Below are 57671 nucleotides of genomic sequence, written 5' to 3'. Positions count from 1 at the left end.
CCGCGCTCGGCGCGACCGGTCACCACGGTACCGCGACCGGTAATGGTGAAGACGTCCTCGATCGGCATCAGGAACGGCTTGTCCTTATCGCGAACGGGGTCCGGAATGTAGGTGTCAACAGCGTCCATCAGTTCTTCAACGGACTTGACCCACTTCTCGTCGCCCTGCAGAGCCATGTAGCCGGAGGTGCGGATCACAGGAGCCTCGTCGCCATCGAAGTCCTGCGAGCTCAGCAGTTCACGAACTTCCATTTCAACGAGCTCAAGCAGCTCTTCATCATCAACCATGTCGCACTTGTTCAATGCAACCAGCAAAGCGGGAACGCCAACCTGGCGAGCCAGCAGCACGTGCTCGCGGGTCTGAGCCATCGGGCCATCGGTGGCAGCAACCACGAGGATCGCACCGTCCATCTGGGCAGCACCGGTAATCATGTTCTTGATGTAGTCGGCGTGGCCCGGGGCGTCAACGTGTGCGTAGTGACGTGCTTCGGTCTCGTACTCGATGTGGGAGACGTTAATGGTAATACCACGCTGGCGCTCTTCAGGAGCACCGTCAATCTCGTCGTAGTTACGTGCCTCGTTGAGGTCAGGGTACTTACCGTGCAGTACCTTCGAGATAGCTGCGGTGAGAGTGGTCTTACCGTGGTCAACGTGGCCGATAGTACCAATGTTGACGTGCGGCTTCGTCCGCTCGAACTTTGCCTTCGACACAGATTCCTCCTAGAACTGTTCGACTGGAGAAGGACATGGCAGCCGCTTGATGTGCGGTCTGACTTTTCTACAGTCTACGCGTCAGATTTTTCTTTTCTAAATTCCCCGGATATCAGGACCGGCGCCCGTCGCTTGAGGCCTACTCGGCCGAGCAGGCGGACCGGACCAAAAGTCCTGTCTAGCCCCGTCCCTCCGGAGTGTGGTCGAGGCTGTGTGACCGGTGGGGTGAAGCGTCTGTTCTCCACCCCTCCGATCCCAAGTTGTTTCAGAGTGATTTTACCGGATATTTCCGGTACCGATGACTCTTACTGGCCTGAGTGCTTCTGGATGATCTCTTCCGAGACAGTCTGTGGCACTTCACCGTAGGAGTCGAAGGTCATGGTGTACACAGCGCGACCTTGAGTCTTGGACCGCAGGTCGCCGATGTAGCCGAACATCTCGGACAGCGGTACCTGTGCGTTGATGACCTTCACACCCTGAGCGTCTTCCATCGAACCGATGGTGCCACGGCGGGAGTTCAAGTCACCGATCACATCACCCATGTATTCTTCCGGAGTGCGGACTTCAACGGCCATCAGTGGCTCCAGCAACACCGGCTTAGCTCGACGGACACCTTCTTTGAAGACCTGCGAGCCAGCCAGTTTGAAGGCCATTTCCGAGGAGTCCACATCGTGATAGGCGCCATCCTCGAGGGTAGCCTTGATGCCGACCATCGGGTAGCCGGCCAGCACACCGAACTGCATAGCTTCCTGAATACCCTGGTCCACCGAGGGGATGTATTCGCGGGGAACCCGACCACCGGTGACGGCGTTGTCGAACTCGTAGATCTCACCTTCGGAGGTTTCCATCGGTTCGAAGGTGACGATGACCTTCGCGAACTGACCGGAGCCACCGGTCTGCTTTTTGTGGGTGTATTCCACGTTTTCGACCTTCTTGCGGATTGTTTCGCGGTAGGCTACCTGCGGCTTACCCACGGTTGCTTCCACTTTGAACTCACGCTTCATGCGATCCACAAACACGTCGAGGTGCAACTCGCCCATACCGCCGATTTCGGTCTGGCCGGTTTCCTCGTTGTGGTTGACCGTGAAGGTCGGGTCCTCAGCGACCAGACGCTGAATAGCGGTGGAGAGCTTCTCCTGGTCACCCTTGGATGCGGGCTCGATAGCCACGGAGATCACTGGCTCGGGGAACTCCATTGATTCCAGAATGATCGGATCGGACTTGGCAGACAGAGTGTCACCGGTGGTGGTGTCTTTCAGACCCACCACAGCGTAGATGTGGCCTGCCTGAGCTTGCTCAACGGGGTTCTCTTTATTGGCGTGCATCTGGAAGAGCTTGCCAATGCGCTCCTGCTTGCCCTTGGTAGCGTTCAGGATGGTGTCACCCTGGGAGATGGTACCGGAGTAGACGCGGATGTAGGTCAGGGTACCGAAGAACGGGTGAGCCGCGATCTTGAAGGCCAGAGCAGAGAACGGCGCGTCGGTGCTGGGTTCACGGGTCAGTTCGACAGACTCGTCACCGACCTCGTAGCCGTGGACAGCGCCGACGTCGAATGGTGCCGGCAGGTAGTCAACCACGGCGTCCAGCAACGGCTGAACTCCACGGTTTTTGAAGGCCGAGCCACAGAACACGGGGTAGGCCTCGTCGTTGACAGCCATGGCGCGGACGCCGGCCTTGATGTCCTCTTCGCTCAGCTCTCCGTTCTCGAGGTACTTCTCCATCAGCTCCTCGGAGGACTCAGCAACAGACTCCACCAGTTCGTTGCGGTATTCCTCGGCGCGCTCCTGGAGCTCAGCCGGAATCTCCTGGGTTTCATAGGACGCACCCAAGGTCACGTCACCCTTGGCGTCACCTTCCCAGACGTAGGCCTTCATGGTGACCAGGTCAACAACACCCACGAAATCACTCTCAGCACCGATCGGCAGCTGCATGACCAGTGGCTTGGCCTGCAGGCGGTTCACGATGGTGTCGACGGTGTGATAGAAGTCTGCACCGAGCTTGTCCATCTTGTTGACGAAGCAAATGCGTGGGACGCCGTACTTATCGGCCTGGCGCCAAACGGTCTCAGACTGAGGCTCCACACCTTCCTTTGCGTCGAACACAGCAACGGCACCGTCGAGCACGCGCAAGGAGCGTTCCACCTCAACGGTGAAGTCCACGTGTCCCGGGGTGTCGATGATGTTGATCTGGTGACCTTCCCAGAAGGAGGTTACAGCCGCGGAGGTAATGGTGATACCGCGCTCTTTTTCCTGTTCCATCCAGTCGGTGGTGGACGCACCATCGTGGGTTTCGCCCAATTTGTGGTTCACACCCGTGTAGAACAAGATACGCTCGGTGGTCGTGGTCTTGCCGGCATCGATGTGGGCCATGATGCCGATGTTTCGAACCTTCTTGAGGTCAGTCAGCACGTCTTGTGCCACAGTGTCTCCCTTGGGGTTGTGACCGGAAGTTCAGGAACTGACCGTTCTGCGGTGTCTGCCCAAACCTGGCCGTTGGTTATCTCGTGATCTGTAGTTATGGTCGGATCTCGGGATGCTGGCTTACCAGCGGTAGTGTGCGAAGGCATTGTTGGCTTCGGCCATCTTGTGCACGTCCTCGCGACGCTTCACTGCAGCACCCAGGCCGTTGGAAGCGTCCAAGATTTCATTGGTCAGGCGCTCGGTCATGGTCTTCTCACGGCGCACCTTGGAGAAGCCCACCAACCAACGCAGGGCCAGCGCGGTCGCACGACCGGGCTTGACCTCAACCGGCACCTGGTAGGTTGCACCACCGACGCGGCGGGAACGAACTTCCAGAGCCGGACGGATGTTGTCCAGAGCTTTCTTCAACGTTGCAACGGGATCGTCGCCGCCTTTATCGCGGGTACCGTCCAGTGCACCGTAGACAATGCGCTCTGCGGTGGACTTCTTACCATCGATCAGCACCTTGTTGATCAGCTGGGTGACCAGCGGGGAGCCGTACACCGGATCAACGACCAGCGGGCGCTTAGGAGCAGGTCCTTTACGTGGCATTACTTCTTCTCCTTCTTTGCACCGTAACGGCTACGTGCTTGGTTGCGATCCTTGACACCCTGGGTGTCCAGTGCGCCACGCACGATCTTGTAACGAACACCGGGCAGGTCCTTCACACCACCACCGCGCACCAGCACGATGGAGTGTTCCTGCAGGTTGTGGCCCTCACCGGGGATGTAGGCGGTGACTTCGATACCGCCGGCGAGACGCACACGTGCAACTTTACGTAGTGCAGAGTTCGGCTTCTTCGGGGTCGTGGTGTACACACGAGTGCACACGCCACGACGCATCGGGCGGCCCTCCAGGGCAGGAGCGCCCACCCGCTTGGACTTGGGGGTGCGGCCCTTACGGACCAGCTGCTGAATTGTAGGCAAACTATTCTCCGTTATGTATGATCTCGGTCGACCGCCCCGTCACGCACCCAGCTCATGAACGGGAGGTGAACTCGAGGACGGTCTGGACCGAAGTCCGTGGTTTATTTCTCGCTACCCGAAACTCAAAAAGTGTTTGGGCGTGCAAAAAGGTGGCATTTGTTGCGCAAGAACCCCGCAACCCGGACTGTGTCCTATTGCCACACTGGAAACAATCGATCTTATAGTACCAGGTCTAGCACCAGAATGGGAACTGAGACTGTTCGTGGTCCGTAGGGCTAGTTCATACTGCCGGGCCGGTGTTGTACTTCTTCGGCAGCTTTATACAGTCGGTACTTCTGATACAGGTCGCGCTTGAAGTTTTTATCCTGCCGATACTGAAGCGGAGTGTAGACCTGTCCAGACTTTTTGAGCTCAGAGATGTAGTGGCGTTGCTGGTCGTTGGCGTAGCGTTGGGCAACCGAAAGCGGGATCGTCGTTGACAACGCGAGGTGCTCAACATGTGCCGGTGCTGGTTCATCAAAGTCGCCGAGCAGATCTCCCAAGTAGAAATCCACGGGGTTACGTCCGGCCGCGGTGAGGTAGTAGTGATGACGTCCTAGCCGAGGGTTCATTTCTAAGAACATCGGTTCCCCCGTGGTGGGATGGACCTTGATATCAAACATGGCGAAGCCGTGCCAGTCAAGGCTGTCGAGAATTTTCGCACCGTGGTGATGAAGGGGGTTATCCGGTACAGCAATCACCGCGCGGGCATTGCCTTCTAGTCCCACAGCATGATCTTCCACGATGACTTCGCCGAGCCCCGACAAGGTGATGTTTCCGTCTGCGTTGCGGTACATCGTCAGGATGCGTAGCTGGGAGTCAGGCCCTGGAATGAACTCCTGGACAATGAGCCCTCCTCGATACCCAGCGTCAGTTGCCTTGTCAAGAACCTCTTTGAGGTTCGCGTCGTTATCGATGTAGTGGACCTTACGGCGCCCTTCGAAACGTGTGGAGGCCCATTGGCCGCCATCATCGGCTTTGAGCACTACCGGATACGACAGTCGTGCGCCGTGAAAGGAATTGAGGAAATCATCAGAACTTGTGGTCTGCTCAGCTGCCGCATGGGAGTCATAGATCAAGGTACGCGGGTAGGGCACAGAGTATGTCCGACAGAGCGCATAAAAATGATCTTTGAGCGCCGCACGGTCGAGTTGTTCGACAGTGACGGCGGGGAACACGTAGCCAGCGTCGCGCAACCTGTCTGCTTTTTGGGCCACAATGCGAACCAGATGATCGTATCCGCTGTGGAGCACCAAGGGCCGATCCGGGGTGTGAGCATTGACCGAACGAGCAACCTGTTCTACGTGCGCTGTTACCGTCTCTGGGTCGAACATGGGACCGGCCGGGTAGAGCTCGGTGAGTTTGCTTCCTCCAACAATCAGGTTCTGCCCGGTTGGCACCACCGCAGACATCCAGCCGAAGCGTTCGTGATATTCCCGGGCGAGACTATAGGCCCCCAAATCACCTCCGGTGATCACCGGGACAACGGGCTGCTCCGCGCTAATTTTCGAGCTCATAAACGCCAGACTATAGCAACAGCACGAGCAAGGGCACTCCCCCAGCCGATCGGACTTGATTCCTTGAGTGGAGCGATCCGAGGAGCCACTTGTTCAGATCGATACGGTAGGTTAGCGATGTGACTTCACGACAGGACCTCCGGATTACTGACATCTCAACCTCCACGCACGAACAGTTCCTAGCCTCCCAACCAAGCGCGTCTTTTCTGCAAAACCCGCGCTGGCCCCAGGTGAAGACAGGGTGGAGAGGACAGTCACTAGGCTGGTACCGCGGTGACGAACTTGTGGCCGCCTCCCTCGTGCTGTATCGGGGTATTCCAGCGCCGTTACTCCGCACAAAGTCGTTGGCTTATCTCGCCGATGGTCCGGTATTCTCTGCTGACACCGTTGCCCTCGGCGACATTCTGGAACCGCTGGTCCCCTACCTGCGTTCTCAAGGCGCGTTCCTCATTCGGATGGGATTGCCGTTCTCGGAACGGTCGTGGAGTGCACATACCGTTCGTTCGACACTATCCAAAGGCGACGAAACTCTTGTCACAGAGCTGGATGCCGACTCCGAGAACGATCAGGTCGTGGAGATGACCCGATTGCTCGACGACCAGGGCTGGTCCCGCCCGAAGATTACCGCGGATTTCCAGGCCGGCCAGGCCCAGTTCCAAGCCCGGATACCGTTGCCTGAGCTGTCAGAAGCAGAGCGTAACGACCGAGAATCTGAAGGTTTTCAGGAAGCGGTCGAGCAGGTCCTGTCACGAATGGACAGCACTTCGCGTCGACAGACCCGTAAATCCACGCGCTCGGAGTTGAAAATCACCGCTACGGGAGCGGAAGCTCTCGATCGCTGGCAGCAACTTTTTGAAGAAACCGCCGAACGGGATGGATTCTCGGGCAGGCCGCAGGAGTACTTCGAGCGCATGGCCACGGCGCTGGGCGAGTCTGAAGTCTCAGACTTCAAGGTGCTACTGGCAGAATACGAGGATCAGCTACTGGCTTCGGCTATTTACGTCCAGCAACGAGATACCGGTTGGTACGTCTATGGCGCCTCGTCACGGGCCGAATCCAAACGCTACGCACCTCGTGCTTTGCAATTGGAACAGATTAAACTGTCGTTAGAGGCGGGCTGTCGCTGGTACGATCTCGGCGGGATCTCACCAACTTTGGATAAAGAACACCCCTTGGCTGGTCTGAGCCGGTTCAAAACCACTATGGGCGCTGATGTGCACCAGACTTTGGGTGAATGGGATTTGCCACTCAACAAGTTGCTGGCCAACGGGTTCAACTTCTATATGAACCGTCGTGGTTAGCTCACTGCGTTAGTCCCCGACCGGGGCCCAAGCGCACCCAAGGTTATCTCGATCTCCTTTAATCACGACACCCACCCATCCCGGCCATAACTTGTCCTGCGGTCTGCTCGGATCGTAGCTACCCAGCACCATGGTCTCATTGGGCCCTTCCGGGAACTCGTCTAACGTGGGGTCCCGCTCGGATAGTGGTGCGCTCTTTTCGTCCGGGACTAGGTAGGTATGGTGAGTCGAGACCGGATATCCTTCCTCGCCACGGGGAGCGTGACAGACTCCACCAAATGCGGGATAAGGGTCAGTCCGGACAGGCCACCACTCGTGGAGTCCTTCCACATATTCGGCACGAACAACACGGGTTTGCTCCCCCGATCCCGGATCCGAGCAGGGAGCTTCATCGCTTGGATACCGCAGAAACTCGTGGACCTCCAAGCCCCCGTCTACCGGGGTCACGTCCGCAACCACGTCTCCACAATGTGCGCTTCGTGCGAAAGGTACAGGGGACTGCTCCGGTCCATCCTCTGTAGCGATCCACATGTACCACCTGATGTCGTAAGCGTTGCCTTGATAACGCTCAATTTCCACGCCCGCATCCACGATACCGTTCCCGTTGAGGTCTTCACGGATCACTTCACCGAGTTCATAAGAATAGGGTAGGTGAGATAGTTCCTGCTCGGCCTCGGTCAGCTTAGCCTCGTTAAGGGTCAACTCCGTCGTGTCTGCTCCAGGCACATAGCCGGAAAAGTGAAAACTCATCGAGGTGAAATCGGTATCTTCCAAACCCTCAATTTTTGCTTCGGTCTGCTCCTCAGATTCCTCGTTCTAAGGCGTGGACGAGGCGGAGGAAGACTCAGGGGAACCCGCGCCCCCGCAGGCAGTCAACATCAAAGCAAGGACGATACTGCCGATAAAGTACGTCGTGATGTTGCGATTTCTCGGTGAGCGCATGAGATACATAACACTCAGCCTACCTGCCGACCCGCCCCTCGTGTACTGTTCCCACGACCAGCCAGTGATCTCGAATCCCATCATCGGGCCACGTCACTTCACCCGCAGTAACCTTGGAGTAACTATTGGTCTGAGCTAGCTGAAGCCGTGTCCGTGGCGGGACGGACGCGGAGAAAATTCAGTTGACTGGTTTCAGCATCAGCTCCACGATAAACCCCACAGTTAGTGCGGGGACCGACCTGTTAACGAACCATGAGCAACACGTTCAGTGTTTCGGGACACCGCGAGAAATTCCCGTCTAGCCAAACCGAATACCGATCGGCAAGTCTTCGTAGGCGACCCAGCCACACCCGAGAACCTGTGAACCATCGAAGATGCCCCCGATTGCCCACCATTCACCGTCGATTTTGCGATCACTGCCATCCCCCTCACCGAACGGAAACAATATCGTGAGCTCAGGGTGCGTCTCAGCATTAGTCTCAGCTATCGATGCGCTTTCTTTGTACGGATTTACATGCGCAATATCGACCGGAGCCGTCATTCCTTCGTCTCCCGTCAGAGAACAAATTCCGCCGTACCCGATAACAGGTGCCACTTGCACAGGCCACCACGCGCCTGCTAGATCAAAATAGTCTGCGGCGATAGTGCGAGTTCGTTCGTGCAAGCCATGCTCTGCGCAGGAGACATCGTCTTCCTTAGCGCGTAAGTGCTCATGCACTTCAAGTCCGTCATTCGTAGCAGTCACGGATTCGACCTGATCACCGCAATTTCCGGACCGGGCGAACGGGAGGGGCGACTGTTCCGGACCGTCTTCCGTGGCAATCCACATGTACCACCGACCGTCGTAACTATTGCCCTCATAACGTTCAATTTCCACGGCTGCGTCGACGATGCCGTCCCCATTGAGATCCTGATGAATCACCTCTCCGAGCTCGTAGGTAACTGGAAACTGTGGATCTCCCGCCTCCACCGTGCCATCGACGAATGTCTTCTCTTCTGAGTCATCGGTATCCGAATAACCCACAAATTGAAAACTAATCGAACTAAAGTCGGTATCTTCCAGACTCTCAATTTCCGGCTCGGTTGGCTCGGGCGGTTCCTCACTCGATTCCTCAGTCGAGGGTGTATCCGGCGCAGACGAGGAGTCCTCGGCCTCAGTCGGGGGTTCCGGGGCGTCTTGCGTATCCGTGCCTGGAATCGAGGAGGTATCAGCTGCCTCGGGATCCCCCGATCCAGCGCAACCAGTCAGCAGGAGTAATAGAGTAGCGAAGCCAACAAAGTACCTGGTCAGTGATGTGGTGAGTGAGTGTTCGTGATGAGATCCAGTTAACGCCATAACTGAAGTCTACAGGAAGGTTCAACGATCATTCAGGGCCTCGCTTCTTCCATCAACTCATCTCGTCAACGCGCTTTTAAACGCCGATGGCGCCGACTCCCCCGGGAGTCGGCGCCATCGGTATGAAGGACTTCGTATCGGTTAGCGGAAATCGCCACCCAGACCGTAGTCATCCAAGCTAATCGCGTGGTAGTCGCCACCGATCTGCTCCATACCCGGGTAATCGAAGTCCGGGTAAGCAATCGGAGAGGTGAATAACTTGTTCTTGGCTTCCTCGGTGGGTTCCACGACCACGTTGGAGTACCGGTCCAAGCCGGTACCGGCCGGGATCAGCTTACCGATGATCACGTTCTCCTTCAGACCCAGCAACGGATCGGTCTTACCCTCCATAGCCGCCTGTGTTAGAACGCGGGTGGTCTCCTGGAAGGATGCAGCCGACAGCCACGAGTCTGTAGCCAGCGACGCCTTGGTGATACCCATCAGCTCGTCACGGCCTGAGGCCGGACGTTGACCCTGGGCCACGGCAGCGCGGTTGGCGTTGACGAACTCGGTGCGGTCGGTGAGTTCGCCGGGCAACAAGTCGGTGTCGCCGGACTCGATCACGGTAATGCGACGTAGCATCTGGCGAACAATGACTTCCACGTGCTTGTCGTGGATGCCCACGCCCTGGGACTGGTACACGTTCTGAACTTCCTTAACCAGGAACTTCTGAGCGGCCCGCGGTCCGAGCACACGCAGCACCTGCTTGGGGTCAACCGCACCGGAGACCAGCTGGGTACCAACAGCGACGTGCTCGCCGTCTTCCACCAGCAGGCGGGAGCGACGCAACACCGGGTAGGCGATTTCGTCGGAGCCGTCGTCCGGGGTGAGGATCAGCTGGATCTGACGGTCGTCGTCTTCGATCCGAACGCGACCGGCCACCTCGGAAATCGGGGCCACACCCTTCGGGGTACGGGCCTCGAAGAGCTCCTGAATACGGGGCAGACCCTGGGTAATATCGTCAGCCGATGCCACACCACCGGTGTGGAAGGTCCGCATGGTCAGCTGGGTACCGGGCTCACCAATGGACTGCGCAGCGATAATACCGACAGCTTCACCAATATCGACCAGCTGGCCGGTTGCCATCGAGCGACCGTAGCACTTCGCACAGGTGCCCACCTGGGATTCACAGGTCAGCACGGAGCGGACCTTGATCTCGGTGATGCCGTTGCTGATCAGCTTCCCGATCAGCACGTCGCCGACGTCCGAGCCGGCCTCAGCCAGCACGGTGCCGTCGTCTGTGGTGACGTCGGTGGCCAGGGTGCGTGCGAAGCACGAGGTCTCCACGTTCTCATCCAAGACCAACTCGCCGTCCGCGTTGGCGGTAGCGATGGTTTCGGTCAGACCACGGCGGGTACCACAGTCGTGCTCGCGAATGATGACGTCCTGGGAGACGTCGACCAGACGACGAGTGAGGTAACCGGAGTTTGCGGTCTTCAACGCGGTATCGGCCAGACCCTTACGAGCACCGTGGGTTGCGGAGAAGTATTCCAGCACCGACAGACCCTCACGGTAGGAGGACTTAATCGGACGCGGGATAATCTCACCCTTCGGGTTGGTCACCAGACCACGGATACCAGCGATCTGACGAACCTGTAGCCAGTTACCACGCGCTCCCGAGGTCACCATGCGGTTAATAGTGTTCAGTGGACCCATACCAGCGCGCATGGCCTCGGCGACCTCGTCGGTTGCCCGCGACCAGATGTCGTTGAGTTCACTGCGGCGCTCGTCGTCAGAAATCAGACCGGTGTCGTACTGGCCCTGGACCTTGCTGGCCTGGTCTTCGTACTTGGCCATCACCGCAACCTTGTCGAAGTCCGAGGTGATGTCGGAAATTGCCACAGTCACACCAGACCAGGTACCCCAGTGGAAACCAGCGTTCTTCAGGTTGTCCAGGGTGGTAGCGGTGTCGATCAGCGAGTAGCGCTCAGCCAAATCATTAACCAGTGCGCCCAGGGTACCCTTGGTTTGACGCTCATCAACCCAGGGGTAGTCATCCGGCAGCAGGTCGTTGAACACGACCTTACCCAGCGTAGTTTCGATGGTTGCCGGCTGACCGGGTTCCCAGCCTTCCGGAGCTGATACCGCCTCGGATGGCACGAAGTTTTGCACGGTGATGGTCACCGGTGCATTGAGGTGCAGTTCGTTGTTGTCGAAGGCCATGGTGGCTTCACCCACGTGGGTGAAGTGACGGCCGGCGCCGACCTCGTCCTCACGCACGGTGGTCAAGTGGTTCAGGCCGATAATCATATCCTGCGACGGAACAGCAACCGCGCGGCCGTCCGAGGGCTTGAGGATGTTGTGGCTGGAGAGCATCAGCACCCGAGCCTCGGCCTGAGCCTCAGGGCTCAGCGGCAGGTGCACGGCCATCTGGTCACCATCGAAGTCTGCGTTGAACGCAGCGCAGACCAGCGGGTGCAACTGAATGGCCTTACCTTCCACCAGCTGCGGCTCGAAGGCCTGAATACCCAGACGGTGCAGAGTCGGTGCACGGTTGAGCAGTACCGGGTGTTCGGTAATGACTTCTTCCAGCACGTCCCATACTTGGGGGCGGGTGCGCTCTACCATGCGCTTGGCGGATTTGATGTTCTGCGCGTGGTTGAGGTCCACCAGTCGCTTCATGACGAAGGGCTTGAACAGCTCCAGAGCCATCTGCTTGGGCAGACCACACTGGTGCAGGCGCAACTGCGGGCCCACCACAATCACTGAACGGCCGGAGTAGTCAACACGCTTGCCCAACAGGTTCTGACGGAAACGGCCCTGCTTACCCTTGAGCATGTCCGATAGCGACTTCAGCGCACGGTTACCTGGTCCGGTCACCGGACGACCACGACGCCCGTTGTCGAATAGCGAGTCCACGGACTCCTGTAGCATCCGCTTTTCATTGTTCACGATGATCTCGGGAGCACCCAGATCCAGCAGACGCTTCAGACGGTTATTGCGGTTGATCACACGACGGTAGAGGTCGTTGAGGTCCGAGGTGGCAAAACGACCACCATCGAGCTGGACCATCGGGCGCAACTCAGGCGGAATCACGGCCACCGCGTCCAGCACCATACCCTGCGGGGAGTTATTGGTGGTCAAGAAGGCGTTGATGACCTTTAGACGCTTCAGGGCACGAGTCTTGCGCTGGCCCTTACCGTTCTGAATGGTTTCGCGCAATTTTTCGGCTTCTGCCTGTAGGTCGAAGTTCTCCAAACGACGCTGAATCGATTCAGCACCCATGGAACCTTCGAAGTACTCGCCGTACTTGTCACGCATGGAGCGGAACATCGACTCGTTACCGATCAAGTCCGAGACCTTGAGGTTCTTGAAGGTCTCCCAGAGCTCTTCAAGCTTCTTGATCTCGTCGTCGGCGCGCTTACGGATCTGAGCCATGGTCTTCTCAGCAGTGTTGCGTGCCTTGGTGGTAGCTGAGGACTTGGCACCCTCGGATTCCAGCTGGGCCAGCTCATCCTCGAGATCCTTGGCCACTGCGGCGATGTCGGCATCGCGCTGGTCAGCCAGGTGCTTGACCTCTTGGTCGTGTTCCACCTGCAGATTAGGCAGATCCTGGTGACGAAGTTCTTCGTCAACATCGGTGATCATGTAGGCAGCGAAGTAGATGACCTTCTCCAGGTCCTTCGGTGCCAAATCCAGTAGGTAGCCCAGGCGGGAGGGCACACCCTTGAAATACCAGATGTGGGTCACCGGTGCGGCCAGCTCGATGTGGCCCATGCGCTCACGGCGGACCTTGGAGCGGGTGACTTCCACACCACAGCGCTCGCAGATGATGCCCTTATAGCGCACGCGCTTGTACTTACCGCAGTAGCACTCCCAGTCGCGGGTCGGTCCGAAGATGCGCTCACAGAACAGACCATCTTTTTCGGGCTTGAGAGTGCGGTAGTTGATGGTTTCGGGTTTCTTGACCTCACCATAGGACCAATTGCGAATCTGATCCGCAGTGGCTAGCCCAATGCGCATGAGGCCGAATGAGTTTTCAGTGGACATGGTCCGTAGAACTCCTGATGTCTAAAAAGGGGATGAAAGCTTTCTGGCGGGCGTGCTGAATCAGACGGTTTAGACTTCCCCGATGGTATCCACAGAGTCGGGCTCTGCGTGGGAGAGATCGATACCGAGTTCTTCAGCGGCCCGGAATGACTCCTCATCCGAGTCCCGCATTTCAATGGCCTGGCCTTCAGAGGACAAGACCTCAACGTTCAGGCACAGTGACTGCATTTCCTTGACCAGCACACGGAACGATTCCGGAACGCCGGGCTCAGGAATGTTTTCACCCTTGACGATGGCCTCGTAGACCTTCACACGACCGTGCACGTCATCGGACTTGTGGGTGAGCAACTCCTGCAGCGTGTAGGCAGCACCGTAGGCCTCCAGCGCCCACACTTCCATTTCACCGAAGCGCTGACCACCGAACTGCGCCTTACCGCCCAGCGGCTGCTGGGTAATCATCGAGTACGGGCCCGTGGACCGGGCGTGAATCTTGTCGTCCACCAGGTGGTGCAACTTCAGCATGTACATATAGCCGACCGAGATTGGGTCCGGGAAGGGTTCACCGGAACGACCATCGAACAGCTGCGCCTTGCCGTTTTCACCCATCAGGCGTTCACCGTCGCGTGAAGGATTCACCGACTGCAGCAGTCCCTGAATCTCTTCGGCTTCAGCACCGTCGAAGACCGGGGTAGCCACGTTCAGTGGTCCGGTCTCACGTGGCAGGTTGGGCAGGTTGCGCAACCACTCGGGCTCGCCTTCGATCTTCCAGCCGTTGGCCGCAATCCAGCCCAGGTGTAGTTCCATCACCTGGCCGAGGTTCATACGACCCGGAACACCTAGCGGGTTCAGAATGATATCGACCGGAGTACCGTCGGCCAAGAACGGCATATCTTCCACGGGAAGGATCTTGGAGATCACACCCTTGTTACCGTGACGACCAGCCATCTTGTCACCATCGGTGATCTTACGCTTCTGAGCCACGTAGACACGGACCAGCTGGTTGACACCAACCGGCAGATCATCGTCGTCTTCGCGGTCCAGGATGCGGATACCGATCACGGTTCCGGATTCACCGTGCGGAACCTTCTTAGAGGTGTCACGAACTTCCTTGGACTTCTCGCCGAAGATGGCGCGCAACAGGCGCTCTTCGGGGGTCAGCTCGGTTTCACCCTTCGGAGTGACGCGACCGACCAGGATGTCCCCGGCCTCGACCTCGGCACCGATGTGGATGATGCCACGCTCGTCAAGCTGTGACAGCACTTCCTCGGAGACGTTGGGGATGTCGCGGGTGATCTCTTCAGCGCCCAGCTTGGTGTCACGGGCATCGATTTCGTACTCCTCAATGTGGATCGAGGTCAGCACGTCATCGGAAACCATGCGCTGGGAGAGGATGATCGCATCCTCGTAGTTGAGGCCTTCCCACGGCATGAATGCCACGAGCAGGTTCTTCCCCAGGGCCAGCTCACCGTTATCGGTGGCGGGCCCATCAGCGATGACCGACATAGTCTCCACCCGATCACCTTCGGCCACGCGCACCTGCTGGTTGTAGGCGTTGCCCTGGTTGGAGCGAGCGAACTTCTGGATCTTGTAATGGGTGGTAGTGCCATCGTCGTTCATCACGGTCACCATGTCGGCGGAAGCCTCGGTGACAACACCGGGTTTGGTGGCGGTCACGGAGTCGCCAGCGTCCAGCGCGACGTACTTCTCCATACCCGTACCCACCAACGGCGCTTCAGACTTCAACAGTGGCACCGCCTGACGCTGCATGTTCGCACCCATCAGCGCGCGGTTAGCATCGTCGTGCTCCAAGAACGGGATCAGGGCGGTGGCTGCCGAGACCATCTGACGTGGGGAGACGTCCATGTAGTCAATATCGGACGGTTCAGCCAGTACCGGTTCACCGTCACCACCGCGCTGACGACACAAGACCTGTTCTTCAGCGAAAGAGCTATCCTCGTTCAGCACCGCGTTAGCCTGGGCAATCTGGGCGTCCAGCTCGTCATCAGCGGTGAGGTACTCAACACGGTCAGTGACCTTACCGTCAATGACCTTGCGGTACGGGGTCTCAATGAAACCGAAGGCGTTGATCCGACCGAAGGTTGCCAACGAACCAATCAGCCCAATGTTGGGACCTTCTGGGGTCTCAATCGGGCACATACGACCGTAGTGCGAGGGGTGGACGTCGCGGACTTCCATTCCCGCGCGATCACGAGACAGACCACCTGGGCCCAGGGCGGAGAGACGACGCTTGTGGGTCAGACCGGCCAGTGGGTTGTTCTGGTCCATGAACTGCGAAAGCTGGGAGGTTCCGAAGAACTCCTTGATGGAAGCAACCACAGGACGGATGTTAATCAAAGTCTGAGGGGTAATAGCCTCAACGTCCTGGGTGGTCATCCGCTCGCGCACCACGCGCTCCATACGAGCCAGACCGGTGCGGATCTGGTTTTCAATCAACTCGCCGACGGCGCGAATGCGACGGTTACCGAAGTGGTCGATATCGTCCATCTCGACGCGAATATCGACCTCTTCACCGTTGTGTTGACCCTTGATGGTCTTCTCGCCAGCGTGCAGAGCACAGATGAAGTGAATCATCTGCGCCACATCCTGCTCCGTCAACACGCTCGATGCGGGGTCGGACAACGGAGCGTCGACGCCGAGCTTGCGGTTGAGCTTATACCGACCCACTTTAGCCAGATCGTAGCGTTTCTCAGTGAAGTACAGGTTAGCCAGCAGAGTTTGGGCTGGATCCACAGCTGCCGGTTCACCTGGACGCAACTTGCGGTAAATGTCCAGCAGGGCTGCCTTCTGGTCTTCGGTTTGGTCCTTTTCCAGGGTCAACCGCATGGAGTCATATTGACCGAATTCTTCGAGAATCCGGGACTCCGACCAGCCCAGGGCCTTGAGCAACACAGTCACCGGTTGCTTGCGCTTACGATCCAGGCGCACCGAGACCTGGTCGCGACGGTCAATCTCCAGCTCAAACCAGGCACCACGGGACGGGATAATCCGGGCCGAGTAGACGTCCTTATCGGTGGTCTTGTCAGGGTGGCGTTCGAAATAGGCACCCGGGGAACGCACCAGCTGGGAAACCACAACACGTTCAGTGCCGTTGATGATGAAGGTGCCTTCTTCAGTCATCAACGGGAAGTCACCCATGAACACCGTCTGTTGCTTAATTTCACCGGTGTTGTAGTTCATAAACTCCGCCTTGACGTACAGCGGAGCAGCGTAAGAGGAGTCTTTCTCCTTCGCTTCATTTTCGGTGACCTTAGGGTCAGAGAATTCCGGATCAGTGAACGACAGCGACATCGTTCCCTGGAAATCCTCAATGGGTGAGATTTCCTCGAAAATATCGGAGAGCCCGGATGTGGTAGCTACCGAATCATCACCGATTTCCTGGGCATGCGCAACACGCTGTTTCCACCGTTCGTTACCGACCAAGCGGTCGAAAGATTCGGTCTGAAGTGCTAACAGGTCGGGCACGTCCAGAGGTTCGGCAATCTTCGCGAAAGAAACTCGGCCTGCAGAGGCGGCGTGGCGAGGATTGGTAGCGGCTGAATTATTTGAGGTGCTCGAAGCGACCAAAAGAGTGATCCTTTCACAGACCTTCTGTGTACAGTTCTGACTTCCCTACACACCGTGTCGCATCCGGTGCGACACGCGAGGTTGGCCGACCCACCGCTATATGAAGGTCAAGACCGTATACCGTATATTTATCGTGGCGTGCCAGAAGGGGCTCATGACACGACACATGGAAGATAGGGATACGCAAAGAAACAGCTTATCACATTTCTATCCTGACCCCAAGCCCCTGCTGAGACACTTGTGGCCCCACGCCATCCATGGTGCGGGGCCACAAGCAGTTCAGTCGATGCTAAGCAGCTGATGCCACTGGCATTACTTCAGGGTGACGGTAGCGCCAGCACCTTCCAGCTGCTCCTTAGCCTTCTCGGCAGCTTCCTTGTCCACGCCTTCCAGCACGGGCTTCGGAGCACCATCGACCAGTTCCTTGGCGTCCTTCAGACCCAGCGAGGTCAGTGCGCGAACTTCCTTAATCACGCCGATCTTCTTGTCGCCAGCAGCTTCCAGGATAACGTCGAACTCGGACTGCTCGTCAGCAGCGTCACCGTCACCGTCGTCACCAGCAGCCGGAGCAGCAGCAGCGGCAACCGGAGCAGCAGCGGTCACGTCGAATTCTTCCTCGAATGCCTTGATGAAGTCAGACAGTTCGACCAGGGTCAGCTCTTTGAAAGTGTCCAGCAGTTCTTCAGTGGATAGCTTAGCCATGAGTGTGGCTCCTTTACGTAGTGGGTTCTCAGGTTCAAGAACTCAGATGTGAAGTTTTTGGTGTGATCAGTTGACCACGTAGTCCATCGCCTCGACGATGGGGTTAGGCGGCGTCTTCCTGCTTGGCACGCAGTGCCTCGGTCGTACGCACGGCCTTCGACAGCGGGGACTGGAACAGCGCGGCGGCCTTGGACATACCACCCTTCATTGCTCCTGCCAGCTTCGACAGCAACACCTCGCGAGATTCCAGATCCGCAAGCTTCTTAACACCCTCAACATCGAGTGCGGCACCTTCCATGTAGCCGCCCTTGATGACCAGGGCCTCATTGTCCTTGGCAAAGTCACGCATAGCCTTTGCTGCTTCAACCGGCTCACCTTCGATGAAAGCGATAGCAGTCGGACCGTTGAGTAGTCCCTCGAAGGCATCTACTCCGGCTTCTTTGGCAGCAATGTCAGCAAGCGTATTCTTCACCACGGCGTAGTGGGTGTTCTCACCGAGAGAGCGGCGCAAGGTCCTGAGCTGCTCCACGGTCAGACCACGGTACTCTGTGAGCACAGCAGCATCCGAGTTGCGGAAACGCTCCACCAACTCAGCCACTGCGGCCTCTTTTTCAGCAGTCGCCATGGCACTCCTTCCGATTGCTTCAGCCGGTACCTAACGGCTTCGACACAAAAAACGCCCCGTGCAGGCGTGCACAGGGCGCAGCAATACTGAAGATTGTGATCAGCAGTCTTCAACTGGCTTGACGTTCACACCTGCGCTGGTCGCTTTTGTGTCAAAAGCTTTATAGTCATTCCGTCGCGGCGCTCATGTTGTCAGATGGGCACCAGAATTAACGACCGGCGGTCTTTGGTGGTTAATAAGCTACCCTACCGATTCCCGCAACACCAAATCCACGCTTGGAATGAGAGCGAGATCATCAGCGGACGTGTTTGCTAGCGGGCTGAGAGTGTTGCTGGGGTTGGCCCGGTCGCTGAGACCTCCGGCGAGTTTTGATCTCATAGGCGACGAGCAACAGCACGAGCCACAGTGGTCCGACAAAGACCGCGGTACGGTACTGTTGCGACCATCCCATGATCACGACCAGGAGGGCGAAAAACACCAACACAATCCAAAACACCACCGAGGCTGCGGGAAGTTTGAAGTGAAGCTTTTCGCGTTCCTCTTGGCTGAGCTGGGCACGGAATTTGCGGTGGGTGATCATGACCATAGTCCAGTTGATCAGCGCAGCCGCCAACGCCACGGACATCAGGTACCGAAAGGCGAAATCGGGCCAGAGCATCACCACCACCACGGCGATGACGGTCACCGCCGAGGAGATGAGCACACCCCAATACGGCACGCCACGTCCGGAGACCTTGGTGAGAAACGAGGGAGCGTTTCCTTGCAGTGCCAGCGAGTACAGCATCCGAGCGTTGGAAAAAAGTCCGGAGTTATAAACGGAAATGACCGCGGTGAGCATGACCAAGTTCAGGATGTGGGCAGCTCCGGTAATGCCGACGGCATCAAAAATTTGCACGAAAGGACTGGAATGCCCGTCGATCTGGTGCCAGGGCACCACGGACATGATGACAGCCAGAGCCAAGATATAGAACAGCAGGATGCGCAGAATGACTTGGTTGATGGCTCGGGGGATGGATTGCTGCGGACGGTCAGCTTCCCCGGCAGCCACCGCCACCAGTTCGGTGCCGCCGAAGGAAAACATCACGACGGCCATGGCGGCGATGATGCCGGTCAGTCCCATGGGCATAAATCCGCCGTGGTCCCACAAGTGGCTAAAGCTGGGGTCTGGCAGTTCGGGATTGGAATTGACGCCCAGGATAACCACCACGGTGCCAAGCACAATCATGGCGATGACTGCCACAACTTTCACCACGGCGAACCAGAATTCGAATTCGCCGAAGGTTTTGACACCGACCAGGTTGATGAAGGTGATCAGCACTAAAAAGAAGGCTGCTGAGACCCAGGATGGTACCTCGGGGAGCCAGTAGTTGACGAAGGATCCGACCACCGCCAGCTCGACCATGGCTACCGCAATGTAGTTGAACCAGTAGTTCCACCCGGAGACGAAGCCAGCCCGCCGACTCCAATATTTGTGGGCATAGTGGGTAAATGCTCCGGCCACGGGCTCGTGGACGGACATCTCCCCCAAAGCACGCACCACCCAGAAGATGATGAGGCCACCGATGAGATAGGCGATGAGAATGGCGGGCCCGGCCAGACTGATGGAATCGGCAGAACCATAGAACAGCCCCGTACCAATAGCGCCGCCCAGAGCAATCATCTGAATGTGCCGATTCTTCAAGTCTCGTTTCAGACGCTGGTCGTGTTGAGCGACATCGTATGCCACAGCGGTGCTTCTTTTCTGTCGTGAGGTGGATACAGGGCGACAAAGCGTAGACGGACCTCGCAAAGGTCTAGGTCATCGGCTCTGCAGATCAGAGTACCCTCGCTCCGTGGTGTTGTGAACGCAAAATGTCAGGCGTGTTAACAACGATGTGGCTCTCTGGGGGCCTGTTGTGGGAGTGGGAGACTCTGAAAACTACTGTGGCCTTCACCGAGACAACCGGTGAAGGCCACAGCTAACGGGCTACCGGAGGGCTTTAGGCCTGTTCAGTAACAACCCGAGTGAGGTTAGGATCCACGGAGATGCCGGGGCTCTGCGTCGATGCCACGGTAACGCTGGAAATGTAGCGTCCCTTAGCGGAAGAGGGCTTGAGCCGGATAACCTCCTCCAGTGCCGCGGCGTAGTTCTGAGCCAGCTTCTCAGCATCGAAGCTGGTCTTACCGATGATGAAGTGCAGGTTGGAATGACGGTCGACGCGGAAGTCGATCTTACCGCCCTTAATATCTTCAACCGCTTTGGCAACGTTCGGGGTCACGGTTCCGGTCTTGGGGTTCGGCATCAGGTTACGGGGACCCAGGATCTTACCGAGGCGACCGACCTTACCCATCATGTCCGGGGAGGCCACGGCGGCGTCAAAATCAGTCCAACCGCCCTGGATTTTTTCGACCAGATCATCGGACCCGACGTAGTCGGCACCGGCTGCTTCGGCAGCGGCGGCGTTGTCACCGGTGGCGAAGACGACAACGGTCGCGGTCTTACCGGTACCGTTGGGAAGGTTCACGGTACCGCGAACCATTTGGTCAGCCTTGCGGGGATCCACTGACAGACGCATCGCCACATCCACGGTGGCGTTTTTCTCAGCGGGGGTAATGTCCTTCAGAAGCTTGATTGCTTCAAAGGGGCTGTACTGACGGTCTTCAATTTTGGCCGCGGCTGCCTGGTATGCTTTGCTGCGCTTTGCCATCTGCTAAATCTCCTTATGCAGTCGTGGTGTAACGGGCCGCGCTCGACCCATGCCACTGAAATGTTATGGGTGTTGTTGACGGGCAACAACGATGATCCGTATGGACCTGGTTAGTCTTCGACAGTGATACCCATCGACCGTGCAGTGCCGGCGATGATCTTGGTAGCGGCTTCAATGTCGTCAGCGTTCAGGTCAGCCATCTTGGTCTGAGCAATCTCAGCCAGCTGATCCTTGGTGACCTTACCGACCTTATCGGTGTGCGGAGTCGAAGATCCCTTGTTCACGCCGGCTGCCTTTTTGATCAGCTGCGCCGCCGGAGGGGTCTTGGTAATGAAATCGAAGGAACGGTCTTCGTAAACGGTGATTTCCACCGGGATGATGTTTCCACGCTGGGACTCTGTGGCGGCGTTGTAGGCCTTGCAGAACTCCATGATGTTCACACCATGCTGACCAAGCGCCGGACCAACCGGAGGTGCCGGATTAGCAGCACCAGCTTCAATCTGCAACTTGATCAGACCAGCGACCTTTTTCTTGGGGGCCATATTCGGGTCCTTTTCTATCGTCGTTCTTCGATCACAGGAGCGTGATCGAAGGGGTGATCACCGTGGCGCGGTGATCGAGGTCGTAGCGCCCGGCCAAAGCAACCGGGACCACGAAGTCTTTTCTACACTTTGGTCACTTCACTGAAGGACAGGGTCACCGGCGTCTCGCGTTCGAAGATGGATACCAGCACCACCAGCTGCTGGGAGTCAACTTTGACTTCCGATATGGTAGCCGGCAACGACTCGAACGGCCCTTCCTTGACGGTAACGGATTCGCCGACTTCGAAGTCGACGGTGACTTCCGGAGCCACTTCTTGCACGGCTTCCTTGGGTGCAGGTTTGCCTTCGTCCTGGGCCTTCTTCGCGGCTTCCTGCAGAATCGAAGGGGCCAACATGTCGTAGACCTCGTCTAGGCTCAGCGGCTCGGGCTCGTAGGCGTCGGCGCCGACAAATCCGGTCACGCCAGGGGTGTGGCGCACCACGCCCCAGTTTTCTTCAGTAAAGTCCATACGCACCAGCGCGTAGCCGGGAATCCGAACACGGTTGACGACCTTGCGGTTGGAGTTCTTAATCTCCACAGCTTCTTCCATGGGAACTTCGATCTCATAGATCTCGTCAGCGTCCATGGTCTGAATGCGCGTTTCCAGGTTGGTCTTGACACGACGTTCGTAGCCGGCGTAGGTGTGCACCACGTACCACTCACCAGGCTGGCGACGAAGCTTCGCGCGTAGTTCTTCGCCGATCTTCTCCAGATCGGTTTCGCCATCATCATCGCTGTCGGTCTCGGCCTCGTGAGCCTGGTCAGCTTCCTCTGTGCTTGTTACGGCGTCAGTGTCGCCAGATTCTTCAGGAGTGGATTCTGCAGACGCTTGGGCCTCAGCGACGTCGTTGCCCTCAGGGTTTGCCACGGCATCCTGGTCTGCAACGGTGTCATCGGAGGCCACAACCGACTCATCGATGGACTGTTGCTCGCGTTCTTGCTCGGACACGTGATTCCTGCTTTCCTCGGTAACTTGCTGGTCTGATGGCCGTGACAGTTGCCGGCCTGAGGCTCTTAGACAGTTTCTTGACCGCCGAAGAGGAACGACGCTCCCTGCCCAAAGAGCCAGTCCAACACAAATACCACGGCGATCACGATGATCACGAAGACCAGAACAACGCCGGTCATTTTCAGCAGTTCTTCGCGGGTCGGGGTGACGACCTTACGGATCTCATCAACGACCTGACGCAGAAACAACATGATGCGGCTGAAGAAACCACGCCGTTCGGAGCGGCTCTGGCCACCGTCCTGAGTTTCGTGCGTTGATTGTTCGGCCACGGATCCTCGCTCGGTCATCAATAAGGGTGATCTGCTGTACGCTGGCGGTTATTCCGGCAACTTACTGCGCAGGGCAGACAGGACTCGAACCTGCAACCTACGGTTTTGGAGACCGTCGCGCTACCAATTGCGCCACTGCCCTCGGTGTTCGGGGGGTATTTCACGCACCACAACAAATGGTGAGTGGACACCGAATGACTAGTCTACGATGTTGTCCGCTCATCACCAAATTGAACACGGAAGTTGCACGAAGTCGCCTATCGCCCCGGTATCTGTCAGACGGTTTCAAGTATTGTAAAGAGTGGCTGGTGTCCCCGCCCTCGGTCGGTGATGGCTCAGAAGAAAACGGGTACGAGTATCCTCGCCTGCTTCGCCGACGGTAGCCGGTGTCACTCAGCGTGTGAAGGCAGAACAATATGTCGAAGGGACCTACATCATGGTTGAACCCGCCCGCCGCGTTTCCGCTCGGTTAAATGCCATCACCGAGTCCGCCACTCTGGCGGTGACCGCGAAAGCCAAAGAGCTCAAGGCCGCTGGTCGCGAGGTGATTGGATTTGGCGCTGGAGAACCAGATTTTCCCACTCCTGACTACATCGTTCGCGCCGCGGAGGAAGCTACCACCGATCCGGTCAACCATCGCTACTCCCCTGCCGGTGGGTTGCCCGAGCTCAAAGAAGCCATTATTAACAAGACACAACGTGATTCGAAGCTGAGCTACCAGTCGCAGGAGGTGTTGGTCACCAATGGGGCTAAGCAAGCGGTGTACAACACCTTCGCTGCTCTGCTGGACCCAGCCGATGAGGTGCTGGTGCCTGCACCTTATTGGACGACCTATCCCGAATCAATCAAGTTGGCCGGTGGAGTCCCGGTCGATGTGTTTGCCGGCCCGGAGGCCGATTACTTGGTCACCGTCGACCAGCTCGAGGCTGCTCGCACCGAACAAACCAAAGTGGTGCTCTTCGTCTCACCGTCGAACCCCACCGGAGCCGTGTACTCGCGCGAACAGACCCGTGCCATTGGCGAGTGGGCCCTGGAACACGGTTTGTGGGTGGTTACCGACGAGATCTACGAGCACCTGCTCTACGATGGGGCCGAAGCACAGTCCATAGTTTCGGTCGTCCCCGAGCTCAAGGACCAGACCATCATCCTCAATGGTGTGGCCAAAACCTACGCGATGACCGGGTGGCGTGTTGGTTGGATGCTGGGCCCGGTCGACGTCATCAAGGCAGCCACCAACCTGCAATCTCATGCCACCTCGAACGTCGCTAATGTTTCTCAGCGGGCTGCCATTGCCGCATTGAATGGTTCGTTGGAGGCCGTCGAAGAGATGCGCCAGGCCTTCGATCGTCGTCGACAAAAGATCGTACAGATGCTCAACGAGGTGCCCGGATTCTCCTGCCCGACACCGCGTGGCGCGTTCTACGTCTACGTCGATGCCCGCGACGCACTGGGCCGGAAGATCAACGGCCGTGTCGCCGAAACGTCACAGGATTTGGCCACCATCATCCTTGAGGAGGCCGAGGTCGCGGTGGTTCCCGGTGAAGCGTTCGGTCCCTCCGGGTTTTTGCGACTGTCTTATGCACTGTCGGACGAGGACCTCGAAGAAGGCACCTCTCGCCTTCTGCGTTTGTTCTCCTAAGACCGCCCACGACCGATAGTCGCACCGGAGAAAAACTACTAGCCTGGAAAGTGTCTGGGATAACCCATCAGGGTTGTACCCGGGATTTCTGAGCGGTTTTCTTGACTGTTTTGACGAAAGGATACCCCTGGTGCGCATCGGAATCTTAACCTCTGGCGGAGATTGTCCCGGGCTCAACGCCGTGATCCGGTCAGCGGTGTTGCACGGCATCAAGTCTTTCGACGACGAGCTAGTGGGAATTCGCAACGGCTGGACCGGACTTATTGACAAAGACTATTTCGAGCTCCCCCGCCAGGTGGTTCGGGGCTTGGCACGCACCGGAGGCACCATTCTTGGTACCTCCCGCACCCACCCGTATAATGCTGAAGGCGGTGGGCCGGAGAATATCAAGCGCAATATGGAAGACATGGGACTCGGCGCGCTGATCGTCATCGGCGGAGAAGGCACCCTCGCCGGGGCGCAACGACTCTACCAGGACGGGATCAACCTGGTAGGAGTGCCGAAAACCATCGATAACGACCTGCGTGGCACCGACTACACATTCGGGTTCGACACGGCACTGTCGATTGCTACCGATGCGATGGACCGGTTACGCACCACCGGTGAGTCGCACCACCGGTGCATGGTCGCTGAGGTGATGGGACGTCACGTTGGCTGGATCGCATTGCACTCAGGCCTCTCCGCCGGCGCCCACGCAATCTTAATCCCAGAATTCCCAACCCCGATGGAGCAGGTCAGCGAATGGGTCACACAGGTGCACGAACGCGGTCGGTCGCCACTTGTTGTCGTGGCTGAGGGGTTCATCCCTGAAGGCCACACCGATCCAGTGGCAGAGGCCGGGGTGGAAGCATCCGGCCGCCCGCGACTGGGTGGAATTGGAGAGTGGGTCACCCACCAGATCGAGGATCTAACCGGCATCGAGACCCGCAACACCGTTTTGGGACACATTCAACGTGGCGGGGCACCCACCGGATATGATCGGGTGCTCTCAACCCGATTCGGCATGGCCGCCATCGATCTGATCCATCGCGGACACTACGGTCGCATGGTGTCTTTGGCCGGTACTGAGATCGTCGACGTTGACTTGGACCAAGCTCTGGCCGGTTTGAAAGAAGTCCCCCAGCAACGCTACGACGAGGCGAAGGTTCTTTTTGGTCGATAATCCACGCATGCACCCGACCGATCCCTCGGATCAGCACAAACGTGTGATCCTGTTAGCCTGGGCCACCTCCATGGGGGCGGACCCCCAGCAGGTGCTAACCGTCGCGGACCAGCCCGGCTCCGGACCCCACCGTTTTCCCGTGCTCTCCGACCACGCCGATTCGAAGATCGCCAGCGTGATTCGGATTTACAACATCACGTTCATCTACGGTCCGTCCTGGTTTCTACAGGCCGCCAATGAGATTGATGACGAAATTCTCCCCCTGGAATCCACACTCATTCGTCTCGGCGCCTCGCACGGGGCACGCTCGCTGGGAGAAACCACGCTGTACTATGCCGAGGACCTCCCCGAGACCAGCGGGTCGGATGCGGTAGCGATCAGTGAGGACCGCGAATTTATCACTGAGTTAGAAGCCAGGTGTCCTTCCGACGATGTGGGGGCAGCCGCACTGTCGCAAACCGCGCAAACCTTTGCGGTGGTCTCCGACCAAGACCCCGGAAATCTGCAGGTGGTCGCCGGTTCCGGTTACGAGGAATGGGCGTCGCTAATCGCGGATCTCACGGTGTTGGTTGACCCGGATTTCCGGGGCCACGGCTTAGGCACCTACGCCGTCGCCGTCGCCGCCGAAGAGGCCTTCATGGCGGGCCTGATCCCCCAGTGGCGGGCTGCCATGGGCCACCGCGCGGCCCAACGGATGGCTGATGCCATGGGCTTCCAACTCAGTGGTTCCCAGACCACCCTTAAATTTGAGGCAACCGAATCCCACGCCGGATAGCCAGTGGGAGGCTGGAGCAACAGAACACCCTAAAGCCCTGGATGGGCGCTACGAGCGTGAGGTGCCGGGGCGTTGACGTCGTAGATTCATCAAACCGGTGGGTCGCCCCACGGTATTGCCGGCATCTGTGGCCACCAGGACTTGTTGCGTCGCTGCCATATAGGTGTAGTCGGGTGCATCCTCGGCACCGTTCGGGGCGTGGTCGTCGGCGTGATCTGCGGGGAGCTGTTCCCGGATGAGCAACTCTGCCTTAGGGTCCACCGCCCGTTTGATGACTGCCAAGGCGATGGGTCCCATTTCGTGGTGATGGCCCACGGAGGTGACCCGCCCCAGCGCGCGAGCTTTGTCGAGCCTGGCGCGGTCGGCACCGGTTTCGCCACCCTCGGGGCGCAGAATGACATCCGCGCCGGGTTCGGGTAGCCCGTGAACCGAGCCGTCGAGAAGAAGTTGCACCAGTCTGCGGGGCGGATGGCCGAGATTATGAACACGGGCCACGGTTTCCTGCCCCTTATAGCAACCTTTATTCAGGTGCACCGCGGTGCGGAGCAAGTCTAGCTCATGGGGAATAGAACGCTCGTCGGTATCAACCAATTGACGAGGTCGCCCCGCGGCGACGCGTAGTGCTTCAGCACTCATCATGCCCGCCCAACGGTAGCCGTCAGGCAACAACTGCTCATCACGGTTCGAGCCGCCCAGCGCGGACCGGTCCACTAGGTATTCGTACCAGGACCAGTCCACTCCCGGGTGGTCATCAGGGTCGACGTCCGGGGTATAGGCGTATCCGCCCGGACCGATGTGTGGCCAGGGATCCTGCCAGCACGGGGTCGCGTCCCATCCGGACACTGGGGCGGTCGTGGCCACGACAGCCAGGTCGTCGCTACGGTCGGCAATCTCTACCCGGGAGGCAAACTTCATCGCCTCCAACCATCCGGCCAGGGAGGCACCCAGCCCGGGTTCTACGGTCATCCAGGTCGTCTCGCCGTCGTCAACCAGGTGTACCTGGAAGTCCAAGCGCCCGTGCAGGTCCAAGAATAAGGTCTCAGTGGAGGTTCCCGGTGGCAGGGTCGCCAGATCCTGGGAGCTCAGCACGTGCAATAATTGCAACCGGTCAGCTCCGCTGATGGTCACCACGCCACGGTGACAGAGATCCACCACGGCCCGCCCCCGGTCCAGCGCACGTTGTTCGGCAATGGGATGGCCATAGTGAGCAGCAACGGGCTCATCCACCCCGCCAGCGGCCACGGCGCCGGGCACTGCCGTGGGTGGTAGCAACAGCGGTGACGGATCGGGAACAGTGCGTGTCGTATCGGGTTCAGTCAGCATCGGTGAGATGAGCTCAGGATAGATCGTGTTTTCCCGGGGTATGGACGGTGCCGGGAGCAAGCCGGCCATCGGTGAGACTCTTCATGCGGTCCAGGCTGGCCGAGGCGTGCGGTTGCGCCGAGGACGATGCGGTCTCTTTCACATCCCAGCGCCAGAACAGCTGGCCGTTAACGAGTCCCAGGATGCGTTCGGCGCTGTGGTACTGGCCCGTCAGCTCCCCGCGCATCACGGTCTCGGCGCGCAGGCTAATCTGCGGACCACGCACCACGCCGTAATACAGCTCGCTGAGTGATCCCGGGTGCGTGATGGTAGCCGTGATAGGGAATTCGTCCTCCGAGAACCGCAGCGATTCCACATCATCAGCCGACCGGTAGGCCGGCACCACATCGGCGGGTTTCATCCCGGGACCCACATCGGCGTCGTGGCGTTCGCGCGCCAGAGACCAGAAGCCGGTTTCGATCGTCAACGGGCGAATCAAGGTGGCGTCGGCTTCACACAGCCAGGACTCGGCACGATATTCCAGGAAGGGCAACCCGTACTCGGTGAAATCAACCCTTTGGTAAAAGATCTCGTCAGACTCTGTGCCTTGGCCGAGTCGGCCCTGCCCCTCCCAGGAACCGATCAGCCAGCTCAGTGGTGCCAGCTCGGGAACGAGGTCTACCGGCAGTTCCATCACCATAGAAACGAGGTACTCCTACATCATCCTGGGCGCCTGGCCACGGGGCGAACGCCCAGGATCAGATTGCGACGGCTACTTTTGTCCTTTGAACAGCCCAGCGATCACCAGCACGGCGACGGCGGCCATGCTTAGTGCAATCAGGCCCAGCAACACAAGGAAGAAAATTTCAAGTGCGAGAAGATTCATAACCCCTATCCTACTGCACTGACCCGGCTACGACCGATCCTTACGGGTCGAGGCCCGGGTGTTCGACCACCAGCTTTAGTGACGACGTTGGATGTGGCGCCCTTCATGATCGGCGTGGAGCCACTGGTCGGCAAATTCTCCGGCGGTGAACGCCTCCAGATCCTCGTTGACAACTTCCAGCAGTTCTTGGTCTCCGCCAGTGTCGACGATGTCCAGGCTCAGTAAGGGCTTTTCGGTCTCACGATCACGGATCACCACCGCGTCGCCGATAACTTCGGAACCTGCGCCAGGACCCGAAAAAGCCGCGGTGAGGACTCCCCCGATGAAACGAAACACTCGTTCCACCCGGTCACGACCGGCTGGTTCCAGAGCGACGGTGAAAAATTCGTGTGCCGGGCGTCGGGCTTGCTCGACCGAGAGCTCGCGAGAAAATTCAGTCATGTCACTACCCTAAGGCTTTTAGATCAATGCGGGCACTACCCAGACGGTGAAATACAGCAGGATGCCCAGCCCCAGCACGGGAACCATGCCCACTGCGATCGCCGACACCGGTGCATCGCGGATTTCGATGGGGGGTGCGCCCAGGGACTGGAGTTCGGCGGTGGTGCGCCGACCCAGCACATACACCATGTGGTGAACCAGTACGACCATCAAGGCTCCGACCCCGGCGGCAATGACGGTAGGAACAGAAAGTACCAGCGGGTGAGGCAGCTGCAACGCGGTGGTGGCGGCGATACCTGCCACGATCCCTAGGGCACTAGCAAGAAAACGTTGGATGGGAAACAGCGAGACCACACCGGCCACCATCACGCCGATGAGTGCGGTGAAAGCCAACCAGTTCAGGCCCCCAACTTGTTGGGTGGCCTCGATCTCGGCTCCGTAACCGGCGTAGCGCAGGATCCGGTCAACGTCCATGCGGGCAATCAGCGACCACAGTCCGGTCGCGGCCATGATGGAGATCGACACGATTGCCAGTCCCAGACGTGGCGGACGGTTTCCATTTTGCGGTCCCGCGATTAATTCGGTGACGAACAGCGCGATCAGGCCCAGCGATAAGGTGATCGCCACCGGGGCCATCCAAAGGTCCGGGCGTGCCATCTCGAAGGAATAATTCCCGCTGAACCGGGTGTCCTCAGGCAACAGGGCCAATAACCAGGTGGAGATCATCCCCACGGCGGCAATCACGGCGATGAGCAGCACTGTCAAACGTCCCTTGACGAGTCGAGCAAGACCCACGCTGAAGACAATAACCAGGACGGTGACAACCCCGGGCACAGCCCACCGGGCCACGTCGTTGGTCATCAGCACAGCCAGGGAGAGACCCGCACCCGCCAGTAAGGTTCCTAAAGCCGCATATATTAAACGCACGTTTTCATTCTGTCATGGCCTCGGACTCTCGCCGGGATTTCGTGTCTCAGCAAACTTTGGCCTGCAGGCGGACACCGGTACTGTGGAGGCTATGAACTCCCTGCAGGTGCGTGACCACGATCTTAATTCCCAAGAGCTCAGTTATCTTCAGGCCTTGGCAGCCCTGGGGCTTCGCGCAGATAATAATGAGCCATTTTCTGATCAAACCTGGGTCGAGATCCGTAGCGGTCGAGCTGTGGTGTTCACCGCGGACTCTACCTCTCATCCTGGATGGGCGGTCGCGGCGGCACTGGTTGGCCAGGGAAACGCTGAGAACCCATATCTCGTGGAGATGGTGGTTCATCCCCAAGAACGCGAGCGCGGTCTCGGCTGTGCTGTGGCGGATAAAATCGCCTCGTATCTTCAGCAAAACGCGCCCGCCGACGCGCTGGTGACCGCCTGGAGTCACGGCAATCACGAAGCTGCGAATATTTTGGCCCAGCGGTATGGTCTTGCCCCGGTCCGTGAGCTGTGGCGGATGGGGCTCATCGGCTCTGAAGGGTCCCACTGGCCAGATCACCCGCCGCAAGGTTATCGGTTCCGGACCTTCGTACCCGACCAGGATGAGCGTGCCTGGCTCGAGGTGAACGCCGCGGCCTTCGTGGATCATCCCGAGCAGGGCAAAATGACCCTTCAGGATCTGCAGTCACGGATGAAACAGGACTGGTTCAGCGCTGATGGGTTTTTTGTGGCTGAGCAGGAAGATACCGGAGACATGGCGGGATTTCACTGGACGAAGGTGGTTCCCGGTGCTGAGTCCGGAGAGGTTTATGCCGTCGGTGTTTCCCCCGAGGCTCAAGGTAGCGGACTGGGACGAGCACTCACCGCACGCGGGATGAACCATCTTGTCGAAAATGGTCTCACTCATTTGGTGCTCTATGTCGATGCGGACAATACACCCGCGACAAAATTGTATGACTCGTTAGGGTTTTCTGTGGAGAATGTCGATGTCATGTTTTCGTCGACGACGTCCCGACATCATGTCCAGGAGAATGATTCGTGAGTTCGGTAGCCGAATATATTCAGGATCTCACCGCTCAACGTACCTCATCTGCGGTGGAAGATCCCGGTCCAGCATCTGACATCGTCGCCTGTGGAATCCTCCCTTGGCGTTGCGAGCGTGGCGCGCTCGAAGTCTTATTAATTCACCGTCCCCGGTACGACGACTGGTCGTGGCCCAAAGGCAAACTCGATGAGGAGGAGACTCTACCCGAGTGCGCGATTCGCGAAACACGAGAGGAGATTAATCTCGACGTCGAGTTGGGCATCCCTCTGCCGATCATCCGGTACCAGGTGGAGGGAAAGTCAAAAGAAGTCTGGTACTGGGCGGCTGAAGTCACCACGCAGCAGCCCCGTGCTGATCAGGGTGAAGTCGATCGGGTGGAATGGCTTTCCGTAGAGCAGGCTCGTCAACGGTTGACCAATGACAATGACCACCAGCCTCTCGACGCCCTGGTTGAAGCATTCGAGAATAAGACGTTGAGAACGCGTCCCTGCCTGTTTTTACGTCACGCCAAAGCCAAACCACGCTCCAGCTGGTCGCGGGCCGAATCGGAACGCCCACTGGCGGCCACCGGGCGTCGTCAGGCCTGGACCGTAAAACGCCTGCTGGAGGCCTGGTCGCCACAGCGAGTGATCTCCTCGCCCTGGGTCCGTTGCATGCAGACTGTGGCGCCTTTCGCCAAGCAGGCTAAGCGAAACGTCAAACAACGCGATATTCTCACCGAAAAGCAAGCCGGTAAGAAGGCATCGAAAGCCACCAAAGAGTTCCTGGCGCAACTTGGTAAGAACCGCCCGCGGGTCATCTGCACTCATCGGCCCGTTTTCCCGCGTATTTTTGAGGCTATCAAGGCACACCTCAAAAAGTACGCCGAGTCTAAAGACCTACGAGACCGGTTACTCAACGCCCTGCCAACGGACAACCCCTACGTTAGCCCTGGCGCGGTGATTGTGGTGCATCAGGCCGTGGATCGCCAGCTACGTATTGTGTCCGTCGAGATCTACGATTCCTACGACCTTTAACGCAGATAGTGACGTCTGCCGGGGACATGCCGGTAGGATTCAGGACAAGAACTATTCGGAGTGAGGAAACTGAGATGACTGAGGTACAGCCCGGATCCGAGAACCAACCGGCCAAGAACGTCCATCCTGGAGCAACCATCAGATTGTCTGAGTCCAATGATCGGTTTGAGCTGTGGGACAACGGCGAATTCATCGGCTTTCTCGGATTCAGTGTAAACCCCTCTACCGATGAGAATGGCCGTGAAGTCCTGCACCTGCAACACACCATCATCTCCGAAAAATATGGGCGCCAGGGGTACGCACGCGCCCTGGTCACCATGGTGTTAGATCAATTGCGTAAAGATCACGTGCAGGTCATCTCCAGTTGCTCCTATATTGACCGTTACTTGCAACGCTACCCGGAATATCAAGACATGGTCGTTGACTGACACCGACGATAAACCGATTTCAGCACACCTCCCAATACACCCCATAACCTTCAGGAAGAGGCTACCGACGTGTCTGCGTCAGCTGAGGATATTGTCACGCCCTACGAGGACCTTTTGGCCGATGTTCTGAAGCATGGAACCGCCAAAACCGATCGCACCGGAACCGGCACCTATTCGGTGTTCGGACGTCAGATGCGGTTCGATTTGAGCTCCTCGTTCCCGTTGATCACCACTAAACGGGTCCACTTCAAGTCCGTGGTGCTCGAGCTGCTGTGGTTCCTGCGTGGTGAATCCAATGTGCGGTGGTTGCAAGAACGTGGCGTGACCATCTGGAATGAATGGGCCGATGAAAACGGCGATTTGGGGCCGGTCTACGGTGTCCAGTGGCGATCATGGCCCACTCCCAGTGGCGAGACCATTGATCAGATCAGCCAGCTGATGCAGAATCTGAAAACGTCCCCGGACTCCCGTCGGCACGTGGTGACCGCATGGAACCCGGGACAGCTCAGCGAAATGGCGCTTCCGGCCTGTCACGCACTCTTCCAGTTTTATGTCGCTCCGACGGCTGACGGTTCGACCCCAGTGCTGTCCTGCCAGCTGTACCAGCGCTCGGCCGATATGTTCTTGGGAGTCCCATTCAACATTGCGGAATACTCATTGCTGACGCTGATGATCGCCGACCAGTTGGGATACCAACCCGGTGAATTCATCTGGACTGGCGGTGACACCCACATTTACACCAATCACGTGGACCAGGTGAAAGAACAGCTCACCCGGGCGCCCTACCCGTACCCGCGGGTGCGGATCCGGCGAACACCGCAGGACTTGTTCAGCTATGAGTTCGAGGACTTTGAACTCCTCGATTACCAGCACCACCCGACCATTAAGGCTCCCGTTGCAGTCTGATCACATCTCAACCGAAACCCCATCGACACCTCAGCGCCCACGGATCGGGATGATCTGGGCCCAAACCTCCACCGGGATCATCGGCGATCAAGGGGGCATGCCCTGGGACGTTCCGGAAGATCTCAAACACTTCCAACGTGTCACCACCGGCCACCCGGTGGTGATGGGACGTCGCACCTGGGAGTCGTTCCCCGAAAAGTTCCGCCCGTTGCCGAACCGGGATAATATCGTGGTCTCCTCGTCTCTGGACCCCGACGAGGCGTCAGGTGCCAGTGTGTTCACCGACCTCGACGCGGCGCTGGATGCCGCCATCGAGCGCGCCGAGAACGGAGAAGTCTGGATCATCGGCGGAGCAACCCTCTATGTGGCGTTGCTACACCGTGCAGACCTCATCCAACGTTCCCTGCTTCGCGTCAACGTTGGCGGAGACACTAAAGCGCCTGAACTCGATGAAGCCTGGCACCTGACCCAGGCCGATCCCGAAAACCCCGAGCAGTGGCACCGTTCCCGGTCTGGAGTGGACTACCGGTTTGAACTCTGGGAAAGGACCACTGCTGATGGCTGAGCACGACACCTCCTCATCCACGCACTCCACGGACCCGGGGACGACAACAGATAGGGCCCAGGTGCTGACCTTTTTGGCCTTGATCGCTGCTCCCATTCTCGCCGTCGTCAGCGCCGGGATGGGACTGGTGCTGATCTTGACCGAACGAACCATCGCCGGAGTGATTTTCATTCTGATTCCCACCCAGGCATTTCTTGCCCTGGGTATTTGGGCCTATACGGCCCGAAAACGTAATTTTTCCCACAGTTCCTCGCCATCCCAGTCGGTAGAATAGATGAGCATGACCGTAGATGATGCACAACAATTCCAACATGCTGACCCCGCGCAGAACCAGACGGTAGGAATCGTCGGATGGCGTGGCATGGTGGGGTCAGTCCTGATGCAACGGATGCAAGAAGAAGGGGACTTCTCCAAACTGAATCCCGTCTTCTTCTCCACATCTTCTCCCGGTGCGCCGGCCCCGAGCTTTTCTTCCGCTGAAGACAACGGTGTCCTGCAAGACGCCTACGATATCCAGACGCTAGCAAAGCTTCCGGTCATCATCACCACGCAGGGTGGTGACTACACCAAGAAGGTCCACCCGCAGCTGCGTGAAACCGGCTGGGACGGCATCTGGATTGATGCCGCATCCACCTTGCGGATGAGCGCTGACTCGTTGATCGTGCTGGACCCCATCAACCGGCCCGCCATCGACGCCGGTTTGCGCGACGGTATCAGAGACTTTATTGGCGGTAATTGTACGGTGTCCTGCATGCTGATGGGCCTCGGTGGCCTCTTTACCGCAGGGCTCATTGAGTGGGGCACCGCGATGACCTACCAAGCAGCCTCCGGCGGCGGCGCTAAGCACATGCGCGAGTTGCTCTCCGGTTTCGGCACCCTGCACCAGTCAGTGGCCGATGAATTAGCTGATCCGTCTTCGGCCATTTTGGAGATTGACCGCAAGGTCTTGGCCTCCCAGCGCGACGGGTCCATGGATACCACCGAGTTCGAGGTACCCCTGGCCGGTTCGTTGATCCCATGGATTGACTCCGAGCTGGACGGCGGTGTCTCCCGCGAAGAGTGGAAGGGTGGCGCTGAGACCAATAAGATCTTGGGACGGACCGCCGAGTCCGAGCGCATCCCTTTTGATTCGATTTGTGTGCGGATCGGTGCGTTGCGTAGCCACTCGCAGGCCTTGACCCTAAAGCTGACCCGTGATGTTCCCCTGGATGAGATCACCGATCTGATCGAGCAAAGCAACCCGTGGTCCAAGGTCGTGCCCAACACCAAGGAAGCGACCATGCAAGAGCTGACTCCCGTCGCAGCTTCCGGGGATATGACTATCCCGGTGGGCCGGTTGCGGAAGATGCAGATGGGGCCGGAGTACCTGTCGGCCTTCACGGTCGGCGACCAGTTGCTCTGGGGCGCCGCCGAACCGGTGCGCCGGATGCTGATGATTGCCACCGGTAACCTCTAAACGCCGCCAACCACAGTGGGGCTAAACCTTTTGTTGCGAGTTAGGCCCCGCTGTGGTGTCAGTAGAGCGTGGGCCAGTCCTCTAAGACCCTGTCTGGGAGCACTCTTAGAAGGTCACACCCACCAACACAGGTTCCGGACGTAGCTCAATACCCCAGTGGTCCAGCACTCCATCACGCACCGTGCGGGCAACCTCCAGCAGGTCCTCGGTGCTGGCCTCTCCCCGGTTGGTCAGCGCCAGAGTGTGCTTGGTCGACAGTGAAGCCCGCCCGTGGTCGAGGTGAAAGCCTTTGTGGAATCCCGCGTGGTCGATCAACCAGGCTGCCGAGAGTTTTACCATCCCATCACCGGCACCAAATCTCGGGGCGGCCTCGGGCAGATGAGTAGTCCGTTCGACAGGCACAATCGGGTTGGTGAAGAACGAGCCGGTGGACCAGGTATCGTGGTCGGCCGGGTCCAAGACCATCCCTTTGCCCGTGCGCAGTCGGATCACTTCCTCACGGATCCGGTGGAGTCCGGCGTGACTGCCCAGCTCGACATCAAGCGCTTTGGCCAGTTGCCCGTATCGGACCGCAGCGTTTTCTCCGGTGTGTTTCAGGTGAAAATCCACGCTGAGCACAATCCACCGTGGTGAAGCGTCGTGCTCGACTCGTGTCCCGGCCAGGGCGTCGTGCAGGCTCCGCTTGATGACCGAGTCCCGGTATCCGAAGTCCAGCTCATCGGCGGCCAGTTCCACCACGCGGTGGGTTTCTCGGTCCAAAGCCCGGATGCGTTGCAACGATTCGGAAATATCGGCCCCATAGGCACCGACGTTCTGGACCGGAGTGGCCCCAACCAACCCGGGAATCCCGGAGAGCGTTTCGACTCCGCTGAGGCCTTGTTCGACGGTATAGGCCACAAAGTCATCCCAGGTTTCTCCGGCAGCCACGCGCACAACCGTATAGTCATCGTGTTGCTGCAACGTGTCGATGCCCCGGGTGCAAATCTGCACGACGGTTCCGGGGAATCCCCGATCGGCCACCAGCAGATTGGAGCCACCGCCGAGCACCAGAAGTGGCTGATGGGCCGCATCGGCGGCGGTAACGGCCTGAATAAGCTGGTCTTCAGTCTCTGCACGGATGAGGCTCTGCGCCGGGCCGCCGACCCGAGAGGTGGTCAGCTCAGCAAGCGTGATCGGCGACGGGCTCATGCCACAGGATCCAGTTGCACGAGCACCTGTGCTTTGGTGAGCACCTTGCTGTCACCGTCGTCAGGGTTGGTGACGACCAGATCAATACGGACCACCCCAGTGTCTGCGGTGACGGCACCGACCTTGGCGGTAATGGCCAGGCGAGCTCCGGCCGGGCCGGTGGTAAAGGGCTGGGTGGGGTCTGCTTCCGGGGTGGTCTCAGCAACGGGCACCATGGACGTAAAGCGGGATTGGTAGTCCAGAATACGACCGGGATCGGTGCACCAGTGGCTGACCAGATCCACCGCGGTGCCCATCGAGAGCATCCCGTGAGCGATCACGCCGGGCAGTCCAGAGGCCCGGGCGGTCTCCTCGGACCAGTGGATCGGGTTGGCATCACCGGAAATTCCAGCGTAGCGCACCAAATCGGCCCGGCGCAGTTCCACGGTGGTTTCAGAGATGATGTCTCCTGGGGACAGCTCGGAGACGACCGGCAGTGCTGGTTGTGCTTGTGGTGACGTGGTCATCGCTTAGGCCTCCTCATCTACCGCACGCACCAGCAGGCTGGAGCGCACGGTGGCTACCTGCGTGTCGGTGGCATCGGTCACCACGGTTTCGGTGGTCACCATCCGGTGTCCACCCAGTGCTTTATCCGAGGCAACCGTGGCGCGGGCGAACAACTCGTCACCGGCCACAATAGGACGGGATAGGCTGAAGCGTTCATCGGCGTGAACCACCCGGGAGAAATCGATCTCTGCCTCGGGATCCGCCAACACTGCAGCTTCGGCACGTTGAGCCAACGTCACCAAAAAAGTCGGTGGCGCCACCAGGTCCGCATAGCCAGCCTGCTGCGCCGCCTGCACCTCACGGTGGACGGGGTGGGTGTTTTTGGTGGCCAAAGCAAAGTCGCGAATCTTTTCCCTGGCGACGAGATACGGTCCTACAGCCGGGTATTCACGGCCGGTGATCGGTGAACTCACGAATCGTTCGTCCTCTCAACTTGTCAAAACAGTCCGCACGCAATGATCCCAGTCTACCCAGCACCGCGAGAAGTACTCAGTTACGGGGTACTCCCCCGCGCTGATCACGGTCGCGCTGAGCTTGGCGAAAACGAGTCCACTGCGCAAAGAGGTGAATGACAAGTCCCAACCCGATGACGCCCAGCGCAATCCAGGAGATCACCATCACCTGAGCAATAGCGCCAATAATGGCCAGGAGAATCCCCAGTCCCAGGACCGCCATCCCACTCAGAAGCGCGCGTCGGTACACCGTGGATCCGGTCTCCCACGGGTTATACCCGCCACGTGGATTGTCTGCCATAGCATCCATTATTCCGGTTCGGATGACCCTAGCCGCATATGTTGCCCACGCGACCGGCACCGACAGCGGTCCCCCGTTACCTTTTAGGTGTCACTGTTTTCCGGCAGGATATGCAGTGTAGGGAGCCGGCTGGTTCCGGCATGATGTTTGCCCCCAGTTGACCATAATCCGGGGGGTGTTGTCACCGGAACCGGTCTGGTTCGTTCGGATCGCTAATAGAAGCACGCTCTTGGAACTTGCGGGCCCTTGTAACGTGGTTGTGAGCGGACGGGCCATCGGTGACCTGGTCTTTTAGTGGAACGAGTCAAAGAAGGTACCCGATGGAACCTCAAGTGTTTCTTGGAATCGACGTCGGCAAGTCCGACCATCATGCCACCGCTGTCAACCACGATGGCAAGGTTGTATATGACAAGCCATTGCCGCAATCTGAACCAAAGATTCAGGAGCTGTTGAAAGATCTTGCGGCCAAATACGGTGAGCTGTTGGTTGTGGTAGATCAGCCCAAAACCATCGGCGCGTTAGTGATCGCGGTTGCCCAACAACTCGGGATCCAAGTCGCCTACCTACCAGGATTGACGATGCGCCGGGTGGCCGATTTACATCCGGGCCAGGCTAAAACGGATGCCCGAGATGCCTACATAATTGCTGAAACAGCGCGCACCATGCCCCACACATTGCGCGGCATCACCGTGGCTGAGGAGCGGATTGCAGAACTATCGATGCTGTGTGGTTTTGATGACGATCTCGCCGCGCAACTGACCCAAGTCCGCAACCGGCTGCGAGGATTATTGACCCAGATTCACCCAACGCTGGAACGGGTGCTTGGACCCAGGCTGGCCCACCCGGCCGTGGTAGATTTGCTGGGTAGGTATCCAACTCCGGCCGCTTTGCAGCGCGCCGGGCGAGGACATGTCAGAACCCGGTTAAAGAAATTAGCGCCCCGAATGGCGGCGCGACTCACCGACGAGATCTTTGCCGCGCTAGCTGAACAAACCACCATCGTGACTGGCACGCACGCTGCTGAACACATCGTCGGGCGGTTGGCGGCTCAACTTCAACAGCTGACCCAACAACGAACAGATATCGAAACAGAGATCTTGAAAGTCGTTGATGCGCACCCTCTTACCGAAGTCCTGACCTCCATGCCAGGCATCGGGGTCAGGACAGCCGCACGCATCCTCACCGAAGTCGTCGGCAAAGACTTCAAATCCGCAGCACACCTAGCTTCATATGCTGGCATCGCACCCGTGACCCGCCAATCCGGCACCTCCATTCGTGGAGAATCCCCATCTCGGCGCGGCAACAAAGTCCTCAAACGAGTGCTGTTCTTGTCTGCCTTTGCTTCGATTAAAGGCGACCCCGCCTCGCGGGCCTACTACGACAAGAAACGCGCCGAAGGGAAACGTCACAACCAAGCCGTCATCGCCCTAGCCCGTCGAAGAACTGACGTCCTGTTCGCGATGCTCAGAGACGGTACCTTCTACGAATCTCGACCAGCCCAACTAGCCCCAGCAGCTTGACGAAAACGATAGAAGCACCCCGCACTGCAACGCACCCCGTGACGGTCAGTCACTGTACGAGGAGGAAAACGTTTCGTGGGCAACACCCAGAACCGACCCACTGCCACCGCGCAACCGGTTGCTGAGCAACCGCAGTCCTCCCCGGGGATGTTGGTGCTGGCCCTGGCGGGCACGGTGATCTTCATGGGCTTTTATTATCACGTCTTGGCGCTGAACCAGATGCGCCAGCTCACCGGTGGGATGCCGATGTTGGACCACCGCCCTTTTGGCTACCGTCTCGACGAGGTTGAGGCTGTCGCGACGGCAATGGATGATCCGGCACTGGGACAACTAAACTGGACCCACAAGACCGCCGGGGTGATTTTTCCGGTCTTGGTGGCCCTGTTGGCCGTGGTGGTTGCTTTCTGGGCCCTGCGGTCGTGGGTGCCACGGGCGGTGATGATCGCCACCGGTGTGGTCTTTGCTGTGGTCGATATGTGGGAGAACATCGCGATCGAGCGGGCCTTGCACGAGGTGACACAACAGGCTGTATCGTTGGCCTCCGCGTTGACCATCGGCCGGTGGGTGCTGTTGGTATTGCTCGCGGTGGGTGTGATCGTGGCAATTTTCCGCAAGATCGTGACCTCCACCCGCGCTTCAGAGCCGGTAGCGGTACGTTAGAGTAGTACCGCATCCCCCCCGTAGCTCAGCAGGATAGAGCAACCCTCTCCTAAAGGGTAGGTCGCTGGTTCGACTCCAGTCGGGGGGACTTGTCGTTTTATTCGGCCCGTTGCAGGGCCTTCTCGATCTGTTCTAGGGCCCGTTGCAGTATCGGGTGTGGCATGGCCATCACCAAGCGAGTGTGGTCGATGCCGGCCTCACCGCAGTGAGCACCGTCGGTGAGCTGTACCCCGGCGGTTTTCACCAGCTGTCGGGCCACCGAGGTGGGCTGGCCGGCCAGCACGGTCTGGCTAAAGTCCAACCAGGCGATATAGGTCCCGGAAATCTCGGTAACCCGCACACCATGACGTGTCAGTCGTTCGTCCACGAATCGAATCAACTCATCTCGATTGCGCTGTAAGTAGGCCACAATATCGTCGAGCCAGGCGGCAGCCGCCGGGTCGGTCAGTGCGGTAACGGTTGCGGCCGCACCGAGATTGGCTGCCCCGTGGCGGTCAAAGTAACCGGTGGCGTTGAAGTGGTTGCGGTCGGTGAGATTCGCGGTGATCAACTGACCGCATTTCAGGCCGGGGAGATTGAAGGCTTTGGAAGCAGCAGAACCGGTGATGGTGTGTTGGGCAGCAGCCGGTGACACCGAGGCATAGGGGATGTGTGGTGACTCATCGTAGATCAGCGGAGCCCAGATTTCATCGGCAAAAACCCGCCCATTCGCTGCGGTGACTACCGCTGCGAGATCGGTGAGCTCCTCGCGGGTCAAGATCCGACCGGTGGGGTTATGAGGGTTGCACACCACGAGAATTTCACCACCGGCACCAAAGGCCTGGCGGATGCCGTCCAGATCGTGGGTATAGACCAGATGGCCTTGTTCGTTCACCTCGGTCAGCATCGGTACTTCAATGATGGGCCGGTCCAAGCTCCGCGCCATGCGGAGGAAAGGCATGTAGGCCGGTGTCGGGATGATCACTGGGGAACCCGGGGTGGTGAAGCGTTCGATAGCGGCCCGAAAGGCGGTAATCACATCGGCGACCGGGTGGACATCGGCCGGATCGACCTGCCAGCCATAACGCTTAGCTTGCCACTGAGCCACGGCCTCCCCTAACGACTCGGCAAGGTCCTGTGGCAGGTATCCGAAACGACCGCGTTGCACCTCGCGAACCAACGAAGCGGTAATTTCGGGGGCGGTGCCGAAGTCCATTTCTGCCATAAAGGCACCAATGGCGCGATCGGGGTGCACCCATTTGGTGGCGCCGGTAGCGCGTAGTTGTTCTTCGGTAATAGCATCGAGATCGGCGAAACGTGGCATCTATCTCACCGCTTTCTGTGACTAGTCGTCGGTGGCAAATTGAGTTCGATATAACTCAGCGTATCGTCCGTGGGCTGACACTAGCTGGGAATGGGTTCCGCGCTCAATAATGTGGCCATCTTCGACCACCAGAATGTGGTGAGCCGAAACCACGGTGGACAGCCGGTGGGCGATCACCACCGCGCTCCGACCGGTCAGCACTTCATCCAAGGCAGCGTGGACAGCTTGTTCGGACGTGGAATCCAGCGAGGCGGTGGCTTCATCCAACACCACCAGATCGGGTTGGGCCAGTAGTACCCGTGCGATGGCCAGGCGTTGCCGTTGGCCACCGGAGAGTCGGTACCCTCGGTCGCCCACCACAGTGTCGATCCCATGAGGTAGCTGGGACATCAGCTGGCCTAGTTGGGCCCGTTCGAGCACGTCGAGTAGTTGCTCATCGGTGGACTCGTGCACATCGAGGGTGAGATTCCTGCGGATGGTGTCGTGGAGTAAGTGTGCATCCTGAGTCACCATTCCCATCCGGGAATGGACCTGGGCCTGTGAAGTATCCCGCAGGTCCATGCCGTTGAAGGTGATGGACCCGGCAACCGGGTCGTAAAGCCGGCCCAGCAGGGAAGCGATAGTGGATTTGCCGGCTCCGGACGAGCCCACCAACGCCACGGTCTCTCCCGGTTTGAGCTCGAAACTAATCTGGTGCAACACCTGGTGCGGGGTTTCATCATGGAGCTGGGCAACATCTTCCAGAGAAGCCAAAGACACATCCGAGGCCCGGGGGTACCAAAAGTCCACGTCTTTTACGACGACCTGTATTGGACCGGCCGGGATTGTTCTGGGGTGTTCCGGATCGAGCACGTAGGGGGTGAGGTCGAGAATCTCAAAGATCCGGTCAAAGCTCACCAGTGCGCTCATAAGCTCCACCCGGGCAGTGGCCAGGCCGGTCAGCGGCGTGTAGAGCCGAGTCAGTAGCAACGCCATGGTGACGACCTCGCCGGCATTGAGATCACCGACGATAGCCTGCCACCCACCGATGCCATAGACGGCGGCCAACGCCAGTGCGGAAACCAGAGTGAGCAGTGTGGTAAACACCGACTGCCAGATCGAGATCTCCACCCCTGAGCCACGGACTCGATCAGCGCGGCTGCGAAAGCGCGCCGATTGTTTCTCGGCGTCGCCGAAGAGCTTAATCAAGGTGGAGCCTGCCGCGGAGAAGTCCTCGGTCATGTGTGATCCCATGGCAGCTTGGTGATCGGCTCGCGCCCGGGTCAGTGCTGCCAGTCGGTTCCCCAGTGCGCGTGCCGGCAGTAAGAAGATGGGCAAAAGAACCAGAGCCAGTACTGTGATCTGCCACGAGGTGGTCAGCATAACGATTAGGGTCAAAATCAGGGTGACGACATTCATCACCACGGTTGGAAAGGTTCGGGCAATACCGGTTTGCGCGCCTAAGACATCGTTATTGACCCGCGAAACCAGTGAACCGGTCCGAGCCCGGGTGAAAAAGGCGACCGACATGGTCTGGATGTGATCAAAAACCTGGGTACGTAAGTCGAAAATGACCCGTTCGCCCAACGAGGCAGATTGCCAGCGGGAGAGTACGGCAAGTATGGCCTCGGCGACCGCTACCGCGGCGATGAGTAGCGCCAGGCGGATCACGGTTCCTACGTCCTCGGTGCTGTGACCTTCGACGATAGCGTCTACCACACGTCCGGCCAAGATGGGAGAGACGATCGTCAATGCCGCCCCCAAGATGGACACCGCCACGTAGCTAAGCACTCGTAGTTGATAGCGACCCAGGAATCTGAAGCATCGAGCGATCGTGCCGGGGCGCAACCCCGGGTGCGATTGTCCGGCGTGGCGTTGCAACCGGAACATGGTCAAATGCGCAGCGCGGTCCATGCTCATGAGCGCGTCCCGCCCTCGTTGTGAGAGCCAGTAGCCAGAATCTCGGGTAGCACCCTGGCAATATAGCGCAAGCTGGCACGGTGAGTTTGGGGAAACTCAGCTTGTCGGCTACCTTCAGCCAATCCGGCAGCATAGCCGGCAATGAAACCCAAGGTGAGATGCTCCGGTGCGGTCTGTAAGTGTTGTTCACAGCTGATCTGATGTAGTTGCGCGGAATTGATCTCGATGCGGGGGTCAATTTCTAACGCCTGCAGCAGAGCGTGGGCCCATTGCGGAGAGAACTGGTGGGCTACGGGTGGGATGTGTGACACCGTGACTCCTTTGTCAGTACGCCCGGGATAGAAATACATCAGGGCCTCCTCCGAGTGGAGGAAGCCCTGATGTTGCAGTCGTCAAAGGCTCGGAGTTTATCCGAGACGCAGAATGTTGGTCTTAGCCAACGTAGGTGTAGTAGCCCATCAACGGATTACGGTCCACACTGTGGAGCAGAGTGCCCACGGAAGGATTCTGGGCGCCGATCATCTGGCCGTTGCCAACGTAGATGCCCACGTGGCCACCACCGTTCTGGAAAACCAGGTCGCCAGGCTGCGGGCTGGAGGTGCGGACGAACTTGCCGGAGCCCAGGATGGCAGAGGTCGAGGAGGGAATGCTGATACCAGCCTGAGCGTATGCCCAGGACGTGAAGCCCGAGCAGTCCCAGCCGGCCGGGGTCTTACCGCCCCAGACGTAGGGGGTCCCGATGCCGGAGTAAGCAGCCGAGACAACCTGGCCCATAGCACCAGAAGCTGCGTTCTCCGGTGCTTCAGGAGTTTCTGCGCTAGCAGTCTCGACATCGTTATCTTCGGATTCAGAAGAAGAGGAGGTCTCGGACGAGGGGGTGTCCTGTTCGTCGTCGCTGTAGCTGTCAAACTGCTCAGCGGACGTCACAGCAGAGAAGTCAGTGTCGTCTTCGGTGTCGTTTTCTTCTTCTACTTCAGGTTCTGGAGCCGGTGTGGAGGTGACTTGGACGCGACCAAGATCAATTTCAGCGTCAGAGTCAACAGTAACGGTCTCGTTCTGAGAAGCACGTTCCAGGTCAGCGCCGGTGGCTGGCAGGACCGAGGTTTCGCGGGCGGTGGAAGCCTGCGCGGCCTCTGCCTGCGGAACGAAAGTCAAAGCCAGGCCGGATGCGGTAGCAACAATAGCGGCTTGACGACCAAAGCTACCAGCATTCTGCGTCACAGACTGAGACAAAGCGGCTAAGGTAGCTCCCTTTGCAGGGGTGGCGCGGTGGCGGGCGGTGGAACGCTTCGACACTTGAGAACCTCTCTCACGTAGTATCCGGAGCTTTTAAGCTCTGCCCCGTCATGATGAATAGTTACGACTGCATTGTCCCCAAAGGCCACGGGGCTCAAGGTGCTAGACCTTCGAGGGACACCGGTTGTCTCCGGTACCTCGTACAGCGTATATCAATCCTTTATAAAAGTCACGCTGAGATAACGATAAACTGTGGACAGGCCTAGAATCTGGGCCAAGATCCGCATGATCATGCGGATCTATGGTCGTTATTTTCTGTGACTTTTTATCGTCAAGGGATCGGGATACCTGTGCAAAACCTCTGAATCATCGGCGATATAACGCCCAAGAGCGCGATTTCAGCGCGCGATTTCCTGGGCTGAGCTCCCTAACGCGCTGACTGACATCTGACTATCGAGATCTTTGTCACTGTGCGCGTATCAACGCTACATAAACCCAAAACCCGCTCGAGATCCTAATGATCATCGAGCGGGTGGAACTGCGAAGTTGCCTGAGGGCAACTGGGGTTTAGGAAACAGAATCCACGGGCTCGACTCTGAGGTGTTGCCCAAGTTCTTCGACGATTTCCAAACCTTCGCGACTGTACCCTGTCGCACCGGTGACAGCTTGGCCCGGAGTAATCACCTGGATGTCGATATATCCGTCATCAAGTTCAGCGGTGAATACTGAGCCCACGACGATGCCGGCCGCCATGAAGTGGTTGAGCAAACCGTGATCGGTTTGAATGGCTTCGGTGATGACCAAGAGGCGAAATGTCCGGTGCGAACGAAGCAGATCCGTCAGTCGCTGCCCCGGATAGTTTTCTGGGCCTTCATGACCCGAACCTCCCTCAAGCTCCGAGACATAGGGGATCCGGATTCCAAAAGGAGAGGTCGAGACCTCAGGTAGCAAGTTGAGGAGTTTAGCTTCCACCTCATCACTCATCACGTGCTCCCACCGACACGCTTCGTTATGAACCTGGGGCCATTCAAGTCCAATCACATCAGAGAGCAACCGTTCAGCCAGGCGATGCTTACGCATCACCTTTGCGGCAATAGCCAATCCCTTGTCAGTCAGCCGGATTCTACGGTCCGCACCAAGATCCACCAGTCCATCCCGTTCCATCCGATTAATGGTCTGAGACACGGTCGGGCCAGAGTGCTCAAGGCGTTCAGCAATGCGTGCTCGCAGTGGCGCGATTTCTTCTTCCTGCAATTCGTAGATGGTCCGAAGATACATCTCCGTGGTGTCGATGAGCTCCGACATTTTTCTCTTAACCCCTCATCCTGACGCGTTCTCGCCCCGAGCCCCTCTCTGGGAGGTCACGCAATGTCGCCTTCCATACTAGCTATCAGAACGAGTGACCAAAGTGTGTTCCCTTTATATGTAGTAACTCACAATAATCTGAACATTTCGTGGTGTTGAGGTGCATGAAGCGCAGAAGAATGAAAAGATAATGTTGCCCAGCTGTGTACGCCTGCCAATCTTTTATAGGAGTCTGCGTGTCAACTCAGGACAACATCACTATCCCTGCAGAACTACTACCCCGAGATGGTCGATTCGGCGCAGGACCTTCTAAAGTCCGCCCTGAACAAATTCAAGCGATTGTTGATGCTTCCCAGTCAGTTATGGGAACATCTCACCGCCAGGCACCAGTGAAGAACCTCGTGGCAGAACTCCAGGCCGGTTTGAAAGAGCTGTTCCAAGCGCCGGATGACTACGAGGTCATCTTGGGTCTCGGTGGCGCAACAGCTTTCTGGGATATGGCCACCTTTGGCCTCATCCGTTCCAAAGCACAGCACCTCGAGTTCGGAGAATTCGGTGGCAAGTTCGCCAAAGCAACCACGAAGGCACCCTTCCTAGAGGACTCCACCGTCATCTCAGCACAGCCGGGTTCTCGCCCCGTTCCTCAGGCTGAGCCCGGAGTCGATGTTTACGCCTGGCCCCACAACGAAACATCAACCGGGGTTTGCGTACCGGTAGAACGCGTCCAAGGCGCCGACGATGACGCTCTGATTCTCATCGATGCAACCTCGGGCGCCGGTGGGTTGCCGGTAGACATCACCAACGTCGATGTCTACTACTTCTCCCCGCAAAAGAACTTCGCCTCCGATGGAGGCCTGTGGTGCGCACTGTTCTCGCCGGCCGCATTGGCACGTGTCGATGAAATCGCACACTCCGGGCGGTGGATTCCTGACTTCCTAAATCTCAAAACCGCCGTGGATAACTCTCGCAAGCACCAGACCTACAACACCCCCGCGTTGGCCACCTTGATCACCATGAATGAGCAAGTCAAGTGGATGAATGCCAACGGTGGCCTCGAATTTACCACAGCCAGGACCCGTGAGTCTGCGGAGCAGATTTATCACTGGGCCGAAGCCAGTGACGTAGCCACCCCCTTTGTGGCCGAACCGGAGGACCGTTCTCAGGTGATTGCCACCATCGATTTCATCGATGAGATCGATGCGGGTCACATCGCCTCCATACTGCGAGCCAATGGTGTCGTCGATGTTGAGCCGTATCGTAAACTCGGGCGCAACCAGTTGCGCATCGCTACCTTCGTAGCCATCGAGCCAACCGACGTAGCCCAGATACTACAGTGCATTGACTACGTGATCGACCAAATCCGATAACGCTACTATTACCAGAGTGGGCGGTGGTTGCTGCATTGGATGCAGCAACCACCGCCCACTCTGGTGTAAAAAGACCGTGTGAGAAGAAGAAGTTATGCGTTGTTCTTTTTCTTCTTTTTCTCCTTGGCCTCGGATTGCTTCTGAGAGGCCTCTATGTCCTGCGCGATGTCCTGACGAGGCTTGTCCGCAGAATCTGAGTGCTCGGCGTCGGTGCCCCCAGCCTCAGGCTCGAATCCGGCTGCTTTCAGGGCCTGTTGCGGGTCTTCCCCGTCGGCAATGGCCTTGAGCCGAATACGTTCTTCTTCGGAGGCACGTTGCTCCCAGGGAACCCACTCTGGAGCCAATAGGGCATCTTCACCGGGTAGTAGTCCCAGCTCGCACACCGTGATTGTCTTCGACCGCGGCGCGCGAGCCACGGTAACGAACCAGTTCCACCCGCGATAACCCGGCAGCTGAGCAACGAACCGGTGGGTAGCTAGTCGTTCGTCGTCCATCTCCGCGCTGAGATGATCCCCCAGCTCGGCCGGGTGCGTGATCTCCAGCAGAGCGCTACGGGCAACCTCCACGGCCTCTATGAGCAACTCATCGTGGCGGGGACGACGAATTCGGCGCCGCGGTGGACCGAAAACCGGGAACGCTGTACCGTCTTCAGGATTAACGGTCTCGTCAGTAGCAACCTTAGGCGTCGAAATCATCGGCGACTCTCCGCATCACCTGCGCGATGCGTTGGGCTTGGTGTGAGGAGGGGTACTTGCCTTTACGCAATTCAGTTGAGGCATGATCCAACAGACGGATCAGATCGTCGACCACCGAGGCCATATCGTGAGCATGCGGACGGGTATTTTTGACCACCGACGGGGTCTTTTCTAAAAACTGCACGCTCAGTGCCTGCGGGCCCCGTCGCGATTCGGCCAGGCCAAATTCGACGCGGGTCCCTGCTCGGACCTTATTAACCTCTGCAGGCAGGGCTGAGGAGGGCAGATGGATATCTTGACCATCATCGGTTCGAATGAACCCGAACCCCTTCTCGGCATCATAAAACTTCACTTTGCCAGTTGGCATAGGTCTTCTCTCTTCATCCTTGCTCGCGGAAGAAACTCAAATCTTGACCTCTAGGATAACCGCTTCAGCAATATTCCGCTGAAAAGAGCCCCGTCATTCGGGCCTTCATCGCCCCCGGCGTAGAATGACGACATGCCCTCCTCGTCTGAGAGTCCCCACACCGTTCAGCATGCCTCCGTGCAGCGCGCCAAGCCCGTGCGAGCACCGCTATGGCTTCCGATCGTTCTCTGCATCGGGGTCGTGCTCGTCGTGGCCTCCTTTATCTCGTTGGTGGCGATCGTGGTGGTGTATTTCACCGATATCCACGAGCCGCCCTTCCTGTTCTTTATGGGCCTGTATGGGTTCCCGATTGGGTTTATTCTTGTCTTGGTATATCTGGTCGGCATGATTGTTCTCCGCCGGAACCGGACCTCTCGAAGAGCCCATGAGCAATCCGAGCAATCTGAGTACACCAGGTAGCCTGCGCGGATGCCTTCTGAGCACACCTTCTCACGCAGGCTAACCACTACCCCGGTACGCCGAATTAAGGGCTGGTTACACCGGTGCGACAAAAACCAGCTTGTCGAGCTCTTCACGTCCCGCCCCGATCTCGCCACGACAGGGAGTCTCCCACCACCTGAGAATTTGGAAGAGCTAGCTCGACGGTGCCTGAGCATTTCGTCGCTAACCCGTTGCCTTGCAGGACTCAACCGTAGCCAACGCGATGTTCTCGAAGCCCTGGCGGTGGCTACCGATCTCTCGGGTGCCTCTGCCTTATCCTCATCTGCTGGCACCGTTGACTCCGCAACTATACGACACTTACTCGCAGTACCCGACTCAGCCAGTCCGGACGTGGACCAGGTCCTCGACGAGTTGTCCTGGGTCTTGTTGATCTTCGCGCAATCCCCTTCGTACGACTCTGCCCAGCAGCACTGGATGTTGCCGGCGGAAGTGCGCCAAGCCATCGGGCCCCACCCAGCGGGCCTTGCTACCGAGGTCTCGGCCCCTGAACTGAACGAGCTACCCGCCACCGCCCGCTCCTTATTAACTCAAGCCCGGACGGTTCGCGCTACGACTTTGTCCGAGATCGATGAGCAGAGTGGGTCCGACCCAGCGGATGGCTCTGCGGATCAGGCAGAATTGATCAGTGAGCTCTACCGGCTCCGGATCCACCCGGTTCGGTCACAACGCACCGCGACAGCCTTGATCCATCGCCTACGAAACCTCGGCCTGGTCCGCACTCCTGCCGGAACACAGCAGGTCATCTTTCCAGCACGCTACGGTTTGGCGCTGACCGGTGGCACCCTGATCAATCGAGAGTTTCGTGCTACCCCGGTGACACCCCCGCTGCAACAGATCTCCCCCGACGAGCTGGCCACCGCCACCGTGACCGAGGTCAGCACGCTACTGGAGCATCTTCAGCTCGTTTTGGACGCTGATATGGTGCGTGAAGGGTTACCCGAGGTTAAAGCCGGGGGGCTCTCCGTGCGGGGCTTCCGAGCTCTCCAGACCGAGATCGCTGCCCAAGCCCGCCTCAGCGAGTCCCGCCTACACTTTCTCCTGCAACTGGCAGCAACAGCATGCCTGCTCACCCGAGACCGCGACCACTCACGGTGGACACTCACCCCGTTGGGACACGGTTTCAGGGGACTGCCCCCCGAACGACGGTGGGTGTGGCTGATTCGATGCTGGCTACAGTCCACGGGTCCAGCGCTGACCCGTCGCACAGACCGGGCGTTGTCTTCGGATGCTACTCAGGAGGATCAAGGCCGGTGGCGCCGGATCTTTTTCCGCGCCGCTGCTGAGTTGTCCAGCCCGCAGACGACGCGATCACCCCGACGCATTCTGCCGGTCCTGGCCACCCGAATGAGCTGGCTAGCCGGCGAGGATCCTTTCACTCCCCTATCCCGGCCCATCGCCGAGGTCATCGACGACGCGGTGGCTCTGGGCCTGCTCTGTGCCGGAGCGCTCACCCAACCCGGGCAACTGATCGCCCACGACCGGTTTCTACAAGCCCTGGCTACGTTGCGAGACCTCTTGCCCGAGACCGCCGATACCGTTCGGATACTCCCCGACCACACGCTGATCACCACCGCCCCACCCAGCCCTGAACTGGCGGTGATCTTGGCCCGCTGGGCGAAAGTCGAATCCTCCGGCTACGCCACGGTGTACCGCATCAAGGAACAGACCGTACGTGCCGGACTCGACACCGGGGCCAGCCACCATGAGCTCTTGCAGTTCCTCGAGCAGGTTTCCGAGGACCCTATCCCGGAAACGCTGACTCGGTTGATCGTCGAGACCACCACCGACTATCAGCGGATCCGCCTTGGATCCGCCGGGTCCTGGATCCGGTGTCGTTATCCCGAGGAACTAGATGTCTTACTGAATAGCCCGCGCGCCGACAGGCTGGCTGCCCAGCGCCTGTCCGACACCGTGGCGGTCAGCTCCCTGACCGCCCACCAACTCCACCGCGCACTCACCGAGCTAGGTCTGACGGTGCCACCACCGCAGGCATCATCCGGCTCCAGCACCGCCGAGGGACAGACCACGCACACGGTGCTGGATGACTACGCCGAACTGGCGCGGTACGTCGACGCCGAATTGGCCGAGGCCGGGCTGTGCCGCACCGCCGATGATCGTCGGCACCAGCATCAGCTCGCCGAGTACCTCACCCAGGCAGACACCGCAGACCACACCGACTCTGCTCTGACCTCCGCCACGACACCCTTGTCGCGCGATACCGAGCAGGCCGTGTCCGTGTCGGTGATTCGTCTCGCCGCCGAACGTGGGATCCCGATGCTTGTTACCTACACCGACCAGTCTGGTCACTTACAACAACACTTCCTCCGCAGTCCCCGTCTCCGACACGGCGCGGTCGTGGAGACGGCAGAACCTCAGGGCCAGTCGGATCCAACGCCACCAATCCCGTTGTTCCGTATTCTTTCGGCCGAACCACCCGAGGCTAACGACGTGGACCCAGACGATCCGATGTGACCGAAAAGGACCCAGACACCGAGGAATCAGTACCCCATCCAGCACTATGATCAGCAAGCACGGAGTGTGAGATGAATTCACCAGCGCCTGAACCCACCGGGGCGATCATCGTCCAATCCGATCGCAGTATTCTGCTCGAGCTCCAACATCCTGCCGCCGACGACGCCCGGCGGGCCCTGGCCCAATTTGCCGAGCTCGAGCGCGCGCCCGAGCATGTCCATACCTATCGCATGACCGCGCTGGGCTTGTGGAATGCGCGGGCGGCGGGAGTGGACGCTGAGCAAGTCATCGATACGCTGTTCACCCATTCGCGCTATCCCCTACCGCAGAACCTGCTGATCGATATTGCCGAGCTGATGTCGCGGTATGGACGACTCGCTCTGACCGTTGACCCCCAACACGGGCTCGTGTTGCGTAGCGATGATGCCGCGGTCCTGGAAGAAGTGCTCCGTGCTCAGACCACCCGGGACCTGGTGGGTGCACAGTTAGATGGCTACACGGTGGTAGTTCATTCCACCGCCCGCGGTGAGCTCAAACAGGCCCTGGTCCAGCTGGGCTGGCCGGCCGATGACCAGGCCGGTTACGTCGAGGGCACCGCATTCCCGATCCAGCTCACCGAGAACGAAACCTGGCAGTTGCGCGACTACCAGCGGATGGCGGTGGACAACTTCTTCGCGACCGGTTCCGGGGTGGTGGTGATGCCTCCGGGCTCGGGAAAAACCTTGGTGGGGGCGGCCGCATTGGCTGCCTCCAGTACCATTGCCCTGGTGTTGGTGACCAATACTGTCTCGGCTCGACAGTGGAAAGCCGAACTGCTGGCCCGCACCACCCTGACCGAGACTGATGTGGGTGAGTATTCCGGATCGAAGAAACAGATCCGCCCGGTCACCATCGCCACCTACCAGGTGCTGACCACTCGCCGTGGTGGCATCTATCCGCACCTTGAGCTGGTCAACGATCACGACTGGGGGCTGATCATCTACGACGAGGTTCACCTCTTGCCAGCCCCGATCTTCCGGATGACCGCGGATCTGCAGGCTCGGCGCCGGTTGGGACTGACCGCCACTCTCGTGCGTGAAGACAATCGCGCCGATGAGGTTTTTTCGCTGATCGGCCCGAAACGCTATGACGCACCGTGGAAAGACCTTGAGGCACAAGGCTGGATCGCCCCGGCCAGTTGCACCGAAATTCGGGTTACTCTCTCAGCCGAGGACCGGATGGGGTACGCCATCAGTGACCGTGGCGATCAATATCGTTGGGCTGCCACCGCCGAGTCCAAGATGCCGGTCATTACTGAGCTGGTTGACTTCCACCGATACGAGCAACTACTGGTCATTGGTCAGTACGTGGATCACCTCGAAGCCATCGGGGATGCCATCGACGCTGAGGTCATCACCGGGTCGACCTCGGTGGCTCAACGGGAGAAGCTTTTTAATGCTTTCCGCGCCGGGCAAGTGCAACGGCTCGTGGTGTCTAAAATTGCAAACTTTTCCCTGGACCTGCCCGAAGCAACAGTCGCCATCCAGGTCTCGGGGGCCTTTGGCTCTCGCCAAGAAGAAGCACAGCGTTTAGGTCGACTCATGCGCCCCAAATCCGATGGACGCAATGCGTACTTCTATACGGTCGTCAGCCGCGACACCGTCGACCAACAATATGCCGCCTCCCGGCAGCGCTTCTTGAGTGAGCAAGGCTATAGCTATCGGATCCTGGATGCCGGCGATCTGCCAGACCACCTACCCTGACCGCGCCGGGGAAGTTACTCAGCAACATCTCAGACATCTTCCAGCTAAGTATTCCAGAATTAACAGCATGACCAATATGAATGCTCAGCCTGCCGAGGCGAAGTTGCTCGTCGTTGACGATGAGCAGAATATTCGTGAGTTGCTGTCAACGTCCCTGCGTTTTGCAGGGTTCGAGGTTGTCGCAGCCGCCAACGGCCGTGAAGCACTGGAGGCTGCCGAACAAGAACAACCTGACCTGGCTGTACTCGACGTCATGTTGCCCGATATGGATGGCTTTACCGTCACCCGGAAGTTGCGCTCTCACGGTATGCACTTCCCGGTCGTCTTTCTCACCGCCCGCGATGATACCGGCGACAAAATCACCGGCCTTACGGTGGGTGGCGATGACTATGTGACCAAGCCGTTCTCGCTCGACGAGGTGGTCGCTCGTATTCGTGCCGTATTGCGTCGCACCGCACCGGCCGAAGATGACGAGGCTATCCTGCGGGTCGACGATCTGGAACTCGATGATGACGCCCACGAAGTGCGACGCGCTGGACGCTCCATCGATCTGTCACCGACAGAGTTCAAGCTGTTGCGCTACTTGATGATAAACCCCAACCGCGTGCTGTCCAAGGCACAGATTCTGGACCATGTCTGGGAGTACGACTTCAACGGTGATGCCTCAATTGTCGAGTCTTATATTTCTTATCTGCGCCGCAAGATCGACACCGACGACGAAGAAAAAATGATCCACACCAAACGCGGTGTGGGCTACATTCTGCGTACCTCGGCCGGCAAACGCTAATTCTGGGCTGTCACTCACTCAGCTATGTCCGCTACCTCGTCCGCTTCGATTCCGCAACCTCCGCAGTATCCGCCCCCGCGACCGCATCACGGTCCGCGCACGCGCAATCCAGTGAAGTACGCCTCACGCTCTTGGCGTAGCTTTTCCTTGCGCACCCAGCTGACCGTGATTACCTCGTTGCTGATGCTGGCTACGGTGATGGTGACCGCGGTCCTGACCGCCTCGCTGTACCGCCACGAGCTGATTCGCAGTATGGATGAAGATCTCTTCGCGAACCGCTCCAATGTCTCGGTGTACTTGACCTCGCTGGGTCAAGCCGACCAATATCTGGGCGACTTTCAGCAATCTATTGTGCGGTTCTATGGGGAATCGTGGACCAACGATGGCCAAGTCGTAGCCTCCATCCGCTCAGAAGGCTCCGATACTCCAGCCATCGAGCCCATGACCGCCGAGGAAGCCATCGCCCAAGGCAACACGCCATTTACGGTACCCGGGCGCAATGAGGAAGGTAAGTCCTGGCGTGTCCAGGTCTATCGATTGGATTCCGGGTCCGGGTCGGTCGCGGTGGCATTGCCCATGGCGCCGATTGAGGAGTCGGTGGAACGTGTCACCACCTTGGTGGTCAGCATCGGACTGCTCGCGACCGTGGTGGCGACCGTCATTGCCTACGTGGTCGTCACCCGGTCTTTCCGGCCGTTGAATAGAGTGCAACGTACCGCGTCCAAGATTGCTGCTGGCGATTTAACCCAACGCGTGCCTCCGGGCCCGCCGGATACCGAGGTTGGCCGATTGGCCCGGTCCTTGAACGCGATGCTGGCCCACATTGAGAACGCTTTCCATGCCAAAGAGTCTTCCGAATCACGAATGCGCCGTTTCGTCCAGGACGCCTCGCACGAGTTGCGCACCCCGCTGGTGACGATCCGAGGATTCTCTGAGTTGTACCGTCACGGGGCGATCACGAATGACGATGACGTGAAAACGGCCATGAGCCGTATTGAATCCGAAGCCACCCGTATGACCCAGCTGGTGGAGGATCTTCTGACCCTAGCTCGATTGGACGAGTTGCGTGACAGTGACCAGCAACCGGTCGATCTGCTGGTTCTGGCCAGTGACGCCGTGCTGGACACCCGAGCCTCAGCTCCGGATCGCACTATCCAACTGGTGGGACTCGAAACCGATCAACCCGAGTCCGCAATGACCACTGGAGACGAAAATAAGCTCCGGCAGGTCATCTCAAACCTGATTACCAACGCGCTACGTTACACGCCCGACGGCACTCCTTTGGAGATTGCTGTGGGGTCCGTGGATGTTCTCTCAGGTCTGCCAGGAAGTTCCGGTGCGAGCAACGCTGAAGAGCGCAACTCCGTCATCGAAATCCGTGACCACGGCCCAGGCATTTCCGAAGAAGATGCCTCCCGGATCTTCGAACGCTTCTATCGGGCTGACTCCTCACGACATCGCCAAACCGGGGGCACCGGACTGGGCCTGGCTATCGTTGCCGGGATTGTCTCCCAACACGGCGGGTCCGTTCGCCTGCAAGAGACACCAGGCGGTGGCGCGACGATGTCGGTTCGCTTGCCATGGCGTCCCAGTGACGAGGCAGTCGAGGATGATAGTGACGACGATGACGCTACCGACGACGAGCCCACGGATCAGGACGAGATGGACGAGACGAACGCAGGTGCAGATCAGCATCACCGGTCTGAGGACCCCCGCGGGGCCTGACAGTTCGGGCTCATCCACACCTTCTTAGGTCACAACGCCACGTGAGATCTGTTATCCACAAAATCGTGCGGTGCCACGGTGTCCTCGGGAGAACTTCTTAGGCTGAAATCACCGGCCCACTCCGGCGCCGGAGATTCCCGATCCTTATGAAATGACCAGGAGACGACATGGCTATTGTTCAGATCGACACCGACGACCTATTGGCCAAATCCCGCCAGGTAGAAACCTCAGTGGGACGGTTGCAAACCGAAGTCAACACCATGGAAAGCCACCTGCGCCAGCTCGAGGGCACCTGGAAAGGGCAGGCCTCAGAAAACTTCCAGACGCTACTGAGCGAATGGCGCGCGGTACAAGCCCGAGTGGAAGAATCCTTGTCCTCCATTCGTGAAGCGATGTCACAGGCAGCCACCCAGTACCTGAATACCGAAACCTCAAATGCTTCAATGTTCCGTGGTTAACACCCGGTTCTTCATGTTCTGATCTTAGTCCAGTACCAGAGAGTAGCGGTCATGGATCCAGCTGACAATGGGTAAGCTGGGACCATGACCGTTCTCATTGACCCGGCGCGGTGGCCGGCTTACGGCACCGTGTTTTCTCATCTGGTCTCAGATGAGTCTCTCGAGGAACTACACGAGTTTGCGCGGGTGAATAACCTCGATCCGAGGGCTTTTGACGGTGATCATTACGACGTTCCGGTCGAGCTCTACGACAATCTGGTCGCAGCCGGTGCCGAAGAAGTCTCCGGTCATGAGCTGGTGCGTCGTTTGGTGAAATCTGGGCTACGCATCACTGCCGCTGAGCGGAGTTCCAAACTCGAAAAAATCCTCCACCGTCGCTTCGACCGACTGTTCCCAGAAACATCCGAACTGGATCGAGACCCGGTGTTCACCGATCTGTATCAACGGTGGTCGCAGCCGCACCGGCACTACCATGACCCCTCACACCTACTGTCGGTTTTAAAAGGGATAGATCTTCTCGAGCGGGCCGGAGAACCTCTGGGCGAGTTTCCTCGCGCGGCAAAATTAGCGGCCTGGTTCCACGACGCGGTCTATCGGGCCGACCCCCATCTTCCGCCCGGACAAGATGAAGAGGATTCAGCCCGACTGGCCGAACGTGTCTTGCCGACCCTCGGCGTCCCCGGCCCCGAGATCCTTGAAGTCTCCCGTCTGGTCCGCCTGACTTTCACCCACGACCCGCATAACGACGACGCAGCTGGTCGCATCCTTTGCGATGCCGACCTGGAAGTTTTAGGTCGCAGCCCCGGCCCGTATCAGCGCTACCAACAAGCGGTTCGTCGGGATTTCGCCAAGGTTTCGGATGACGACTTCACCACCGGGCGGGAGAAAGTGCTACGCGGAATTCTGGCGAGAAACCCGATTTTCAATACCCCGACCGCGATCAAGCGATGGGAGCGTCAGGCCCGCAAGAATTTGATTGCCGAGATCTATCCACGACCGAAAGGCATCGAGAAGGATCCCGCCTCAGAGACGAAAACAGCCCGCCAGCTCGACGACGTCAAGCGTATTGAGCGTGCCCGCAAGCAGGCGATCAAGAAGATAGAACAAGCCAAAAAGTCCGCTCGTTAGAGCGGACTTCGACTCAGATCACAGCGGGGCGCGAACCATCCGGTTCGCGCCCCGCTGTGATCTCAAGAGGTCCATCACCCCCGGGGGGGGGAGGGTGGGGTGGTTACATCATGCCGCCCATACCGCCCATGCCGTCCATGCCGGCATCGCCACCGGCAGGTGCCGGCTCCGGCTGGTCGGCGATAACAGCCTCGGTGGTCAGGAACAGACCAGCAATCGAAGCAGCGTTCTGCAGAGCCGAGCGGGTAACCTTCACCGGGTCGTTCACGCCAGCTTCCAGCAGGTTCTCGTATTCACCGGTGGCAGCGTTCAGGCCCTCACCAGCAGGCAGGGACTTGACTTTAGCCACCACGACGCCGGGCTCATGGCCAGCGTTTTCGGCGATGTGCTTCACTGGCGCCTCCACAGCGATCTGAACGATCCGAGCACCGGTGGCTTCATCGCCCTCCAGCTTCAGCTCGGCGAACGCTTCAGCAGCAGCCTGAATGAGTGCCACGCCACCACCGGCAACGATGCCCTCATCAACAGCAGCCTTAGCGTTGCGCACAGCGTCTTCAATACGGTGCTTGCGTTCCTTGAGCTCAACTTCGGTAGCAGCACCGGCCTTGATCACGGCCACACCGCCGGCCAGCTTAGCCAAACGTTCCTGAAGCTTTTCGCGGTCGTAGTCCGAGTCAGAGTTCTCAATCTCAGCCCGGATCTGCGCCACACGACCGGAGATCGCATCGGCCTCGCCAGCACCTTCAACAATGG

General features: G+C 58.6%; 53 protein-coding genes and 2 tRNA genes (2 of these 55 running past the window's edge). 22 read left to right on the top strand and 33 right to left on the bottom strand.

Going from position 1 to position 57671, the window contains the following annotated elements; genetic code table 11:
* The 5 genes from tuf to QDX22_RS11445 all read right to left on the bottom strand — a co-directional run.
* Positions 1–710, bottom strand: the 5' portion of a protein-coding gene (gene tuf, locus QDX22_RS11465) for an elongation factor Tu (RefSeq protein WP_110097930.1). It extends 481 nt beyond the left edge of the window; only the first 710 of its 1191 coding nucleotides appear in the window; its start codon is at positions 708–710; its stop codon lies off the left edge, out of view.
* Between the two features lie 305 nt (positions 711–1015).
* A complete protein-coding gene (gene fusA / locus QDX22_RS11460; RefSeq protein ID WP_110097931.1) occupies positions 1016–3130 on the bottom strand; it encodes an elongation factor G in 2115 nt (704 codons plus the stop codon).
* A 120-nt stretch (positions 3131–3250) separates the two neighbouring features.
* Positions 3251–3721 carry a 30S ribosomal protein S7 gene (rpsG, locus tag QDX22_RS11455; RefSeq protein WP_279717872.1) on the bottom strand — a complete coding sequence of 157 codons (471 nt, stop codon included), beginning with the start codon at positions 3719–3721 and terminating at the stop codon, positions 3251–3253.
* Entirely contained in the window at positions 3721–4095 is a 375-nt protein-coding gene (rpsL, locus tag QDX22_RS11450) for a 30S ribosomal protein S12 (RefSeq protein WP_110097933.1), read from the bottom strand. Before rpsL ends, rpsG begins: the two co-directional genes overlap by 1 nt.
* 275 nt (positions 4096–4370) lie before the next feature.
* Positions 4371–5651, bottom strand: coding sequence for a carboxylate--amine ligase (locus QDX22_RS11445; RefSeq protein ID WP_279717871.1), 1281 nt, complete (start codon positions 5649–5651; stop codon positions 4371–4373).
* 119 nt (positions 5652–5770) lie between these two features.
* On the opposite strand from QDX22_RS11445, the gene QDX22_RS11440 reads away from it, so the two are divergent.
* On the top strand, positions 5771–6952 hold the full coding sequence (locus QDX22_RS11440) for a lipid II:glycine glycyltransferase FemX (RefSeq protein ID WP_279717870.1): 1182 nt from the start codon (positions 5771–5773) through the stop codon (positions 6950–6952).
* A gap of 9 nt (positions 6953–6961) precedes the next feature.
* On the opposite strand, the gene QDX22_RS11435 is transcribed toward QDX22_RS11440, so the two are convergent.
* From QDX22_RS11435 to QDX22_RS11380, 12 genes are all read right to left on the bottom strand, one after another.
* Complete coding sequence (locus tag QDX22_RS11435) at positions 6962–7702, bottom strand: hypothetical protein (RefSeq protein WP_279723924.1); 741 nt, start codon at positions 7700–7702, stop codon at positions 6962–6964.
* A 490-nt stretch (positions 7703–8192) separates the two neighbouring features.
* Complete coding sequence (locus QDX22_RS11430; protein WP_148707486.1) at positions 8193–8918, bottom strand: hypothetical protein; 726 nt, start codon at positions 8916–8918, stop codon at positions 8193–8195.
* A gap of 453 nt (positions 8919–9371) precedes the next feature.
* Positions 9372–13259 (bottom strand): DNA-directed RNA polymerase subunit beta', encoded by a 3888-nt coding sequence (locus QDX22_RS11425; protein WP_110097937.1) that lies wholly within the window; start codon positions 13257–13259, stop codon positions 9372–9374.
* A 69-nt stretch (positions 13260–13328) separates the two neighbouring features.
* Positions 13329–16844, bottom strand: coding sequence for a DNA-directed RNA polymerase subunit beta (gene rpoB, locus QDX22_RS11420; protein ID WP_110110267.1), 3516 nt, complete (start codon positions 16842–16844; stop codon positions 13329–13331).
* A 312-nt stretch (positions 16845–17156) separates the two neighbouring features.
* Entirely contained in the window at positions 17157–17546 is a 390-nt protein-coding gene (gene rplL, locus QDX22_RS11415) for a 50S ribosomal protein L7/L12 (RefSeq protein WP_110097939.1), read from the bottom strand.
* 103 nt (positions 17547–17649) lie between these two features.
* On the bottom strand, positions 17650–18171 hold the full coding sequence (rplJ, locus tag QDX22_RS11410) for a 50S ribosomal protein L10 (RefSeq protein WP_110097940.1): 522 nt from the start codon (positions 18169–18171) through the stop codon (positions 17650–17652).
* Positions 18172–18466: 295 nt separating this feature from the next.
* Positions 18467–19897, bottom strand: coding sequence for an amino acid permease (locus tag QDX22_RS11405; RefSeq protein WP_246840108.1), 1431 nt, complete (start codon positions 19895–19897; stop codon positions 18467–18469).
* A gap of 253 nt (positions 19898–20150) precedes the next feature.
* The gene (rplA, locus tag QDX22_RS11400; RefSeq protein ID WP_110110266.1) at positions 20151–20858 is read right to left on the bottom strand and encodes a 50S ribosomal protein L1; all 708 of its coding nucleotides are present in this window, start codon (positions 20856–20858) and stop codon (positions 20151–20153) included.
* A 110-nt stretch (positions 20859–20968) separates the two neighbouring features.
* The gene (gene rplK / locus QDX22_RS11395) at positions 20969–21400 is read right to left on the bottom strand and encodes a 50S ribosomal protein L11 (protein ID WP_110100642.1); all 432 of its coding nucleotides are present in this window, start codon (positions 21398–21400) and stop codon (positions 20969–20971) included.
* 122 nt (positions 21401–21522) lie between these two features.
* Positions 21523–22389 (bottom strand): transcription termination/antitermination protein NusG, encoded by an 867-nt coding sequence (gene nusG / locus QDX22_RS11390; RefSeq protein WP_110110265.1) that lies wholly within the window; start codon positions 22387–22389, stop codon positions 21523–21525.
* 65 nt (positions 22390–22454) lie between these two features.
* Positions 22455–22718 (bottom strand): preprotein translocase subunit SecE, encoded by a 264-nt coding sequence (gene secE / locus QDX22_RS11385; protein ID WP_233242832.1) that lies wholly within the window; start codon positions 22716–22718, stop codon positions 22455–22457.
* Positions 22719–22787: 69 nt separating this feature from the next.
* Positions 22788–22860, bottom strand: a tRNA-Trp gene (locus QDX22_RS11380).
* A 294-nt stretch (positions 22861–23154) separates the two neighbouring features.
* On the opposite strand from QDX22_RS11380, the gene QDX22_RS11375 reads away from it, so the two are divergent.
* The 3 genes from QDX22_RS11375 to QDX22_RS11365 all read left to right on the top strand — a co-directional run bounded on the left by QDX22_RS11375 (position 23155) and on the right by QDX22_RS11365 (position 26294).
* On the top strand, positions 23155–24357 hold the full coding sequence (locus QDX22_RS11375; RefSeq protein WP_110110264.1) for a pyridoxal phosphate-dependent aminotransferase: 1203 nt from the start codon (positions 23155–23157) through the stop codon (positions 24355–24357).
* 130 nt (positions 24358–24487) lie between these two features.
* On the top strand, positions 24488–25519 hold the full coding sequence (locus QDX22_RS11370) for a 6-phosphofructokinase (protein WP_110110263.1): 1032 nt from the start codon (positions 24488–24490) through the stop codon (positions 25517–25519).
* Positions 25509–26294 (top strand): GNAT family N-acetyltransferase, encoded by a 786-nt coding sequence (locus QDX22_RS11365; protein WP_148707485.1) that lies wholly within the window; start codon positions 25509–25511, stop codon positions 26292–26294. The genes QDX22_RS11370 and QDX22_RS11365 overlap by 11 nt, the downstream gene beginning before the upstream one ends.
* Positions 26295–26342: 48 nt before the next feature.
* Here the strand turns inward: QDX22_RS11365 and ygfZ are convergent, their stop codons facing one another.
* The 4 genes from ygfZ to QDX22_RS11345 all read right to left on the bottom strand — a co-directional run bounded on the left by ygfZ (position 26343) and on the right by QDX22_RS11345 (position 29850).
* Positions 26343–27617 carry a CAF17-like 4Fe-4S cluster assembly/insertion protein YgfZ gene (gene ygfZ / locus QDX22_RS11360; protein WP_279723923.1) on the bottom strand — a complete coding sequence of 425 codons (1275 nt, stop codon included), beginning with the start codon at positions 27615–27617 and terminating at the stop codon, positions 26343–26345.
* Positions 27618–27630: 13 nt separating this feature from the next.
* On the bottom strand, positions 27631–28296 hold the full coding sequence (locus tag QDX22_RS11355; RefSeq protein WP_110110261.1) for a nitrobindin family protein: 666 nt from the start codon (positions 28294–28296) through the stop codon (positions 27631–27633).
* A gap of 261 nt (positions 28297–28557) precedes the next feature.
* The gene (locus QDX22_RS11350) at positions 28558–28923 is read right to left on the bottom strand and encodes a hypothetical protein (RefSeq protein WP_110097949.1); all 366 of its coding nucleotides are present in this window, start codon (positions 28921–28923) and stop codon (positions 28558–28560) included.
* A gap of 18 nt (positions 28924–28941) precedes the next feature.
* On the bottom strand, positions 28942–29850 hold the full coding sequence (locus QDX22_RS11345; RefSeq protein WP_279674836.1) for a hypothetical protein: 909 nt from the start codon (positions 29848–29850) through the stop codon (positions 28942–28944).
* Positions 29851–29941: 91 nt separating this feature from the next.
* Here QDX22_RS11345 and mshD point away from each other — a divergent pair, with 91 nt between their 5' ends.
* From mshD to asd, 7 genes are all read left to right on the top strand, one after another.
* Positions 29942–30892: a mycothiol synthase gene (gene mshD / locus QDX22_RS11340; protein WP_279672812.1), complete on the top strand. Its 951-nt coding sequence runs from the start codon at positions 29942–29944 to the stop codon at positions 30890–30892.
* Complete coding sequence (locus QDX22_RS11335) at positions 30889–31911, top strand: NUDIX hydrolase (protein ID WP_246840106.1); 1023 nt, start codon at positions 30889–30891, stop codon at positions 31909–31911. Before mshD ends, QDX22_RS11335 begins: the two co-directional genes overlap by 4 nt.
* Positions 31912–31985: 74 nt before the next feature.
* Positions 31986–32339: a GNAT family N-acetyltransferase gene (locus QDX22_RS11330; RefSeq protein ID WP_110100648.1), complete on the top strand. Its 354-nt coding sequence runs from the start codon at positions 31986–31988 to the stop codon at positions 32337–32339.
* 69 nt (positions 32340–32408) lie between these two features.
* The gene (locus QDX22_RS11325) at positions 32409–33245 is read left to right on the top strand and encodes a thymidylate synthase (RefSeq protein ID WP_166769858.1); all 837 of its coding nucleotides are present in this window, start codon (positions 32409–32411) and stop codon (positions 33243–33245) included.
* Complete coding sequence (locus tag QDX22_RS11320) at positions 33175–33810, top strand: dihydrofolate reductase (protein ID WP_110110257.1); 636 nt, start codon at positions 33175–33177, stop codon at positions 33808–33810. The genes QDX22_RS11325 and QDX22_RS11320 overlap by 71 nt, the downstream gene beginning before the upstream one ends.
* Positions 33803–34084: an NF038396 family protein gene (locus QDX22_RS11315; RefSeq protein ID WP_221040954.1), complete on the top strand. Its 282-nt coding sequence runs from the start codon at positions 33803–33805 to the stop codon at positions 34082–34084. Before QDX22_RS11320 ends, QDX22_RS11315 begins: the two co-directional genes overlap by 8 nt.
* Before the next feature lie 6 nt (positions 34085–34090).
* The gene (gene asd / locus QDX22_RS11310; RefSeq protein ID WP_110100770.1) at positions 34091–35266 is read left to right on the top strand and encodes an aspartate-semialdehyde dehydrogenase; all 1176 of its coding nucleotides are present in this window, start codon (positions 34091–34093) and stop codon (positions 35264–35266) included.
* 105 nt (positions 35267–35371) lie between these two features.
* Here asd and QDX22_RS11305 read toward each other — a convergent pair whose 3' ends face one another.
* The 4 genes from QDX22_RS11305 to QDX22_RS11290 form a co-directional block, all read right to left on the bottom strand.
* On the bottom strand, positions 35372–36454 hold the full coding sequence (locus tag QDX22_RS11305) for a UDP-N-acetylmuramate dehydrogenase (RefSeq protein ID WP_110100650.1): 1083 nt from the start codon (positions 36452–36454) through the stop codon (positions 35372–35374).
* Positions 36451–36960 (bottom strand): MaoC/PaaZ C-terminal domain-containing protein, encoded by a 510-nt coding sequence (locus QDX22_RS11300; protein ID WP_110100651.1) that lies wholly within the window; start codon positions 36958–36960, stop codon positions 36451–36453. The genes QDX22_RS11305 and QDX22_RS11300 overlap by 4 nt, the downstream gene beginning before the upstream one ends.
* 3 nt (positions 36961–36963) lie before the next feature.
* Positions 36964–37413 carry an FAS1-like dehydratase domain-containing protein gene (locus QDX22_RS11295; protein ID WP_110097957.1) on the bottom strand — a complete coding sequence of 150 codons (450 nt, stop codon included), beginning with the start codon at positions 37411–37413 and terminating at the stop codon, positions 36964–36966.
* Between the two features lie 76 nt (positions 37414–37489).
* Positions 37490–37753, bottom strand: coding sequence for a hypothetical protein (locus QDX22_RS11290; RefSeq protein ID WP_110110256.1), 264 nt, complete (start codon positions 37751–37753; stop codon positions 37490–37492).
* Positions 37754–38073: 320 nt separating this feature from the next.
* Between QDX22_RS11290 and QDX22_RS11285 the strand changes: the two genes are divergently transcribed.
* The 3 genes from QDX22_RS11285 (at position 38074) to QDX22_RS11275 (ending at position 40021) form a co-directional block, all read left to right on the top strand.
* Positions 38074–39273 carry an IS110 family RNA-guided transposase gene (locus QDX22_RS11285; RefSeq protein ID WP_279717641.1) on the top strand — a complete coding sequence of 400 codons (1200 nt, stop codon included), beginning with the start codon at positions 38074–38076 and terminating at the stop codon, positions 39271–39273.
* Between the two features lie 75 nt (positions 39274–39348).
* Positions 39349–39933, top strand: coding sequence for a hypothetical protein (locus tag QDX22_RS11280; protein ID WP_110110798.1), 585 nt, complete (start codon positions 39349–39351; stop codon positions 39931–39933).
* Positions 39934–39947: 14 nt separating this feature from the next.
* Positions 39948–40021, top strand: a tRNA-Arg gene (locus tag QDX22_RS11275).
* 9 nt (positions 40022–40030) lie between these two features.
* Here QDX22_RS11275 and QDX22_RS11270 read toward each other — a convergent pair.
* From QDX22_RS11270 to QDX22_RS11250, 5 genes are all read right to left on the bottom strand, one after another.
* Entirely contained in the window at positions 40031–41236 is a 1206-nt protein-coding gene (locus QDX22_RS11270) for a MalY/PatB family protein (RefSeq protein ID WP_110099413.1), read from the bottom strand.
* Positions 41237–41257: 21 nt separating this feature from the next.
* Positions 41258–43135, bottom strand: coding sequence for an ABC transporter ATP-binding protein (locus QDX22_RS11265; protein ID WP_110099414.1), 1878 nt, complete (start codon positions 43133–43135; stop codon positions 41258–41260).
* Positions 43132–43485, bottom strand: a complete 354-nt coding sequence (locus tag QDX22_RS11260) for a hypothetical protein (RefSeq protein ID WP_110099415.1) — start codon at positions 43483–43485, stop codon at positions 43132–43134. Before QDX22_RS11260 ends, QDX22_RS11265 begins: the two co-directional genes overlap by 4 nt.
* A gap of 82 nt (positions 43486–43567) precedes the next feature.
* The gene (locus QDX22_RS11255; RefSeq protein ID WP_233242736.1) at positions 43568–44431 is read right to left on the bottom strand and encodes a C40 family peptidase; all 864 of its coding nucleotides are present in this window, start codon (positions 44429–44431) and stop codon (positions 43568–43570) included.
* Between the two features lie 507 nt (positions 44432–44938).
* On the bottom strand, positions 44939–45676 hold the full coding sequence (locus tag QDX22_RS11250; protein ID WP_110099416.1) for a metal-dependent transcriptional regulator: 738 nt from the start codon (positions 45674–45676) through the stop codon (positions 44939–44941).
* Between the two features lie 236 nt (positions 45677–45912).
* Between QDX22_RS11250 and serC the strand changes: the two genes are divergently transcribed.
* Positions 45913–47043, top strand: coding sequence for a phosphoserine transaminase (serC, locus tag QDX22_RS11245; protein WP_110099417.1), 1131 nt, complete (start codon positions 45913–45915; stop codon positions 47041–47043).
* A 92-nt stretch (positions 47044–47135) separates the two neighbouring features.
* On the opposite strand, the gene QDX22_RS11240 is transcribed toward serC, so the two are convergent.
* A complete protein-coding gene (locus QDX22_RS11240; RefSeq protein ID WP_110101361.1) occupies positions 47136–47738 on the bottom strand; it encodes a DUF3027 domain-containing protein in 603 nt (200 codons plus the stop codon).
* Positions 47722–48105, bottom strand: coding sequence for a cold-shock protein (locus QDX22_RS11235; protein WP_110099418.1), 384 nt, complete (start codon positions 48103–48105; stop codon positions 47722–47724). Before QDX22_RS11235 ends, QDX22_RS11240 begins: the two co-directional genes overlap by 17 nt.
* Positions 48106–48237: 132 nt before the next feature.
* Here QDX22_RS11235 and QDX22_RS11230 point away from each other — a divergent pair, with 132 nt between their 5' ends.
* From QDX22_RS11230 to QDX22_RS11200, 7 genes are all read left to right on the top strand, one after another.
* The gene (locus QDX22_RS11230) at positions 48238–48564 is read left to right on the top strand and encodes a hypothetical protein (protein ID WP_110110796.1); all 327 of its coding nucleotides are present in this window, start codon (positions 48238–48240) and stop codon (positions 48562–48564) included.
* A 9-nt stretch (positions 48565–48573) separates the two neighbouring features.
* Entirely contained in the window at positions 48574–51078 is a 2505-nt protein-coding gene (locus QDX22_RS11225; RefSeq protein ID WP_122549286.1) for a helicase-associated domain-containing protein, read from the top strand.
* 71 nt (positions 51079–51149) lie between these two features.
* Positions 51150–52820 carry a DNA repair helicase XPB gene (locus tag QDX22_RS11220; protein ID WP_110110794.1) on the top strand — a complete coding sequence of 557 codons (1671 nt, stop codon included), beginning with the start codon at positions 51150–51152 and terminating at the stop codon, positions 52818–52820.
* 76 nt (positions 52821–52896) lie between these two features.
* Positions 52897–53607, top strand: a complete 711-nt coding sequence (locus QDX22_RS11215; protein ID WP_110099453.1) for a response regulator transcription factor — start codon at positions 52897–52899, stop codon at positions 53605–53607.
* 24 nt (positions 53608–53631) lie between these two features.
* Positions 53632–55332, top strand: coding sequence for a sensor histidine kinase (locus QDX22_RS11210; RefSeq protein WP_279717867.1), 1701 nt, complete (start codon positions 53632–53634; stop codon positions 55330–55332).
* A 167-nt stretch (positions 55333–55499) separates the two neighbouring features.
* A complete protein-coding gene (locus tag QDX22_RS11205; RefSeq protein ID WP_110099423.1) occupies positions 55500–55790 on the top strand; it encodes a WXG100 family type VII secretion target in 291 nt (96 codons plus the stop codon).
* Between the two features lie 84 nt (positions 55791–55874).
* Positions 55875–56918 (top strand): DUF4031 domain-containing protein, encoded by a 1044-nt coding sequence (locus tag QDX22_RS11200; RefSeq protein ID WP_110101356.1) that lies wholly within the window; start codon positions 55875–55877, stop codon positions 56916–56918.
* Positions 56919–57021: 103 nt separating this feature from the next.
* Here QDX22_RS11200 and groL read toward each other — a convergent pair whose 3' ends face one another.
* Positions 57022–57671 carry the end of a chaperonin GroEL gene (groL, locus tag QDX22_RS11195; protein ID WP_110099425.1) on the bottom strand. 985 nt of this gene lie beyond the right edge of the window, so the window shows 650 of its 1635 coding nt (coding positions 986–1635); the start codon falls outside the window, past its right edge — the gene reads right to left on this strand; it ends in the stop codon at positions 57022–57024.

It is taken from the genome of Auritidibacter ignavus (assembly GCF_029853775.1).
In the GTDB taxonomy this organism is placed as follows: domain Bacteria; phylum Actinomycetota; class Actinomycetes; order Actinomycetales; family Micrococcaceae; genus Auritidibacter; species Auritidibacter ignavus.
Note: the sequence above shows the minus strand (reverse complement) of the source record. Positions and strands in the feature narration are given on the sequence as shown.

Excerpts from the sequence above, each read along its gene's own strand:
- rpsG (WP_279717872.1), bottom strand. The coding sequence starts at position 3,721 with ATGCCACGTAAAGGACCTGCTCCTAAGCGCCCGCTGGTCGTTGATCCG.
- QDX22_RS11445 (WP_279717871.1), bottom strand. The coding sequence starts at position 5,651 with ATGAGCTCGAAAATTAGCGCGGAGCAGCCCGTTGTCCCGGTGATCACC.
- QDX22_RS11435 (WP_279723924.1), bottom strand. The coding sequence starts at position 7,702 with ATGAGTTTTCACTTTTCCGGCTATGTGCCTGGAGCAGACACGACGGAG.
- QDX22_RS11425 (WP_110097937.1), bottom strand. The coding sequence starts at position 13,259 with ATGTCCACTGAAAACTCATTCGGCCTCATGCGCATTGGGCTAGCCACT.
- rplL (WP_110097939.1), bottom strand. The coding sequence starts at position 17,546 with ATGGCTAAGCTATCCACTGAAGAACTGCTGGACACTTTCAAAGAGCTG.
- rplJ (WP_110097940.1), bottom strand. The coding sequence starts at position 18,171 with ATGGCGACTGCTGAAAAAGAGGCCGCAGTGGCTGAGTTGGTGGAGCGT.
- rplA (WP_110110266.1), bottom strand. The coding sequence starts at position 20,858 with ATGGCAAAGCGCAGCAAAGCATACCAGGCAGCCGCGGCCAAAATTGAA.
- rplK (WP_110100642.1), bottom strand. The coding sequence starts at position 21,400 with ATGGCCCCCAAGAAAAAGGTCGCTGGTCTGATCAAGTTGCAGATTGAA.
- QDX22_RS11375 (WP_110110264.1), top strand. The coding sequence starts at position 23,155 with ATGGTTGAACCCGCCCGCCGCGTTTCCGCTCGGTTAAATGCCATCACC.
- ygfZ (WP_279723923.1), bottom strand. The coding sequence starts at position 27,617 with ATGCTGACTGAACCCGATACGACACGCACTGTTCCCGATCCGTCACCG.
- QDX22_RS11355 (WP_110110261.1), bottom strand. The coding sequence starts at position 28,296 with ATGGTGATGGAACTGCCGGTAGACCTCGTTCCCGAGCTGGCACCACTG.
- QDX22_RS11350 (WP_110097949.1), bottom strand. The coding sequence starts at position 28,923 with ATGACTGAATTTTCTCGCGAGCTCTCGGTCGAGCAAGCCCGACGCCCG.
- mshD (WP_279672812.1), top strand. The coding sequence starts at position 29,942 with ATGAACTCCCTGCAGGTGCGTGACCACGATCTTAATTCCCAAGAGCTC.
- QDX22_RS11330 (WP_110100648.1), top strand. The coding sequence starts at position 31,986 with ATGACTGAGGTACAGCCCGGATCCGAGAACCAACCGGCCAAGAACGTC.
- QDX22_RS11320 (WP_110110257.1), top strand. The coding sequence starts at position 33,175 with ATGAGTTCGAGGACTTTGAACTCCTCGATTACCAGCACCACCCGACCA.
- QDX22_RS11315 (WP_221040954.1), top strand. The coding sequence starts at position 33,803 with ATGGCTGAGCACGACACCTCCTCATCCACGCACTCCACGGACCCGGGG.
- asd (WP_110100770.1), top strand. The coding sequence starts at position 34,091 with ATGACCGTAGATGATGCACAACAATTCCAACATGCTGACCCCGCGCAG.
- QDX22_RS11305 (WP_110100650.1), bottom strand. The coding sequence starts at position 36,454 with ATGAGCCCGTCGCCGATCACGCTTGCTGAGCTGACCACCTCTCGGGTC.
- QDX22_RS11300 (WP_110100651.1), bottom strand. The coding sequence starts at position 36,960 with ATGACCACGTCACCACAAGCACAACCAGCACTGCCGGTCGTCTCCGAG.
- QDX22_RS11290 (WP_110110256.1), bottom strand. The coding sequence starts at position 37,753 with ATGGCAGACAATCCACGTGGCGGGTATAACCCGTGGGAGACCGGATCC.
- QDX22_RS11285 (WP_279717641.1), top strand. The coding sequence starts at position 38,074 with ATGGAACCTCAAGTGTTTCTTGGAATCGACGTCGGCAAGTCCGACCAT.
- QDX22_RS11270 (WP_110099413.1), bottom strand. The coding sequence starts at position 41,236 with ATGCCACGTTTCGCCGATCTCGATGCTATTACCGAAGAACAACTACGC.
- QDX22_RS11265 (WP_110099414.1), bottom strand. The coding sequence starts at position 43,135 with ATGAGCATGGACCGCGCTGCGCATTTGACCATGTTCCGGTTGCAACGC.
- QDX22_RS11260 (WP_110099415.1), bottom strand. The coding sequence starts at position 43,485 with ATGTATTTCTATCCCGGGCGTACTGACAAAGGAGTCACGGTGTCACAC.
- QDX22_RS11250 (WP_110099416.1), bottom strand. The coding sequence starts at position 45,676 with ATGTCGGAGCTCATCGACACCACGGAGATGTATCTTCGGACCATCTAC.
- QDX22_RS11240 (WP_110101361.1), bottom strand. The coding sequence starts at position 47,738 with ATGATTTCGACGCCTAAGGTTGCTACTGACGAGACCGTTAATCCTGAA.
- QDX22_RS11235 (WP_110099418.1), bottom strand. The coding sequence starts at position 48,105 with ATGCCAACTGGCAAAGTGAAGTTTTATGATGCCGAGAAGGGGTTCGGG.
- QDX22_RS11230 (WP_110110796.1), top strand. The coding sequence starts at position 48,238 with ATGCCCTCCTCGTCTGAGAGTCCCCACACCGTTCAGCATGCCTCCGTG.
- QDX22_RS11225 (WP_122549286.1), top strand. The coding sequence starts at position 48,574 with ATGCCTTCTGAGCACACCTTCTCACGCAGGCTAACCACTACCCCGGTA.
- QDX22_RS11220 (WP_110110794.1), top strand. The coding sequence starts at position 51,150 with ATGAATTCACCAGCGCCTGAACCCACCGGGGCGATCATCGTCCAATCC.
- QDX22_RS11215 (WP_110099453.1), top strand. The coding sequence starts at position 52,897 with ATGAATGCTCAGCCTGCCGAGGCGAAGTTGCTCGTCGTTGACGATGAG.
- QDX22_RS11210 (WP_279717867.1), top strand. The coding sequence starts at position 53,632 with ATGTCCGCTACCTCGTCCGCTTCGATTCCGCAACCTCCGCAGTATCCG.
- QDX22_RS11205 (WP_110099423.1), top strand. The coding sequence starts at position 55,500 with ATGGCTATTGTTCAGATCGACACCGACGACCTATTGGCCAAATCCCGC.
- QDX22_RS11200 (WP_110101356.1), top strand. The coding sequence starts at position 55,875 with ATGACCGTTCTCATTGACCCGGCGCGGTGGCCGGCTTACGGCACCGTG.